At 65.9% G+C, this 57671-nt stretch carries 35 protein-coding genes, 2 tRNA genes, 3 rRNA genes, 1 other RNA gene and 2 pseudogenes (1 of these 43 cut by a window edge); 17 read left to right on the forward strand and 26 right to left on the reverse strand.

Translation table 11 applies throughout. The annotated features are described in order from the left end of the window. The first annotated feature begins 363 nt into the window (after positions 1–363). The 4 genes from H7A86_RS19920 to H7A86_RS19935 all read left to right on the forward strand — a co-directional run bounded on the left by H7A86_RS19920 (position 364) and on the right by H7A86_RS19935 (position 9557). Positions 364–1416: a LacI family DNA-binding transcriptional regulator gene (locus H7A86_RS19920; RefSeq protein ID WP_119129925.1), complete on the forward strand. Its 1053-nt coding sequence runs from the start codon at positions 364–366 to the stop codon at positions 1414–1416. 134 nt (positions 1417–1550) lie between these two features. Beyond that, a complete protein-coding gene (locus H7A86_RS19925; protein ID WP_115678154.1) occupies positions 1551–4580 on the forward strand; it encodes a TonB-dependent receptor in 3030 nt (1009 codons plus the stop codon). Between the two features lie 313 nt (positions 4581–4893). Further along, complete coding sequence (locus H7A86_RS19930; protein ID WP_115678155.1) at positions 4894–7926, forward strand: TonB-dependent receptor; 3033 nt, start codon at positions 4894–4896, stop codon at positions 7924–7926. Between the two features lie 110 nt (positions 7927–8036). After that, positions 8037–9557, forward strand: a complete 1521-nt coding sequence (locus tag H7A86_RS19935; RefSeq protein ID WP_119132410.1) for a tryptophan halogenase family protein — start codon at positions 8037–8039, stop codon at positions 9555–9557. A 247-nt stretch (positions 9558–9804) separates the two neighbouring features. Here H7A86_RS19935 and pyrF read toward each other — a convergent pair whose 3' ends face one another. Both pyrF and H7A86_RS19945 read right to left on the reverse strand, forming a co-directional pair. Then, entirely contained in the window at positions 9805–10530 is a 726-nt protein-coding gene (pyrF, locus tag H7A86_RS19940; protein ID WP_119132116.1) for an orotidine-5'-phosphate decarboxylase, read from the reverse strand. Continuing rightward, on the reverse strand, positions 10527–11489 hold the full coding sequence (locus tag H7A86_RS19945) for a 5'-nucleotidase, lipoprotein e(P4) family (RefSeq protein WP_119132409.1): 963 nt from the start codon (positions 11487–11489) through the stop codon (positions 10527–10529). The genes pyrF and H7A86_RS19945 overlap by 4 nt, the downstream gene beginning before the upstream one ends. 294 nt (positions 11490–11783) lie before the next feature. Here H7A86_RS19945 and H7A86_RS19950 point away from each other — a divergent pair, with 294 nt between their 5' ends. Next, positions 11784–12452, forward strand: coding sequence for a YceH family protein (locus H7A86_RS19950; RefSeq protein ID WP_119132115.1), 669 nt, complete (start codon positions 11784–11786; stop codon positions 12450–12452). A 132-nt stretch (positions 12453–12584) separates the two neighbouring features. Here the strand turns inward: H7A86_RS19950 and H7A86_RS19955 are convergent, their stop codons facing one another. Next, on the reverse strand, positions 12585–13619 hold the full coding sequence (locus tag H7A86_RS19955) for a DUF4272 domain-containing protein (protein ID WP_119132114.1): 1035 nt from the start codon (positions 13617–13619) through the stop codon (positions 12585–12587). 77 nt (positions 13620–13696) lie between these two features. Here H7A86_RS19955 and H7A86_RS19960 point away from each other — a divergent pair. Further along, a non-coding RNA gene (locus tag H7A86_RS19960) (sX9 sRNA) lies at positions 13697–13772 on the forward strand. Between the two features lie 4 nt (positions 13773–13776). Here the strand turns inward: H7A86_RS19960 and H7A86_RS19965 are convergent. Next, on the reverse strand, positions 13777–14367 hold the full coding sequence (locus tag H7A86_RS19965; protein WP_119132113.1) for a GNAT family N-acetyltransferase: 591 nt from the start codon (positions 14365–14367) through the stop codon (positions 13777–13779). 63 nt (positions 14368–14430) lie between these two features. Next, positions 14431–16407 carry a DNA helicase Rep gene (gene rep, locus H7A86_RS19970; protein WP_016904281.1) on the reverse strand — a complete coding sequence of 659 codons (1977 nt, stop codon included), beginning with the start codon at positions 16405–16407 and terminating at the stop codon, positions 14431–14433. Between the two features lie 113 nt (positions 16408–16520). Here rep and H7A86_RS19975 point away from each other — a divergent pair, with 113 nt between their 5' ends. Continuing rightward, positions 16521–17156 (forward strand): thymidine kinase, encoded by a 636-nt coding sequence (locus tag H7A86_RS19975; protein WP_119132112.1) that lies wholly within the window; start codon positions 16521–16523, stop codon positions 17154–17156. A 508-nt stretch (positions 17157–17664) separates the two neighbouring features. Continuing rightward, entirely contained in the window at positions 17665–18909 is a 1245-nt protein-coding gene (locus H7A86_RS19980) for a GAF domain-containing sensor histidine kinase (protein ID WP_104586277.1), read from the forward strand. 139 nt (positions 18910–19048) lie between these two features. On the opposite strand, the gene H7A86_RS19985 is transcribed toward H7A86_RS19980, so the two are convergent. From H7A86_RS19985 to H7A86_RS20020, 8 genes are all read right to left on the reverse strand, one after another. Continuing rightward, a complete protein-coding gene (locus H7A86_RS19985; protein WP_119132407.1) occupies positions 19049–20650 on the reverse strand; it encodes an OpgD/OpgG family glucan biosynthesis protein in 1602 nt (533 codons plus the stop codon). A 67-nt stretch (positions 20651–20717) separates the two neighbouring features. Next, positions 20718–21821: a DUF4380 domain-containing protein gene (locus H7A86_RS19990; protein WP_119132408.1), complete on the reverse strand. Its 1104-nt coding sequence runs from the start codon at positions 21819–21821 to the stop codon at positions 20718–20720. A 184-nt stretch (positions 21822–22005) separates the two neighbouring features. Further along, complete coding sequence (mutM, locus tag H7A86_RS19995) at positions 22006–22821, reverse strand: bifunctional DNA-formamidopyrimidine glycosylase/DNA-(apurinic or apyrimidinic site) lyase (RefSeq protein ID WP_119132406.1); 816 nt, start codon at positions 22819–22821, stop codon at positions 22006–22008. A 420-nt stretch (positions 22822–23241) separates the two neighbouring features. Then, positions 23242–23356, reverse strand: a 5S ribosomal RNA gene (gene rrf, locus H7A86_RS20000). A 112-nt stretch (positions 23357–23468) separates the two neighbouring features. Further along, positions 23469–26349, reverse strand: a 23S ribosomal RNA gene (locus tag H7A86_RS20005). 227 nt (positions 26350–26576) lie between these two features. Then, positions 26577–26653: transfer RNA gene (locus H7A86_RS20010), tRNA-Ile, on the reverse strand. A 19-nt stretch (positions 26654–26672) separates the two neighbouring features. Then, positions 26673–26748 (reverse strand) — tRNA-Ala (locus tag H7A86_RS20015). A 94-nt stretch (positions 26749–26842) separates the two neighbouring features. Continuing rightward, a 16S ribosomal RNA gene (locus H7A86_RS20020) occupies positions 26843–28389 on the reverse strand. The 16S, 23S and 5S rRNA genes sit together here with 2 tRNA genes alongside, the layout of an rRNA operon. An 812-nt stretch (positions 28390–29201) precedes the next feature. On the opposite strand from H7A86_RS20020, the gene H7A86_RS20025 reads away from it, so the two are divergent. Continuing rightward, entirely contained in the window at positions 29202–30377 is a 1176-nt protein-coding gene (locus tag H7A86_RS20025) for a benzoate/H(+) symporter BenE family transporter (RefSeq protein WP_119132615.1), read from the forward strand. A gap of 231 nt (positions 30378–30608) precedes the next feature. Here H7A86_RS20025 and bphP read toward each other — a convergent pair whose 3' ends face one another. The 4 genes from bphP to H7A86_RS20045 all read right to left on the reverse strand — a co-directional run bounded on the left by bphP (position 30609) and on the right by H7A86_RS20045 (position 35691). Next, positions 30609–32510, reverse strand: coding sequence for a bacteriophytochrome BphP (bphP, locus tag H7A86_RS20030; protein WP_104586030.1), 1902 nt, complete (start codon positions 32508–32510; stop codon positions 30609–30611). Further along, positions 32507–33100: a biliverdin-producing heme oxygenase gene (locus tag H7A86_RS20035; RefSeq protein ID WP_119132616.1), complete on the reverse strand. Its 594-nt coding sequence runs from the start codon at positions 33098–33100 to the stop codon at positions 32507–32509. Before H7A86_RS20035 ends, bphP begins: the two co-directional genes overlap by 4 nt. A gap of 99 nt (positions 33101–33199) precedes the next feature. Beyond that, on the reverse strand, positions 33200–34465 hold the full coding sequence (locus H7A86_RS20040; protein WP_119132617.1) for a TCR/Tet family MFS transporter: 1266 nt from the start codon (positions 34463–34465) through the stop codon (positions 33200–33202). Between the two features lie 470 nt (positions 34466–34935). Continuing rightward, positions 34936–35691, reverse strand: a complete 756-nt coding sequence (locus H7A86_RS20045) for a helix-turn-helix transcriptional regulator (RefSeq protein WP_197944239.1) — start codon at positions 35689–35691, stop codon at positions 34936–34938. A 64-nt stretch (positions 35692–35755) separates the two neighbouring features. Here H7A86_RS20045 and H7A86_RS20050 point away from each other — a divergent pair, with 64 nt between their 5' ends. Both H7A86_RS20050 and H7A86_RS21115 read left to right on the forward strand, forming a co-directional pair. Continuing rightward, complete coding sequence (locus H7A86_RS20050; protein ID WP_119132619.1) at positions 35756–36376, forward strand: hypothetical protein; 621 nt, start codon at positions 35756–35758, stop codon at positions 36374–36376. A gap of 248 nt (positions 36377–36624) precedes the next feature. After that, a pseudogene (locus tag H7A86_RS21115) lies at positions 36625–36738 on the forward strand (hypothetical protein); the annotation flags it as partial. Positions 36739–36996: 258 nt separating this feature from the next. Here the strand turns inward: H7A86_RS21115 and H7A86_RS20060 are convergent. The 3 genes from H7A86_RS20060 to H7A86_RS20070 all read right to left on the reverse strand — a co-directional run bounded on the left by H7A86_RS20060 (position 36997) and on the right by H7A86_RS20070 (position 40248). Beyond that, a complete protein-coding gene (locus H7A86_RS20060; protein ID WP_119132620.1) occupies positions 36997–39159 on the reverse strand; it encodes a lytic murein transglycosylase in 2163 nt (720 codons plus the stop codon). A gap of 332 nt (positions 39160–39491) precedes the next feature. Next, the gene (locus H7A86_RS20065) at positions 39492–39698 is read right to left on the reverse strand and encodes a hypothetical protein (RefSeq protein WP_119132666.1); all 207 of its coding nucleotides are present in this window, start codon (positions 39696–39698) and stop codon (positions 39492–39494) included. 160 nt (positions 39699–39858) lie between these two features. Then, entirely contained in the window at positions 39859–40248 is a 390-nt protein-coding gene (locus H7A86_RS20070) for a YchJ family protein (RefSeq protein WP_119132621.1), read from the reverse strand. Between the two features lie 199 nt (positions 40249–40447). On the opposite strand from H7A86_RS20070, the gene H7A86_RS20075 reads away from it, so the two are divergent. Then, a complete protein-coding gene (locus H7A86_RS20075; protein ID WP_180708181.1) occupies positions 40448–41227 on the forward strand; it encodes a sulfite exporter TauE/SafE family protein in 780 nt (259 codons plus the stop codon). On the opposite strand, the gene H7A86_RS20080 is transcribed toward H7A86_RS20075, so the two are convergent. The 5 genes and pseudogenes from H7A86_RS20080 to folE form a co-directional block, all read right to left on the reverse strand. Next, complete coding sequence (locus H7A86_RS20080; RefSeq protein ID WP_180707967.1) at positions 41224–43284, reverse strand: TonB-dependent siderophore receptor; 2061 nt, start codon at positions 43282–43284, stop codon at positions 41224–41226. The genes H7A86_RS20075 and H7A86_RS20080 overlap by 4 nt on opposite strands. 797 nt (positions 43285–44081) lie before the next feature. Further along, a pseudogene (locus H7A86_RS20085) lies at positions 44082–47469 on the reverse strand (ATP-binding protein); the annotation flags it as partial. Between the two features lie 415 nt (positions 47470–47884). Then, positions 47885–48586 (reverse strand): DUF4194 domain-containing protein, encoded by a 702-nt coding sequence (locus H7A86_RS20090; RefSeq protein WP_119132624.1) that lies wholly within the window; start codon positions 48584–48586, stop codon positions 47885–47887. Continuing rightward, complete coding sequence (locus tag H7A86_RS20095) at positions 48573–50042, reverse strand: DUF3375 domain-containing protein (RefSeq protein ID WP_115678171.1); 1470 nt, start codon at positions 50040–50042, stop codon at positions 48573–48575. Before H7A86_RS20095 ends, H7A86_RS20090 begins: the two co-directional genes overlap by 14 nt. Before the next feature lie 19 nt (positions 50043–50061). Next, on the reverse strand, positions 50062–50664 hold the full coding sequence (gene folE / locus H7A86_RS20100) for a GTP cyclohydrolase I FolE (RefSeq protein ID WP_104543982.1): 603 nt from the start codon (positions 50662–50664) through the stop codon (positions 50062–50064). 130 nt (positions 50665–50794) lie between these two features. On the opposite strand from folE, the gene H7A86_RS20105 reads away from it, so the two are divergent. The 5 genes from H7A86_RS20105 (at position 50795) to H7A86_RS20125 (ending at position 56128) form a co-directional block, all read left to right on the forward strand. Next, complete coding sequence (locus H7A86_RS20105; RefSeq protein ID WP_104586048.1) at positions 50795–51250, forward strand: MarR family winged helix-turn-helix transcriptional regulator; 456 nt, start codon at positions 50795–50797, stop codon at positions 51248–51250. A 93-nt stretch (positions 51251–51343) separates the two neighbouring features. Continuing rightward, a complete protein-coding gene (locus tag H7A86_RS20110) occupies positions 51344–51562 on the forward strand; it encodes a DUF1656 domain-containing protein (RefSeq protein ID WP_024939640.1) in 219 nt (72 codons plus the stop codon). Then, positions 51559–52482: an efflux RND transporter periplasmic adaptor subunit gene (locus tag H7A86_RS20115; RefSeq protein ID WP_180707968.1), complete on the forward strand. Its 924-nt coding sequence runs from the start codon at positions 51559–51561 to the stop codon at positions 52480–52482. Before H7A86_RS20110 ends, H7A86_RS20115 begins: the two co-directional genes overlap by 4 nt. Continuing rightward, positions 52479–53939, forward strand: coding sequence for an efflux transporter outer membrane subunit (locus H7A86_RS20120; protein WP_119132626.1), 1461 nt, complete (start codon positions 52479–52481; stop codon positions 53937–53939). Before H7A86_RS20115 ends, H7A86_RS20120 begins: the two co-directional genes overlap by 4 nt. Next, the gene (locus H7A86_RS20125; RefSeq protein ID WP_119132668.1) at positions 53936–56128 is read left to right on the forward strand and encodes an FUSC family protein; all 2193 of its coding nucleotides are present in this window, start codon (positions 53936–53938) and stop codon (positions 56126–56128) included. Before H7A86_RS20120 ends, H7A86_RS20125 begins: the two co-directional genes overlap by 4 nt. Before the next feature lie 231 nt (positions 56129–56359). Here H7A86_RS20125 and H7A86_RS20130 read toward each other — a convergent pair whose 3' ends face one another. Beyond that, positions 56360–57671, reverse strand: partial view of an MFS transporter gene (locus H7A86_RS20130; RefSeq protein ID WP_119132627.1) — the 3' portion only. The gene runs 50 nt beyond the window's last position; only the last 1312 of its 1362 coding nucleotides appear in the window; the start codon falls outside the window, past its right edge; its stop codon occupies positions 56360–56362.

Consider the following 57671-nt stretch of genomic DNA (forward strand, 5'->3'; position numbering starts at 1 on the left):
TGAACGCACTGGCGGCAAGGCGCGCGACAACCGTGCGCCCGGGTACGGTACAAAATGTTAGGTTTTCGTAGTTCCACGCACGATGTCGTCCGGTGTCCGACATTGACTGCTGTTGTCCCTTGCGGACAAACTTGTCCAGGCGATGTCGCCAGCCCTTGTGCCACGTGCATTTGGCGCAATGGTGCAGCGCATCATGTAAGCGCTTGCAGTTCCTGCTAGCGTGCGCGCCATCTCGCTCTGAGGTCGCCATCGGTTGGGGCCGATGTCATTCATGTGCATGTGTGACACGAACGTTCTGCGCCAGCGGACCGTGCGCCCCTACCCGGCGCGCGCCGGCAACCGCGTTGTCCTGGAGGTTTTGCCATGAGTCGGCCACGCTCCGAAGGCGGCAGCGTCACCATCAAGGACGTCGCGCGCGAAGCGCAGGTGTCGGTGGCAACGGTCTCGCGCACCATGAACGGACATCAGCACGTGGCCGAATCGGTGCGCGAACGCGTGCTGCAGGTGGCCCGTGCGCTGCATTACATCCCGCATCACGCCGCGCGCAGCCTCAGCAGCCGGCGCACCCACACCATCGGGGTGGTGCTGCCGGACCTGCATGGCGAATTCTTCTCCGAATTGATCCGCGGCATCGACCAGGTGGCGCGCGAGCAGGGCTACCACCTGCTGGTGTCCAGCTCGCACGGCGACCCGCAGGCGCAGCGCAAGGCGCTGGAACGCCTGCCCGGGCGCGTGGACGGGGTGGTGGTGATGTCGCCCTCGCTGGGCGACTCCGGCGTGCACGAGGATGCCCTGCCCGGCGGCCTGCCCGCGGTGCTGCTCAACTGCGCCGGCACCGCCAGCCAGCGCCCGGTGCTCAACGTGGACAACTACGGCGGCGCGCGGATGATGACGCGGCATCTGCGCGACAGCGGCCACCGCCGCATCGCCTTCATCGCCGGGCCGGCCGACAACTTCGATGCGCACGAGCGTCTGCGCGGCTACCGCGACGAGCTGGCGCTGGATGCCGACGCGCAGCCGTGGGTGTTGCCGGGCAACTTCGACGAAGAGTCCGGCTACCGCGCCGGCCAGACGCTGGCGCAGGACACCCGCCCGGATGCGGTGTTCGCGGCCAACGACATGATGGCGCTGGGCTGCCTGTTCGCGCTTGGCCATGCCGGGCTGAAGGTGCCGCAGGACATCGCGCTGGCCGGCTTCGACGACGTGCCGATGGCGCGCTACGTGCTGCCGGCACTGACCACCATGCGGGTGGATATCGCCGGGCTGGGCGCACGCGCATTGCAGTTGCTGCTGGGCCAGCAACTGGCCGATGCGCCTGCACCGCCCCCCGACGCCGCACCGCCGGCGTTCTCGGAGATGGTGCCCGAACTGATCGTGCGCGCATCCAGCGCGCCGCGTGCGGCGCCTCCCACCTGAGACGCGCCACCGCGCCTTGCCGAACGTGTGTTGCTTGCAGTCCCTGCAGTTGTTGCAAGTTGTCCCGCTTTACGCCGTACCGACGCGCCAGCCACTTCGCTGGTTCGCGCTTTACCCCTGGGAGGGGGAAAGTCATGAAGCATTACCGCACTGTCTCCACCCTGCCGGCGCGCAGCCTGTTGTGCTGCGCCCTTGCCGCCTCGTTGCTGGCCAGCACCCCGGCCATGGCCCAGTCCAGCAACGCCACCTTGCGCGGCCAGGTCGCTTCGGCGCAGGCCGGCACCACCGTGACCGCGACCAATGTCGCCAGCGGCGCCGTCCGGCGCGTGCCCACCGGCGCCGACGGCAGCTACGCGCTGGTCGGCCTGCCTCCGGGCACCTACAAGGTGGACGCCGGCCCCGGCAGCGAACAGACCGTGACCCTGTCGGTGGCCTCGTCGGTCACCTTGAACCTGGGCGGCGGGGCAGCAGCGGCGCCTGCCGGCGATGCCACCACGCTGGATGCGGTGCAGGTCACCGCCACCACGCTGCAGGAGGTCAAGACGTCCGAAGTGGGCACCAACGTATCGCTGAAGCAGATCAGCACCGTGCCGCAGCTGACGCGCAACTTCCTGGAGTTCGCCGACACCGTGCCGGGCATGCAGTTCGAGACCAACTCCAACGGCAATAGCCAGATCCGCGGCGGCGCGCAGGGCAGCTCGGCGGTGAACGTCTACATCGACGGCGTCGGCCAGAAGAGCTACCTGTTCGGCGGCGTGTCCGGGCAGGAGCAGAGCGCGGGCAATCCGTTCCCGCAGCTGGCCATCGGCGAGTACAAGGTCATCACCTCCAACTACAAGGCCGAGTTCGACCAGGTCGGCTCGGCGGCGATCGTGGCCTCGACCAAGTCCGGCGGCAACGAATTCCACGGCGAGATCTTCGGCCGCACCAGCAACACCGATTTCCGCGCGCGCCAGCCCGACGAGCGCGCCGGCGCGCCCAACGCCGACGGCAGCAAGCGCAAGACCCACCAGGACGAATACGGCTTCGCGCTGAGCGGGCCGATCGTGCAGGACAAGGCGCACTTCTTCTTCAGCTACGAAGGCAAGGGCTTCGAGGTCTCGGCCGATCCGGTGGCCGTACCCGACCGCTTCAGCGCGCTCAGCGACGACCTGCCGGCCGGCGTGCAGGGCCGGCTGGGCTCGGTGACCCGCCCGTTCAACGAAGACCTGTACTTCGGCAAGGTCGACTGGGACATCGGCGAAAATGACCGTCTGGAACTCACTGGCAAGTATCGCGACGAGGAAAGCCGCGACAGCGTTGGCGGCCAGACCACCGCGATCGCCTCCAAGATCAACCTCAATACCGAAAAACGCTTCGACCTGCGCTGGCAGCATTACGGCGAGCGCTACGTCAACGAAGCGCGTGTGTCCTACGAGGACGTGCTGTTCAATCCCACCGCCTATACCTTGGGCAGCCAGACCGTGTACACGCGCGGCATCGCCGAAGACGACGTGCTGCTCAACGACGGCGCCACCAGCGGCCTGGCGATCCAGCGCAAGGGCCAGAAGGGTCCCAGCTTCCAGAACGACCTGACCTTCAACAACCTCGAGTGGCACGGCAACCACGTCATCAAGATGGGCGTTAAGTACAAGGAAGTGGAGCTGACCCAGAGCGAGAACTCGGCAGCCAATCCGTCGTTCTATTACGCAGTGAGCGATGGCGTCGGCACCTCGGCCGTTCCCTACCAGGTGCGCTTCAACCTGCCGTTCGCCGGCGCCGCACCGTCGGTGACCACCACCAGCAAGCAGCTGGGCCTGTACATCCAGGACGATTGGGACGTCAACGACAAGCTGCAGTTGAACCTCGGCGTGCGCTGGGATGGCGAAAAGATCCCCTCGTACCTGGACAACGTGACCCCGCCGGAAGTGGTGGCGGCCTTGAACGGCCCCGGCACCGATCCGGCGGTGAGCGCCACCTACGCCGAGCAGCTGGCCAAGGGCGGGGTGAACATCAACGACTACATCAGCAACGGCCGCAATCGCAAGCAGGACAACAACAACTTCGCACCGCGCCTGGGCTTTTCCTACGACTTCCGCGGCGACGAGTCGCTGGTGCTGTTCGGCGGTGCCGGCCGCAGCTACGACCGCAACCTGTTCGACGTGATGGGCCTGGAGCAGATCAAATCCGCGCTGGCGCAGTACACGATCCGCTTTGCCGGACCCACCGACTGCGTCCCGGCGCCGGGCACCTGCACCGCGTTCGATCCGGCGTATGTGAGCAACCCCGACAGCCTGGGCAACCTGGTCGATGCGCGCGTGCGCAACGGCGAGATCAACCTGCTCAACAACGATCTGAAGACGCCGTACGCGGACCAGTATTCATTGGGTCTGCGTACCCAGCTGGGCGAGTGGAACACCTCCGCCACGCTGTCCTATATCCACAGCAAGGACGGCTTCATCTTCACCCTGGGCAACCGCTACGCCAACGGCGATTTCTTCCAGAACGGCGCCCAGGCGTTCGAGCAACGGCCCCAGGGCTTCGGCAACCTGATCATCGGCAACAACGGCGTGGAAACCAAGACCGGCCAGCTGCTGCTGTCAGCGGACAAGGCCTATACGCAGGAAAGCGGCTGGGGCCTGACCGCGGCGTATACCTTCTCGCGTGCACGCGGCAATCGCGGCAACGACGATCGCTACGGCTTCGATGCGGCCACCATCGCCGACTACCCGTTCCTGGACCTCAATGCAGTACCGCGCCACCGCCTGGTACTGACCGGCATCTACGACCTGTTCTGGGGCATCAGCGGCTCGGCCAAGCTGACCCTGGCCACGGTGCCGCCACGCAACGAGGCGATCTCCTACGACCAGTACGGCGGCCCCAGTTCGGACAATATCCGCGTGGTGTCGGTGGATGCGCCCGGCGGCAAGTTCATCGCCGGCGGCGACATCTTCGGCACCCGCCAGCTGGACCTGTCGTTGTCCAAGGACATGCATATCACCGACGCGGTCACCGTGCAGGTGCGCGGCGACCTGATCAATGCGCTGAACTTCCGCAACTACGATCAGTACAGCATCGACTGGGGCAGTGCCGGCGTGTACGACCCGCGCGTGCGCATCAACCAGTACGGCGCGATGTCCACCCCGCCACGGACCTTGTTCATGAGCGCACGCATCATCTGGTAACGGCGGCGTTGGCGGCATCCGGCGTCCCGGCGCCGGTGCCACCCCCGCTGCCTAAGCTGCATCGGCCCCACTGCAATGGGGAGGGGCCGCCTGCAGGCTTGTTGCATCGTCCCGATTGCGGTGTGTTGCTGTGGCGCGGCGCGCGATGCGCGCGATGCTGCAGCCCGCACGCTTCCATCGGCGATCGTTTTTTGTTGTGTTTGCCGTCCCTGCTGTCTGTTGCCGCTGTACCCGTTCCATCCACACCAAGCACCAACCTCGACGCGCCAGTCACTTCACTGGTTCGCGCTTTACCCCTGGGAGGGGGAAAGTCATGAAGACTCACCGCACCGTCTCCACCCTGCCGGCACGCAGCCTGTTGTGCTGCGCCCTGGCTGCCTCGTTGTTCGCCACCACCCCGGCCATGGCACAGTCCAGCAACGCCACCTTGCGCGGCCAGGTCGCTTCCGCGCAGAGCGGCAGCGAGGTCGTCGTCACCAATGTCGCCACCGGCTCGGTGCGACGTGCGCCGGTCAATGCGAACGGCAACTACACCATCGTCGGCCTGCAACCGGGCACCTACACCGTCGAATCCAACGGCGTCAGCCGCACGGTGACCCTGTCGGTGGCCTCCAGCGCCACCGTTGATCTCGGCACCGAGGCGGCGGCAGCGCCGGCCGGCGATGCGACCACGCTGGACACGGTGACGGTCAGCGCGCCGATGATCCGCGACGTCAAGACATCGGAGGTGGGTAATACGGTTTCGCTGCGGCAGATCCAGCAGCTGCCGCAGGCCACGCGCAACTTCCTGGAGTTCGCCGACACCGTGCCGGGCATGGTGTTCACCATCGACCAGGACGGCAACACCAAGTTGCGCGGCGGTGCGTCCAACGCCAGTTCCAGCAACCTGTACATCGACGGCGTGAGCCAGAAGAGCTATGTCTCCGGTGGCGGTATTGCCGGGCAGGACGAGACCCAGGGCAATCCGTTCCCCCAGCTCGCCATCGGCGAGTACAAGGTGATCACCTCCAACTACAAGGCCGAATACGGCCAGATCAGTGGCGCGGCGATCACCGCGGCCACCAAGTCCGGCACCAACGAGTTCCATGGCGAGGCGTTCTATCGCTTCACCAATCAGGATCTGCGTGAGAAGCGCCCGGACGAAGAAGATGGAAAGGTGGACTCGCAGACCAAGGAATACGGCGTTGCGATCGGCGGCCCGCTGATCCAGGACCGCATGCATTTCTTCTTCGCCTACGAAGGCAAGGACAACGTGGCGCCCAAGAGCGTGCAGCCAAGCGCCGAAGCGGCGCCGTTCGTCGGCCTGCTGCCGTCCAATCTGCGCGACCAGTACGGTGCGTCCAACATGCCGTTCACCGAAGACCTGTACTTCGGCAAGATCGACTTCGAGCCGACCGATAACGACCGCATCGAGCTGGCCACGCAGTACCGCGACGAAACCCAGGTCAGCAACGTCGGCGGCCAGAACGCGCCCGTCCGCGCAGTGGACAAGATCAACAAGGACAAGCGCACCAGCCTGCGTTGGCAGCACAGCGCCGACAGCTGGTTCAACGAAGCCATCCTCACCACCGAGGATTCGCGCAACGTGCCGACACCGCGCGGCATCGGCAACGGCTCCATCTATACCTACATCGACCGGACGCAGGCCGATCCGCGCCAGTGGGTCTTCCTCAACACCGGCGCCGCCAGCGGCGAAGACTTCAAGCTACGTAGCCAGAAGGGCTGGTCGTTCCAGAACGATCTGACCTTCAACGCACTGCAATGGCATGGCGAGCACACCATCAAGACCGGGGTGACCTATCGCGACATCAAGCTGACGTCGCGCGAGTCCAGTTCGCTCAACCCGCAGTTCAGCTATGAAGTCGGTCAGAACGGTGTTGCGCCGGTTCCCTTCCAGGTGCGCTATATCCGTGCGTTCGACAATCCCGGTCAGGTGCCGGTGGTGGAATCGCCGTCCAAGCAGTACGGCATCTACCTGCAGGACGACTGGGCAGTGAACGACAAGCTGATGCTCAACATCGGCGTGCGTTACGACTATGAGGACACCCCGGCCTACACCGACTTCGTGACCTCGCAGCCGTTCATCAATGCGCTGTATTCGGACGACCCCGACAACCCGGGTCAACCGTGGGCCAACCGTCTGCTGCCCAGCGGCATCAACGTGGCCGACTACATCAGCACCGGCAACAACCGCAAGAATTTCAAGGACGCCTGGGCACCGCGCTTCGGCTTCTCGTATGACTTCTTCGGCGATGAGAGCGCGGTTCTGCATGGCGGCGCCGGTCGCTCCTACGATCGCAACCTGTTCGAGCAGCTCGCACTGGAATCGGTCAAGGCCGCGCTGTCACCGGTAGTGGTGTACTTCAGCGATGCTGCCAGCGGGCAAAGCTGCTTCCGCGACGACCGTGCGTGCACGGCGTGGAACCCGGCATATTTCACCGGCATCGATCAGCTCAATACGATCGATGGCACCAGTGACAGCTCCGAGCTTTTCATGTTCAAGAACAAGCTCAAGACCCCGTACAGCGACCAGTACAGCATCGGTATCAGCAACCAGGTCGGCGACTGGTTGACCGACGTGACCTTCCAACGCGTGCTGGCCTATGACGGCCTGGTGATGAGCCTGGTCAACCGCTACCCGGATGGTGCGTACTTCGACGCCACCGGCAGCGTGCCCTGGGGCGAGCCGGTGCCGGGCTACCGCAATACGATCCTGGGCTACAACGGCCTGGAGCAGCGCAGCAGCCAGGTGTTGCTGTCGGCCGAAAAGCCCTACACCAAGGAATCGGGCTGGGGCTTGAACCTGTCCTACACCCACACCAGCGCGCGCCAGAACCGCACCATCGACGAGCCGTTCGCGTTTGACAAGGCCACCATTCGCGACTACCCGTTCGTGAAGTCCGATGCCGTGTCGGCGCATCGCTTCGTCGCGTCCGGCTCGATCGATGGCCCGTGGGGAGTGACCTTCGGCGCCAAGTTGGTGCTGGCCACGCCCGAGCCGATCAACACGATCGCCTGCTACGGCTTTACCGATCCCGATGGCGGCACCTGCCAGGCCGTGGGCGTGACCCCGCCGGGCAATGGCAAGTTCCTTCTGGGTGGCAAGATCTGGGGCTACCGCACCGTGGACCTGCAGGCCAACAAGGAGTTCACGGTGGTGGGCGACTTCAAGCTCAACGCACGCATCAACGTGCTCAACGCCTTCAACTTCAAGAACTTCACCCAGTACCAGTACAACAGCTTCGGCAGCAACGGACGCCTGCAGCCTGACATCACCGTGGTCGACAACGGCGAAATCAGCTATGTGCCCCGTAGTGTCGTGCTGGAAGTGGGCGCCAAGTTCTGATGCAGCCCAACGCCATCTGCCTGCGCTGTGCAGGCAGATGATCCGGACGGGGCCAGCTGGCCCCGTTCGCTTGTTGGCGGTTCCCACTCTTGTACAGGATCGAACGCCGCATGCTCCCCGCTCCACTCCGCAACATCGTCATCGTCGGCGGCGGCACCGCCGGCTGGATGGCGGCCGCGGCCTTCGCGCGCGTGCTTGGCCCCGGCTTCAAGGTGCAGCTGATCGAATCCGAACAGCTCGGCACCGTTGGCGTTGGCGAGGCCACCGTGCCGCACATCAAGGCCTTCAATAACCTGCTCGGCATCGACGAGGCCGAGTTCGTGCGCCAGACCCAGGGCAGCTTCAAGCTCGGCATCGAGTTCGTCGACTGGCAGCGCCCCGGCACTTCGTACATCCATGGCTTCGGCACGCAGATCGGGCACCCGCTCGGGCTGCTACCGTTCCACCAGTACTGGATCAAGCAGCACGCGCGCGGCAAGGCGCAGCCGCTGGGCGCCTACACGCTCAACACCGTGGCTGCGGTGCGCGGCAAGTTCATGACCTCGGCCGGCGATGTGCCGGCCAATTCGCCGCTGGCCAACATCGCCTACGCGTACCACTTCGATGCCACGCAGTACGCGCGCTTCTTGCGCACCTACTCCGAACAGCGCGGCGTCACCCGTCTCGAGGGCCTGGTCGAACAGGTGCAGCTGCATGCGGACACCGGCCACGTGCAATCGCTGCAGCTGGCCTCCGGTCAGGTCGTCAGCGGCGATTTGTTCATCGACTGCTCGGGCTTCCGCGGGCTGTTGATCGAAGAAGCCTTGCACACCGGCTACCACGACTTCACCCATTGGCTGCCGTGCGATCGTGCGCTGGCGGTGCCGAGCGAAAACGTCGGCCCGCCCACGCCGTATACGCGCTCCACCGCGCGCGCGGCCGGCTGGCAGTGGCGCATCCCGCTGCAGCACCGCACCGGCAACGGCTATGTGTACTCCAGCGCGCACATCAGCGACGACGAAGCCGCCGCCACGCTGCTCGCCAATCTGGATGGCAAGCCGCTGGCCGACCCACGCCCACTGCGCTTCACCACCGGCCGGCGCAAGCAGTTCTGGAACCGCAATGTGGTGGCGCTGGGCCTGGCCAGCGGCTTCCTGGAACCGCTGGAATCGACCAGCATCCATCTGATCCAGGCCGGCATTTCCCGGCTGCTGGAGCTGTTTCCGCGCGAGGGCATCAGCCCGGTGCTGGTGCAGCGCTACAACGACCGACTGGCGTTCGAGTTCGACCGCATCCGCGATTTCCTGGTGCTGCATTACCACGCCACCGAGCGCGACGACAGCGCGTTCTGGCGGCACTGCCGCACGATGCCGATCACCCCGGAGCTGCAGACCACGCTGGACCTGTTTCGCGACAGCGGGCGCTTCTACCGCAATGCCGAGGAGATGTTTGCCGAGATCAGCTGGGTGCAGGTAATGATCGGCCAGGGCATCCTGCCGCAGGGCTATCACCCGCTGGTGGACCAGGTGCCCGATCACGACGCCGAACGCTTCCTGGCCAGCGTGGCGCAGACCATCGGCCACTGCGTGGATGTCATGCCCACCCACCAGCAGTTCATCGATCGCTACTGCAAGGCGGCTGCGCCGCGCTGAGCGACGCCACGGCAGGCGCAATCGCCACATGCACCGATCGGCAGGCAAAAAAAAGGATCGGGCACAAGGCCCGATCCCTTCGAAAACCGGGACAAGCCCGGTGGACAATGAGTGGCACAGCTTCCGACTGACATCGGACGAGGGGCATCGTACGCAGGCTTTAACGTTAAAGCAACACTTTAATTCTATCGCTTTAACTTGTTGATTTTGCTTGCTTAGACATGGCCGGCGCGCGCCGGAGGCTCCGTCAGCGCTGCGCCACCGCCGCTTGAATCTCGGCCTGGATCGCAGCCGCCGCGGCGGCCGGATCGGTGGCCAGGCGGATCGGGCGGCCGACCACGATGGCATCGGCGCCATCGTCGAAGGCCTGCGCCACGCCCACGGTGCGTTGCTGGTCGTCGCCGACCGGGCCGCCGGGGCGGATGCCGGGGCAGACGATCGAAAACCCGGCGCCGGTCGCGCTGCGGATCGGGCCGGCTTCCTGGCCGGAGGCGATCACCCCGTCGATGCCGGCCGCCTGTGCGGCCAGCGCGCGCTCCACCACCACCTCCACCGGCTCGCGGTCGATGCCCATCGCGGCCAGGTCCGGGCGCCCCATCGAGGTCAGCACGGTCACCGCCAGCAGGCGCATGTCGCCGTGGTTGGCCTCGGCGGCGGCCTGCAGCATGCCGGCGTGCCAGCCGTGCACGGTGCAATAGCTCACCGGCCACTGCGCCAGGCGGCGGATGGTGCCGGCCACGGTGGCGGGGATGTCGAAGAACTTCAGGTCCACGAACACGCGCTTGTCGCGCCTGGCCAGGGCGTCGAGCACCTGGAAGTACTCGCCGGAGGCCAGCAGTTCCATGCCGATCTTGTAGAAGGACACCGACTCGCCCAGGCGGTCGACCCAGGCGATCGCCTCGTCGTGGCCGGGCACATCCAGCGCGAAGATCAGCCGCTCATGCGCGGCCAGCGGCAGCGGTGCGCGGCTCATCGGGCCACCTCCAGCGCGGCGCGCTTGGCGTCGTGGCGCTGCTGCCAGGGCTGGCCGTAGTCGTTGTTGAACTGCGCCGGCTCCCAGCCGCCGTAACTGGGGTTGGGCAGCATCCACCAGCGCTCGCCGAACCAGTCGTGGTACTGCTGCAGCAATGCGCCCCGCGCCTGGCCGGTGTTGGCGGTGACCTGCACGAAGTCGCCGAGCTGGTCGCCGAACTGCATCAGCACGCGGTACGTCTGCCCGGCCAGCTGGCGCCGGCAGTTCTTCTCGCTGCCGTTCTGCTCGCAGCCCTTGACCACCGTGCCCAGGCCCAGAAACACGCTGTCGTCGGCCACCGGCAGCCCGACGCTGCGCAGGTTGGCCAGCGTGGCGTCCTTGAGGTGCACCGCGCGGTTGGAGATGTAGATCAGGGTGATGCCGCGCGCGTTGGCGGCCTTGGCGAAGTCCACCACGCCCGGGATCGCGGTGGCCTTCTTCTCCGCCACCCACTGGTCCCAGCTCAGCTCGTCGTATTCCTTGCCGTCGCGCAGCAGGCGCGCCTGGTAGGGCGAGTTGTCCAGCACCGTTTCGTCCACGTCCAGCACCACCGCCGGCTTCAGCCCGCTGGCGGCATTGCCGCGCTCCTCGGGCACCAGCGCATCCCAGTTGGGCTGCTTCAGCGCAGCGTCCAACTTGTCGGCAGCAGCGCGATAGGTCTGCTCGGCCACCGCGCGGTACTCCTCCGAGCGCTGCATCCACAGCACCGCATTGAGGTTGTCGTCGCCGGCCGGTGCGCTGGCGGCTGCGGGCTGCGTGGTGGTCTTGGCGGCGGCACTGGCGGCCGCGTTGGCGGCCGCGGCGGCGTCCTGCGCGCGCTGGGCCAGCTCCTTGTCGGCGGGCTTGCAGGCGCTCAGGGCCAGCGCGGTGCAGGCGAGCAGGGACAAGGGTGCGTAAAGCGAGGGGCGCATGGCATCCACCAGAACAGGAGCGGCAATGAAGACCGCGATTTTAGCGGGTTCGCGCCGCACCGCCCGCTCCAGCTGATGGCAGTGCCGCAGGCGCATGGAAGAAGACATCTCGATCGCGGGGTTCATGGCGATGCGCGAGTGCTGCATGCGCCTGCGCACGCTGCGGGCAACCGACCGCCTCCGCACCTGACCGCCTCTTCGCTTCCGCTGCCGGTGCCGGCATCGCCGGTGGGATCGTGGCCTGAAGAACGCCGATGCAGGAACGGCATATCCTTGTGCGCTGATTGCCCCGGAGTCGCCCCCATGACAGAGACACCTTCCCCGCCCGTCCTCGATACCGCCCAGGCCCGCGTGCTCGGCTGCCTGATCGAAAAGGAGGCGACCACGCCGGATGCGTATCCGCTCACGGTCAACGCCGCGCAGGTGGCCGCCAACCAGAAGACCGCACGCGAGCCGGTGCTGAACCTGCAGACCGGCGTGGTGCATCACGCCCTGCGTCAACTCGAGACCCTGGGGTTGGTGCGCCAGCAGTTCTCCTCGCGCGCCGAGCGCTACGAGCACCGGCTGGGCAGCGTGCTGGACCTGACCCGCCAGCAGGTCGCCCTGATCGGTCTGTTGCTGCTGCGCGGTCCGCAGACGCTGGGCGAGCTGTTCGCGCGCAGCGAGCGGCTGACACGCTTCAACGATGCCGACGACGTGCGCCACCATCTGGACCGGCTGATCCAGCGCGGCCTGGCCGTGCAACTGCCGCGCGCCAGCGGCCAGCGCGAAGAGCGTTATGCGCATCTGCTCAGTGGCGAGCTGGATGTGGAGGCGTTGCAGGCTGCGGCCGCGCGCGCTGCCCCCAGCGCCCGCAGCAATGCCGACAGCAGCGAGCTGGAAACGCGCGTACAAACACTGGAAGCCACGGTCGCCGAGCTGCAGGATGCGCTGGCCGCCGTGCAGGCGCGCCTGGAGGCGGCTGGCGCCTAGGGCGATGGTCCGCTCCTGGAGATGCCCGCTTCACATCGACGCCTGCGCGGGGCGCAAAGCACGCAACGAGCGGCCAGACTCCGAGACGACGCGCTTGCCGCGCAGTGACGGCGCAGGCTGCGGCCGGCCCGCTTACGTCGGCGTATCCACCTCGTCCCAGTCGGCGTCTTCGAAGTGCAGCAGCCAGTTGAGGGCGTAGTGCCGCTCGTAGACCACGCCCGGCACGATGCCGGCCGGCGGCGGTTGCTGGGTCTGGCCGGCCTGGCGCACTGCCCAGTGCAGGCGCAAGTGCCGGTCCAGCGCATCCAGCAGTTCGGGCACCGGCCGTAGCGTCAGCGACGGCCGCGTCGCGGCGTCGGCATGCTCCAGCGCGCGCTGGGCAGCCAAGGGCACATCGCACAGGTCGGTCGGCTCCGGCAGCGCCTCGGCCAGCCCCAGGGCCCACTGCAGCACCGCCAGGCTCTCGTAGCGCCAGCCAAAGTTGGCGAGCTGCTGCGGCTCCGGCACGGGTTGGGCAAAAAAGGCGCGCTCCTGCGGCGACAGTGCCGCCGCCACGCCGGGCAGGCGGGCGTCCATCTCTTCCAACGCGGGCGGCGTATCGCCGGCGGCCAGCATCTCCGCGCGCAAGGCCACCGCAAACAAGCCCAGCATGCGCTGCGTCACCGTCGCAGCATCGCGCACCCGCGCTTCGGCCTCGCCAGGCACCGGCGGCAGGCCGGGTGGCACGCGGATGCCTTGCGCGGTCAGCTGCGCAAGTTGCTGCGCACGCCGCTGCAAGGCATCCGGCGGATACGGCACCTGCGCCTGCGCATCGATCGCCGGCTCGCCCTGGCTGATCAGCACCCGCCCGTGCGGATCGCGCACGCTGCCGTCGGCCAGGAAACACACCGCATTGGCTTGCTCGGCCCACTGCGCCAATTCCCCGAAGGCCGCATCGTCGACCTCGAACGTGAAGTGCTGGCGTACCCGTTGCACATGCCGCATCAGGTGATAGCGCGGCTGAGTCATCTGGCCGTCGCCGGCCTGGTTCACGTAGCCGACAAAACCGTGCAGATGATTGGCCAGTTCCGGATCGGCGTGGTCGCGGTGCTGCACGGCGGCGCGCGGCAGGAAATCCGGCCACACCGGCTCGCGCAGCGTGGAATAGGCGTTGACCAGCAATGGCATGCACGTGTCCTGGTTGGGGCGACGGACACCACGACGGCGCTCATCGCCAGGCAGCTGCGGTCGGTGCGCGCAGTCTCCTGTGCCAGGTGTGCACCGGAGTTCTTCCGCGCCGTCCAGGCTGCGCTGACGACTGCTCGTTACGTTGTGCCGGCCGCGTTCAGCGGTGAGCGTCGCCGCCAGGGTGCCGCAGGCCTGCCCGGCTGTCCATGTCGACGGGGCCCAGCTCGATCGTGTAATACAGCACCGGATCGGCCTCCTGGCTCAACACGCGCAGGCCTTGCCGCTGCAGCCCGAGTTTTTCCAGCGCGCGGATCGAATCGACATTGCCCGGCGACACGATCGCGCACAGCTGCGACAACCCCAGCACATCGCGCGCATGCGCCAGCACCGCGCGCCCGGCTTCGCTCACAAACCCCTTGCCGCGATGTTCGGGCAGCAGTGCAAAGCCGATATGCGGCACCGGCAAGGTATCGCGGCACAACAAGCCCAATGTGCCGGCAAAGGCGCCCTCGGCGCGCGTCTCCACCGCCCAGTGCGCAAAGCCGTAGCGTTGCTGGTGCGCCTGCGCCCACTCGCGCAGATGATCACGCGCCTGCTCGCGGGTCCGCACACCGCGGTCGTTGATGCCGGCGATGAAACCGGGGTCGTTGACCAATGCCAGCACCGCATCGGCATCGCGCTCGGGGTCGAGCGTGCGCAGGCGCAAACGCGGGGTTTCGATCACGACGGTCACAGCGCACTCCGGCATCAGGGCAACCCAGCCTGCCGTGCAGACGTGTCGCTGGCAAGCCTGCGTAGTCCGCAACAACCGCTAGTCGAACAACGCCTGGATCGCCGCCAGGCCCGCGCTGGCACGCTCCTTCTTGCGCTCGGCATCGGCCACCGGGTCGGCGCCATCGCGCTGCAATTCTTCGGCCGGAATCTCGTCGAAGAAGCGGCTGGGCTTGAGCCGCACATGCTCGCCGAACTTGCGCGTCAACTTGCTGTGGCTCATCCACAGCTGCTCCTTGGCACGGGTGATGCCCACATACAGCAGCCGGCGTTCTTCCTGCAGGTTGCCTTCTTCCAGGCTCACTTCATGCGGCAGCACGCCGTCTTCGCAGCCGACGATGAACACATAACGGAATTCCAGCCCCTTGGACGCGTGCATGGTCATCATGCGCACCTGGTTGCCGCCGTCGTCCTTGTCGTTGCGCGACAACAGCGCCAGCTGCGCGGCCAGGTCGCTGGCACTGGCACCACGCGGGCCGCCTTCGAACCACTCGGCCAGCTCGTCCAGATTGCGCTTGCGGCGCTGGAAGCCGGTGTCGTCCTTGGACTGGTTGCGCAGGTCGTTGAGCAGGCCGGATTTTTCGGCCAGCATGCGCACCAGTTCTCCCGCCGGCAGCGTGGCCGAATGCTCGCGCATATCGCGCAGGATATCGGTGAACGCACTCAGGCCATTGGCCGCACGCGGCGGCAGGTGCTGCAGCGCGCCCATCGACTCGGCCGCGCGCGACATCGGTACCGACTTCGCACTGGCGAGCTCGGCCAACCGTGCCAGCGAGGTCGCCCCGACCTCACGCTTGGGCGACTGCACGGCGCGCAGAAACGCGGCGTCATCGTCGGGATTGACGATCAGCCGCAGCCACGACAGCACGTCCTTGACTTCCTGCCGCTCCAGAAATGCAGTGCCACCGGTCAGGTGATACGGCACGCGCAGCAGCTGCAGCGCCTTTTCCAGCGGCCGCGATTGAAAATTGCCGCGGAACAGGATGCAGAAATCGCTCCACGGCACCTGCTTGGCGGTCCCCAGGAACGAGATCTCGGCGGCGACCTTTTCCGCTTCGTGCTCGCTGTCGCGGCATTCCCACACGCGGATGCGCTCGCCATCGGCCTGGTCGCTCCACAGCGTCTTCAAGTGTTCGTGCGGGTTGTGTGCGATCAAGGCATTGGCCGCACGCAACACGCGGTTGGAGCAGCGGTAGTTCTGTTCCAGCTTGATGATTTCCAGCGCCGGATAATCGCGCCCCATCTGCTGCAGGTTTTCCGGATTGGCGCCACGCCAGGCGTAGATGCTCTGATCGTCGTCGCCCACGCAGGTGAAGTTGCCGCGTGGCCCGGCCAGCATTTTCAGCAACCGGTACTGCGCATCGTTGGTGTCCTGGCACTCGTCCACCAGCAGGTAGCCGATGCGCTCGCGCCAGCCCAGTACGATCTCTTCGTTGGCCTCCAGGATCTGCACCGGCAGGCGGATCAGGTCGTCGAAGTCCACCGCGTTGAAGGTGGTCAGCCGCGCCTGATAACGCTCGTACAGGCTGGCGGCTTCCTTTTCGCGATTGCTGCGCGCTGCCGCCATCGCCTGTTCGGGAGACAGGCCGGCGTTCTTGGCGCGCGAGATCAGGTTCTTGGCATCCTCGATCGCATCCGGCTTGGCGCCGTGCATCAGGTCCTTGATCTGGGCGGCGGCATCGTCGGAATCGAAGATCGAAAAGCCGCGCTTCAAGCCGGCAGCGGCGTGTTCGATCTGCAGGAACTTCAACCCCAGCGCGTGGAAGGTGCAGATGGTCAGGCCATCGGCGCCATCGCCACGGATGCGCTTGGCCACACGCTCGCGCATTTCCTTGGCCGACTTGTTGGTGAAGGTGATCGCGGCGATGCGCTTGGCCGGATAGCGGCCGGTGGCGATCAGGTGCGCGATCTTCTCCACGATCACGCGCGTCTTGCCGCTGCCGGCGCCGGCCAGCACCAACAGGGGACCTTCGCAGTGCAGCACTGCGGCGCTTTGCGGGGGATTGAGACCGTGCATAGAGACTTCCAACAGAGCGGGCCATTGTACCGGCGCCGCGTCGGGCAGGCCTGCGCCGCCGGTTCATGCAGATGGCTGTCACCGCCGGCCGCCCGGCCCGGTAAAATCCACCGATGGCCAAGCTCTACTTCTACTACTCGGCAATGAATGCCGGCAAGACCACCACCTTGCTGCAGTCCGCGCACAACTACCGCGAACGCGGCATGCGCACCCTGATCCTCACGCCCAAGCTCGATCACCGCGCCGGCAGCGGCGTGGTGGCCTCGCGGATCGGGCTGCGCGCGGATGGGCGCACCTTCGATCGCAACACCGAGTTGCAGCAGCTGATCGAACGCGACATCCAGGCCGAAGGCGCGCTGCACTGCGTGCTGGTGGACGAGGCGCAGTTCCTCAATCGCGGCCAGGTCTGGCAGTTGAGCGAGGTGGTCGACCGCCTGCGCATTCCGGTGCTGTGCTACGGGTTGCGCACGGACTTCCGTGGCGAGCTGTTCGAGGGCAGCCAGTTCCTGCTGGCCTGGGCCGACGAGCTGGAGGAGATCAAGACCATCTGCCACAGCGGCAGCAAGGCCACCATGACCGTGCGCGTGGATGCGCAAGGCCACGCGGTGCAGGACGGCCCGCAGGTGGAGATCGGCGGCAACGAGCGCTACGTGTCGGTCAGCCGCGCCGAGTTCAAGAAGATCATGCGTGGCGAAGGGCGCATCGACCCGCTGCAGATCGCATTGCCGCTGCCATTGTCGGGCGCATAACGCCCACGCCCTGTTGGAAGGGCAGCGCGACGCTGGACGGGTTGCCCGCGGCTGGCAACGCCGATCTTCCACGGACCGGCCATCGACATGGCCACCGACGCGGGTGGCATGGCGTGCCAACGTCGTTTCGCACCTGGCGACGCATTGAATACGCGCAACTGCAGCGACACACGGCGGCCGTTACCCGATCCCGCCCGATGGACCTGATGCGCGCTCGCGATCCTCCAGCTCCCGGATGATTCGGCATTATCGGCCCGGTATTTACGTGCCAGCGGACGGCTAACCCCGGCGGGGCGGCAGCTGAAGAATTCAGCCGGATGCTCTTGGCGCGCTGCCTGGTATGCGCTTGTGATGCGTCGCTAAACCCTTGCAGGCATGCGGTCGCCACTGCATCTTCGCTACACATCAACAGGCGTATCGTTGCAGGGCCGTTGCAGCGATCCGCGCGCAACCAGGCGCAACCGCAGTCCTGTAAACTGGCGACCATCCACTTGTCGGGAGGCAATACATGGGTCCGCTTCCTCCCGAGTTACGCGCCGATATCGCGCGTGTTGGCCGGCTATCGTCGGTGCCCGATGTCCTGACCGTTCTCACCCGTCTGACCGGCATGGGGTTCGCCGCCGTCGCGCGCGTGACCGATACGCGCTGGATCACCTGCCAGGTGCGCGACGACCTGGCGTTCGGTCTGGCGCCCGGCGACGAGCTGCCGCTGGTCACCACCTTCTGCGACAGCGTGCGCACCCAGGGCAACGCGCTGTGGTTCGGCCATGCCTCCGAGCACCCGGTCTTCCGCGACCACCCCACGCCGCGGTTGTACGGCTTCGAAAGCTATGTCTCGGTGCCGATCAAGTTCGACGATGGCAGCGTGTTCGGCACCTTGTGTGCGCTGGACCCGTTGCCGCGCGTCATGGACGCGCCGTTGGTGGAAAAGGTCGAACTGCTGGCGCAACTGCTGGCAGCGCAGATCCAGGCCGAACAACGCGCCGAAGAGAGCGCGCAGGAATCGCTGCGCGCGCGCAGCGAACTGGGGCGTGTCGGCGCCTCGGCCCGGCTGCGCGAAGAGTTCATCGGCATCCTTGGCCACGACCTGCGCAACCCGCTGCAGTCCATGCATGCGGTGGTGGACATGCTGGCGATCGACTCGCTCAACCAGCGCCAGGGTGGCGCGATCCGGTCGATGCAACGCAGCCTGCGGCGCATGGAAGAGCTGATCGACTTCGCCAGCGATTTCGCACGCGGCATCGAGCGCGACTGGCTGCAGCTGGACTACGGCAACGGCAGCGATCTGCTCGATGCGCTATCGCAGGTCGTCGACGAAACCCGCGCCGCGTATCCGAACCAGGTGCTGTCCACGCACGTGGCCATCGACGAACCGGTGCATGGCGATGCGGTGCGCCTGGCGCAGATGTTCGGCAGCCTGATGATCAACGCCGTGGTGCAGGGGCAACAGAGCTCGCTGATCAAGGCGATCGCGGTGACCGAGCAGGGCCGCCTGCGCATCGAGGTCTGCAATCTGGACGGTATCGACCCGCGCCGGCTCGACGTGCTGCACGCCTCCACCCACGTGCACACCGGCGGACGCCCCTTGCCCGAAGTCGATCTGGGCCTGCACATGGCCGCGCAGATCGCCCGTGCCCATCAAGGCGAGCTGCGCATCATCAGCGGCAAGGACGGCACCTGCTTCCGGGTGGAGCTGGCGTGCATGCGTCCGCGTGGACGCATGCAGCTTGTCGCCAAAACGAACCAGGCCTAGCAGACCCGCGGTCGCGCACCGCCTCGGCGTGCGCGTGGTGGCAACAGCGGCGTGCTGGCTCCCCGACCCGACCCGGCGCGATCTCGGTGCGCCGTTGGCGCAAGGACCGCGCTGGCTGCCGGCCGCGCGTGGCCTTGCGCTAGTAGATCTTGCGCTCGCTCGGCGGCGGCGGCGTCCACTGGTACAGCCAGGTTTCGGTCAGCGGCTTGCCGTTGGCGCGCAGAAACAGCCGGATATCGATCTGCCGGGTGCTGTCATCCGGCGGCACCAGGTCGAACATCGCCCGATAGCCCTTGAGCTCATGCAGCGGACGTGCCGACACGATTTCGGTGCTCCCGCGCGAGACCTGGAGGATGGCCTCGACCTTGGCGTTCGGGTCCTTGGTCAACGCAGCCAGGTCGCCGCCGGCAAAATCCACCGCAAACCGCCACGAGAAATGGCTGCGCTTCTGCCCGACGATGCCGCCCAGGCCGGTGCGCGTGGCCACGCAATGCGCCAGCGGCGAGCTGGCCGGCGGATGCGCGCCCCAATACAGCCGGTACCCCATCAGCAATTCCTGGCCCGGCTGCGGCTTGTCCTGTGGATTCCAGAACGCCACGATGTTGTCGAAGGTCTCGTCCACGGTCGGGATCTCGACCAGCTGTACCGAGCCCTTGCCCCAGCCGCCCTTCGGTTCCACCCACAGGCAAGGGCGTTTCTCGTAGAACACGCCGTCGTCCTGGTAATGGTCGAAGTTGCGATCGCGCTGCAACAGGCCAAACCCGCGCGGATTCTCATCGACGAACATGTTGAAGCGCAGCTGCGGCGGGTTGCACAACGGCCGCCAGATCCATTCGCCGCCGCCGGTCCACATCGCCAAGCCATCGGTGTCGTGGATCTCCGGGCGCCAGTCCCAATCCATGCGGTTATCGTTTTCGCCGACCTGATACATGCTGGTGCACGGGCCGATGCCCAGCCGCTCGATGGTCTTGCGCGGGTAGAGCGCACTGTCGATTTCCATCACCAGCACCTCGCCATTGGTGATGGCGAAGCGATACGCACCGGCAACGCTGGGCGAGTCCAGTAGCCCGTACACCACCACGGTGTTCGAATCGTCTGCCGGCTGCTCCAGGTAGTAGGCGATGAAGTCCGGGAACTCCTCCGGACCGCCGGTGCCGGTCTCGATCGCCAGCCCGCGTGCCGACTGCCCGTACTGGCCTTCCTTGCCGACTGCGCGGAAATAGCTCGCACCCAGGAAGGCGGAGAAATCGCGGTCGGTGTCCTTGCGTGTATTGAGACGGAAGCCCGCAAAGCCCAGGTCCTTGGGCAACTGCTTGCCGCCCAGGCCACTGCTGCCGTAATCGAACGCCGCCGGGTCGTAGGCCAGTTGCTGCGCCTTGCCATCGACAATGTCGTAGATGTGCACCGGAGTGTGGAAATACAGCCCCAGATGAAAGAACTTGGCCTGGAACTTGCCGTTGCCGTCGGCCCATAGCGCGTGATCCTGGCGGTAGCGGATCGACTGGTATTGATCCCAGTTCAATGCTTCCAGCGGCCCGGGAAGCAGCTGCTTATGGCTCTTGTAGGGCGCCGTAGCCAACGCACGCGCCTGCCCTTTGAGCCAGGCATAGTCGAACGGCTGCGGTTGCCCCAAGCGCCGCAGGCCAACGGCCTTGGCCGCCAGCGCCCACTGCGGCAGCGCCGGCAGACCGAGCGCGGCCAATGCGGCAGCGGCATTCTTCAGGAAATGGCGTCGTTGCATGCGCATCGATCTGATCAGGGAATGGCCGACATCATAGCCACAGCGCGGCACGGAGGTAATGCGCAGGTCAGGGCCCCGCAGACGAAGGCGCGCAGGCATTGATCAGCTGCAGCTCCTGCGCCTTGCTGCACAGGAACTGTTGTTGCGCCTGCTGCGCGTCTGGCCCGGAATAACGCAGCAAGGTCCATTGCTCGTTCGCCTGCATGTGCGCACCCGGGGCCAGCTGCCGATACGGCGCGTGCACTTCCATTTCCAGCAGCCCGCGCTCGGGATGCTGCGGCGGCGCATCCAGATACAACTCCACCTGCCCTTGTTCCGGATGGATCGCCGCCAGCGGCTGATGCGCAAAGCGGATCACCAGGACCTGATCACCGGCGAAGCCCGCCATCCAGCCCGCCGAAGGTTGCAGCAACACCTTGCCGCGCTGAATCAGCCCGTCCTTTCGTGCATCGGCGCGCAACGCAAACACACCACCTTGGTGCCGATACGTGGGCGCAACCGTGCCAGGCTCGGTCGGTGGTTGCAGGCGGATGTCTGCCGCCTCGGCAACCGGCACGAACACGCGCGTGCCCGCCGCAACCCGCGTGTTGAACCACAGGTCCCAACTGATCGGATCCTTGCGGATATTGCGCGCAGTGGCCTCCACCTCCACGGTATCGGCGCGCGTGGATGAAAGCGCGGCGCGCTTGCGGAGCTGCACGCCGGTGACCGGACTGGGTACCCCCTCCAGGATCAACTGGTCGTGAGTCCGTGTGACTGCACGCGTGGTGGCCAGCGACAGATACGGATCCGGTGGCCAAACCGCGGTGGCGGCCTTACGTGTGAGGTTGACCTGTTGATGCACCCACCACTGACTCTGCGGCCCCACCCACACATCGTGGCCGAGATACGGGATATCGCCTGCAGTCGCGGACACTTCTGGCGCGGGCTGCTGATCAACCGCCTCGCCGGTCTTCAACACGTTGGGGTGTCCACGCAAATTGAAGGACAGCACACGCCCACCGAACGCGGGCGTAGCACTGAGTTCAACAACTCCGTTGTGCAACTGGATGCGCTCAACTCCAGGTTTGGTGCTGGACGCAAGCTCATCCGCGTATGCGCCTGTTGCCAGCGGCAACGCTGATGCACCCACAAGCATGATCGGCATTAAGTAGCGCAGTGAGGCAGGCATGGACGACTCCAATCACAGGACGTCACGATTGTGGCGCGATGCACGGCAACGCACCATCAAGCAATCGGCCGCTGCTGCTCCAAGCGCGCTGTTTGCTGTTATCCGAGGGCTACTGGTCAGCGGTCCTAACTGATCCAGAGCTGGAGGCTGGTGTTTCGATCAACGTGGGTCAGCTGGCCGGCGTTCAACGCTGGCAACTGCTGCACCACACCGTCGCGCGTTGCCCGATCGTGGCGTGTTTCAGCAAACGTCCACACTGCTTGCAGGTTTCACCCTCGCGCCCATACACCGTGAGTTCCTGCTCGAAGTAACCGGGCGCCCCGTCCGGGCTGATGAAATCGCGTAGCGTGGTTCCGCCGCGCTGGATGGCGTAGCCCAGGATGTCCTTCACTGCCGCAGCCAGGCGCCGGTAACGGTCCAATGACACCTTCCCGGCTTCGCGCAGGGGGCTGATTCCTGCGCGATGCAGGCTTTCTGCCGCGTAGATGTTTCCCACGCCGACGACGACAGCCTGATCCATCAGAAAGGTCTTCACCGCCGCGCGCCGGCCGCTTGCCAGTGCATGCAGATAATCGCCAGTAAATGCATCCGATAATGGCTCCGGGCCAAGTGCCGCCAGCAGATCGTGCACGTGCGCATCGCTCTGCCACAACAGGCAACCAAACCGGCGCGGATCGTTGAAGCGCAGGATACGGCCATTTTCCAGGCTGATATCCACATGATCGTGCGCCCGCGGCGGCGTATCGCCGGGTAACACGCGCAGACTTCCGGACATTCCAAGATGCAGCAGCGCGCTGCCGCCGGCATCGGTATCGATCAATAAGTACTTGGCCCGGCGACGCACATCAGTGATGGTCGCGCCGGGCAGCAGACGTTCGATCTGCTCAGGGATGGGCCAGCGCAGATCGGGCCGCCGCAGGATGACGCCGTGGATGCGTTGGCCGACCAGATGCGGTGCCAGCCCACGCAAGGTGGTTTCGACTTCGGGCAGCTCGGGCATGCACATCTCCAATCGACCAGGCCGGCGGCACGCCGGAGCGGATCAATATGGTGGCCAAACGCGGTAAATCCAGCTTTGCGGTCATCGGGGCAAAGTGGGTGCCGCTGCAGTACCAGGAAGTGGGCCCCCAGCGTCAAGCACGTGTTCTGGTATCGGTGCCCTGCTCCGATTGCGGCTTGCCGGTCCGGGTTCTGCGGTGACATTCAGACCTTTCGGCCTTGCCAGCGCGTCCTGCTTCAACGCAAGCGCCGAGCGCGTGTCCTGGCATCGGTTGTACCGCGCTCAGCCTGAGCATTGAGCCTGCGGATGCGGATCCGCTGGTCAGCGTGCGGCGTTGCGCGGTGTTTTTGGCGGTTACGTTGCGGATTTTGGACAAAAAGAAACCCCCAGTCCTGTTGGACTGAGGGTTTCGGGTAAAGCCCCTGGCGATGACCTACTCTCGCATGGCTTGAGCCACACTACCATCGGCGCAGCTGCGTTTCACTTCCGAGTTCGGGATGGGATCGGGTGGTTCCACAGCGCTAATTTCACCAGGGAGACGGTTGGAGCAGCGCTTCACAGCGCTCGTCTCGCATAGGTAACTTGTGACGTAGCTTGCGTTTGGTGATCTACCAACGTTCGTTGGGACCAAGGCAACTTGAGGTTATATGGTCAAGCCGCACGGATCATTAGTATCAGTTAGCTCAATACATTGCTGTACTTACACACCTGACCTATCAACCACATAGTCTATATGGTTCCTTTAGGGGGCTTGTGCCCCGGGAAGTCTCATCTTGAGGCGCGCTTCCCGCTTAGATGCTTTCAGCGGTTATCGCTTCCGAACATAGCTACCCGGCAATGCCACTGGCGTGACAACCGGAACACCAGAGGTTCGTCCACTCCGGTCCTCTCGTACTAGGAGCAGCCCCTCTCAAACTTCCAACGCCCATGGCAGATAGGGACCGAACTGTCTCACGACGTTCTGAACCCAGCTCGCGTACCACTTTAAATGGCGAACAGCCATACCCTTGGGACCGACTACAGCCCCAGGATGTGATGAGCCGACATCGAGGTGCCAAACACCGCCGTCGATATGAACTCTTGGGCGGTATCAGCCTGTTATCCCCGGAGTACCTTTTATCCGTTGAGCGATGGCCCTTCCATACAGAACCACCGGATCACTAAGACCTACTTTCGTACCTGCTTGATCCGTCGATCTTGCAGTCAAGCACGCTTATGCCTTTGCACACAGTGCGCGATGTCCGACCGCGCTGAGCGTACCTTCGTGCTCCTCCGTTACTCTTTAGGAGGAGACCGCCCCAGTCAAACTACCCACCATACACGGTCCCTGATCCGGATAACGGATCTAGGTTAGAACGTCAAGCACGACAGGGTGGTATTTCAAGGATGGCTCCACTGCAGCTAGCGCCACAGTTTCATAGCCTCCCACCTATCCTACACAGACGAACTCAACGTTCAGTGTAAAGCTATAGTAAAGGTTCACGGGGTCTTTCCGTCTTGCCACGGGAACGCTGCATCTTCACAGCGATTTCAATTTCACTGAGTCTCGGGTGGAGACAGCGCCGCTGTCGTTACGCCATTCGTGCAGGTCGGAACTTACCCGACAAGGAATTTCGCTACCTTAGGACCGTTATAGTTACGGCCGCCGTTTACTGGGGCTTCGATCAAGAGCTTCGCCTTGCGGCTGACCCCATCAATTAACCTTCCAGCACCGGGCAGGCGTCACACCCTATACGTCCACTTTCGTGTTTGCAGAGTGCTGTGTTTTTGATAAACAGTCGCAGCGGCCTGGTTTCTGCGACCCTCTTCAGCTATAGCTCGCATGAGCCACCAAAAAGGGTGCACCTTCTCCCGAAGTTACGGTGCCATGTTGCCTAGTTCCTTCACCCGAGTTCTCTCAAGCGCCTGAGAATTCTCATCCTACCCACCTGTGTCGGTTTACGGTACGGTCTTCGTGAGCTGAAGCTTAGGAGCTTTTCCTGGAAGCGTGGTATCAGTGACTTTGCCATAAAGGCTCGTCTCGGTGCTCGGTCTTAAAGGATCCCGGATTTGCCAAAGATCCAAACCTACCGCCTTTCCCCGGGACAACCAACGCCCGGTACACCTAACCTTCTCCGTCCCTCCATCGCACTCACGCGAGGTGCAGGAATATTAACCTGCTTCCCATCGACTACGGCTTTCGCCCTCGCCTTAGGGACCGACTAACCCTGCGTCGATTAACGTTGCGCAAGGAAACCTTGGGCTTTCGGCGTGCGGGCTTTTCACCCGCATTATCGTTACTCATGTCAGCATTCGCACTTCCGATACCTCCAGCAGACTTCTCAATCCACCTTCGCAGGCTTACGGAACGCTCCTCTACCGCGCATAAAACAAGTTTTATGCACCCCAAGCTTCGGTTCACTGCTTAGCCCCGTTAAATCTTCCGCGCAGACCGACTCGACCAGTGAGCTATTACGCTTTCTTTAAAGGGTGGCTGCTTCTAAGCCAACCTCCTGGCTGTCTATGCCTTTCCACATCGTTTTCCACTTAGCAGTGAATTTGGGACCTTAGCTGTGGGTCTGGGTTGTTTCCCTTTTCACGACGGACGTTAGCACCCGCCGTGTGTCTCCCGGATAGTACGTACTGGTATTCGGAGTTTGCAATGGTTTGGTAAGTCGCGATGACCCCCTAGCCATAACAGTGCTCTACCCCCAGTAGTATTCGTCCGAGGCGCTACCTAAATAGCTTTCGAGGAGAACCAGCTATCTCCGGGTTCGATTAGCTTTTCACTCCTAATCACAGCTCATCCCCGTCTTTTGCAACAGACGTGGGTTCGGGCCTCCAGTACCTGTTACGGCACCTTCACCCTGGCCATGACTAGATCACCCGGTTTCGGGTCTACTGCCCGCGACTATGCGCCCTTATCAGACTCGGTTTCCCTTCGCCTCCCCTATACGGTTAAGCTTGCCACGAACAGTAAGTCGCTGACCCATTATACAAAAGGTACGCAGTCACTCTTGCGAGCTCCTACTGCTTGTACGCACACGGTTTCAGGATCTATTTCACTCCCCTCTCCGGGGTTCTTTTCGCCTTTCCCTCACGGTACTGGTTCACTATCGGTCGGTCAGGAGTATTTAGCCTTGGAGGATGGTCCCCCCATATTCAGACAGGGTTTCACGTGCCCCGCCCTACTCGTCTTCACTGGAGTGGCCCTTTTAAATACAGGGCTATCACCTTCTATGGCCAATCTTTCCAGATTGTTTTTCTAAAGCCATTCCAGCTTAAGGGCTGCTCCCCGTTCGCTCGTCACTACTTAGGGAATCTCGGTTGATTTCTTTTCCTCCGGTTACTTAGATATTTCAGTTCACCGGGTTCGCTTCCAGCAGCTATGAATTCACTGCAGGATACTGCCGAAGCAGTGGGTTTCCCCATTCGGACATTGCCGGATCAAAGCTTGTTGCCAGCTCCCCGACACTTTTCGCAGGCTACCACGTCCTTCATCGCCTCTGACCGCCTAGGCATCCACCGTGTGCGCTTATTCGCTTGACCATATAACCCCAAGTTGCCTCGGGGTCACATGCCGTGTTGTGTGGGGTACAAAGCCACCAACGCGAACATACGACTCAATTATTTAGGGACTCGAAGTCCCCGCCTTAGCCTCAACGACACGTTTAGATAGATATCTCAAACGCTCGCTACGTCACAAGTTATAAAAGAACATGTATCAGCCTCAACGCTGATCCATATAAATTCTTAAGTGTGCACTACATTCAGAGTGGTGGGTCTGGGTAGACTCGAACTACCGACCTCACCCTTATCAGGGGTGCGCTCTAACCACCTGAGCTACAGACCCGAAGTCTTTTCACTCAATATGGTGGAGCCTGTCGGGATCGAACCGACGACCCCCTGCTTGCAAAGCAGGTGCTCTCCCAGCTGAGCTAAGGCCCCAAAAGGGACTTCGCATACCGACCTGTGCCGGTATGAATCTCTGAATGCAGGTAATTTGTGAGGACGCCCGACAGGAACAATGACGTCATGCTCAAAAGGAGGTGATCCAGCCGCACCTTCCGATACGGCTACCTTGTTACGACTTCACCCCAGTCATCGGCCACACCGTGGCAAGCGCCCTCCCGAAGGTTAAGCTACCTGCTTCTGGTGCAACAAACTCCCATGGTGTGACGGGCGGTGTGTACAAGGCCCGGGAACGTATTCACCGCAGCAATGCTGATCTGCGATTACTAGCGATTCCGACTTCATGGAGTCGAGTTGCAGACTCCAATCCGGACTGAGATAGGGTTTCTGGGATTGGCTTACCCTCGCGGGTTTGCAGCCCTCTGTCCCTACCATTGTAGTACGTGTGTAGCCCTGGTCGTAAGGGCCATGATGACTTGACGTCATCCCCACCTTCCTCCGGTTTGTCACCGGCGGTCTCCTTAGAGTTCCCACCATTACGTGCTGGCAACTAAGGACAAGGGTTGCGCTCGTTGCGGGACTTAACCCAACATCTCACGACACGAGCTGACGACAGCCATGCAGCACCTGTCTCACGGTTCCCGAAGGCACCAATCCATCTCTGGAAAGTTCCGTGGATGTCAAGACCAGGTAAGGTTCTTCGCGTTGCATCGAATTAAACCACATACTCCACCGCTTGTGCGGGCCCCCGTCAATTCCTTTGAGTTTCAGTCTTGCGACCGTACTCCCCAGGCGGCGAACTTAACGCGTTAGCTTCGATACTGCGTGCCAAATTGCACCCAACATCCAGTTCGCATCGTTTAGGGCGTGGACTACCAGGGTATCTAATCCTGTTTGCTCCCCACGCTTTCGTGCCTCAGTGTCAGTGTTGGTCCAGGTAGCCGCCTTCGCCACGGATGTTCCTCCCGATCTCTACGCATTTCACTGCTACACCGGGAATTCCGCTACCCTCTACCACACTCTAGTGACCCAGTATCCACTGCAATTCCCAGGTTGAGCCCAGGGCTTTCACAACAGACTTAAACCACCACCTACGCACGCTTTACGCCCAGTAATTCCGAGTAACGCTTGCACCCTTCGTATTACCGCGGCTGCTGGCACGAAGTTAGCCGGTGCTTATTCTTTGGGTACCGTCAGAACAATCGGGTATTAACCGACTGCTTTTCTTTCCCAACAAAAGGGCTTTACAACCCGAAGGCCTTCTTCACCCACGCGGCATGGCTGGATCAGGCTTGCGCCCATTGTCCAATATTCCCCACTGCTGCCTCCCGTAGGAGTCTGGACCGTGTCTCAGTTCCAGTGTGGCTGATCATCCTCTCAGACCAGCTACGGATCGTCGCCTTGGTGGGCCTTTACCCCGCCAACTAGCTAATCCGACATCGGCTCATTCAATCGCGCGAAGCCCGAAGGTCCTCCGCTTTCACCCGTAGGTCGTATGCGGTATTAGCGTAAGTTTCCCTACGTTATCCCCCACGAAAGAGTAGATTCCGATGTATTCCTCACCCGTCCGCCACTCGCCACCCATAAGAGCAAGCTCTTACTGTGCTGCCGTTCGACTTGCATGTGTTAGGCCTGCCGCCAGCGTTCACTCTGAGCCAGGATCAAACTCTTCACTTAAAATTACATGTCCGAAGACAAATACTTTAGCTGCAGAAGTTCAACCACTGACAACTTATCGCTTGCAAAGCAATTAATATGTTGCTTTTTGATTAAACGTCTGCAAGATGGACAATCATCCTTCCTGCAGGCGTCCGCACAAATTACCTGCGCACACTGTCAAAGAACATTGGGAAGTGGCCTCAGCGCCGTTCCCGTCAGCTTCGTCGTTTCCGTCGAAGCGAGCCGCCCATTATAGCGGACTTTTTCTTGCCGTCAACACATCATTTCGAGGTGGTTGACGCTGCTTCGTTTCGACCCGAAGGTTTTCTGCGAAGCGAGCCGGCCATATTAGCAGGCTTTTCATCTTCGTCAACCCCTCGTGAAGAGGAAGTTGCCGCCGCTGCACTTCAATCTGCCGAAGCATCTTTCCGTGTAGCGAGCCGCACATCATAGCCGGCTTTTTCGTTTCGTCAACACCTTGTGATGTTTCCGATTCGCCCCGTTCGTTGCTGCGGTGCTTCGAGAAGCGCCGCCGTCCTGAGCGAGGCCGCGCAGTTTATCGAGACTGTGCAGAAGTGCAAGCACTTTTTGACACTGGCATGACAGGGACCTTGTTGCGCCCAAGCGCGGCCCTGGTTTCACGTGCCATGCGGTGTATTGGATCTGCTCCCTCTATCCAGGACATGGCGCAGGATTGACGCGGTTGAGCCGCGCGGCACTTTCCATGCAGGACGAAAAGCACCGTCGATAGAGCAACCACACAAGCTGCCGCGGTATCGATCAACGGCGCGCTCGGTGAAAATGCGGGCACCAGAGATAGAGAGCTCACGATGCCTCCTTCCCGCAGCCTGCTTCGCGATCTGTCCCTGCCTGCGATTGCCGCGGGCTTTGTCACGGTACTGGTGGGCTTTGCCAGTTCTGCGGTGATCGTGTTCGAGGCGGCACGTCACCTGGGGGCGGACCAGGCGCAGATCGCCTCGTGGATGTGGGCACTCGGGATCGGCATGGGCGTGACCTGCATCGGCCTGTCGCTGCGTTACCGGGTGCCGGTGGTGACGGCCTGGTCCACGCCGGGCGCGGCGATGCTGATCGGCAGTGCGGCCGGGGTGCCGTTGCGCGAGGCGATCGGGGCGTTCGTGGCGGCGGCGGTGCTTGGCATGCTGGCCGGCTTTTCGGGGTTATTTGAGAAGGCAATCCGGCGCATTCCGATCTCGCTGGCCTCGGGCATGCTGGCCGGGGTGTTGTTGCGCTTCGGGCTGGACCTGTTCGTGGCGATGCAGAGCCAGGCGTTGCTGGCGCTGGCGATGCTGGCGGCCTATCTGGCCGGGCGGCGCTGGTTTGCGCGCTATGCGGTGATTGCGACCTTGCTGGTCGGCGTGGCGATTGCGGCCGGTAGCGGGTTGATGCAGTGGAAGAGCGTGCAGCTTGAACTGGCCCACCCGGTGCTGGTGGTGCCGTCATTGTCGTGGGCGGCGTTGTTCGGGCTGGCGATTCCATTGTTCGTGGTCACCATGGCCTCGCAGAACGTGCCGGGCGTGGCGGTGATCCGCGCCTCCGGCTATACGGTGCCGATCTCGCCGACGATCGGCTGGATCGGGGTGGTCAATACGCTGCTGGCGCCGTTCGGTGGCTATGCCTTGAACCTGGCGGCCATCACCGCGGCGATCTGCATGGGCCGCGAGGCGCACGAGGATCCGGCGCGGCGTTACACCGCTGCGGTAAGCGCGGGCGTGTTCTATGTGCTGATCGGCGTGTTCGGCGCGACCGTGGCGGCGGTGTTTGCGGCCTTCCCGCGCGAGCTGGTGATGGCGATCGCCGGGATTGCCCTGCTGGGCACGATCGGCAACAGCCTGGCGGCGGCCCTGCAGCAGGACAGCGAGCGCGAAGCGGCCTTGATCACCTTCCTGGTGACCGCATCGGGGCTGACGCTGGGCGGGATCGGCGCCTCGTTCTGGGGCCTGGTGGCCGGAACGGTCACCTTGTTGGTGTTGCGGCGGCGGGCTTAGCGACCGGTCAAACCGCCAGACGGGCGCGCGGTGCGGGGCAGTCCTTCGGATTCGGCCATCGACAACCGCTCCTTGACCGCGCGCTCGACGCGGACCGGGCCCACGCGGAACACGTTCTGTATCACGCGCAAACTGCGGTTCCTGCGCGCCATCCGCACCCACCTTACGACTGCGCACCACGTTTTACTGGCCACGCTTAGCTGCGGCAGGCCATCCGGTTGTCGACCGGGCTTATTCGGGGTCGCGTAGCTGCAGCAGCCAGTGGGCAGTGACGCCGTTAGGGCTGGGCAGGGGTTCGAGATGGAACTGACGGTAGACCGGCGCGCTGTCCTGCGAGCGCAGCGGCAGGGTGACGTAGGCGGCGCGGCCTTGGCGCAATGCCTCCTCGAGCAGTTCCACCTGGGGCGGGGCGGCGTCGCTGGCCAGCAGGGACAGGATGTCGCAGCCGATCAGGTCGGCCACTTCGGTCTGGCTGAGTTCCGCGAAGGCCGGGTTGACGAACATCAGCCGGTGCGCGGCCGTGGTGCCACGCTCGATGATGGCCACGCCATCGCGCAGGCGCGAGAGCGAGGCCTCGAGCAGGGTGAAATCCTGCTGGAAGCGCTTGCGCTCCATCAGTTCGATCAGCACGCGCAGGCTGCGCGCCGATTCCAGGTGCAGCGGCGACCAGCGCCGCGCGCGACCGCGCACGGTCTCCTGCCAGAGGTCGAAGCTCTTGCGTGGCGACAACCGTGAGTTGGGGATGTCCGCCAGCTTGGCCAGCTGTGGATTGCCGGCCCATTTGACCTGCTGCACCTGCTCGCGGCGGGTCCACAGCAAGGCGCTGCGCGATTGCGGCATCAGCGGCACGAAGATGAAGCCGGCGGCCAGCGGGGCAAGGTCGGCCAGCTCGGGGAACACCTCGCCGATTGCATCCACATGCAGGGCGCCGACCGCATCTTCGCGCAGGGCGTCGTGGTGTTCGGATTCGATGTGGTCGCGGATGCGGCGCAACGCGGCCGCGTCCGGGGTGCTGCCATGCCGGCTGATCTCGCCGCCGTGGAAGATCGCCACCCCATCGGCGTCGACCACGTCCATCAGGTCCGGCGCCATGTCGGCGAGCATTTCCACGGTCATCTGGTCGGCGTCGTTGAAGTCGGTGATCAACTTCTCGCGCACGGTGAGCAGCACCGATTCCATGTGCGCGCGCGCCACCGCCTGCAATCCGCCGATACGCCCGGCCAGCGCGCGGGTCACCGCATCGGTGGCATCGCGCATGGCATGGCTGGTGAAGTGCGGGCTGTAGTGGTGGCAGGAGATCAGCCCCCATAGCGCATCGTTGACGACGATCGACGACACCAGCGTGGCGGTCACGCCCATGTTGGCCAGGTATTCCAGGTGCACCGGCGAGACGCTGCGCAGGCTGACATCGCTCAGATCCACCGGGGTGCCCAGACGCGGATGCAGCGTGGGCTCGATCGGCGAGGCCCGATAGCCGACATCGGCGATCTGGCGGACGCGGTTGCGCAGGTACAGCGCGCGCGCCTGGGCCGGGATGTCGGTGGCCGGGTAATGCAGGCCGAGATAGGCGTCCAGCTCGGGCTGGCGCGCTTCGGCGATGACGTCGCCATTCCACTCTTCATCGAAGCGATACACCATCACCCGGTCGAAGCCGATCATGCTGCGCAGCCCCTTGGCGGCGCGCACGGCGGCTTCGGCGATGCCGGGATCGCGCTCGATACTGCGCAACAGCGGCAGTGCTTCGCGCAGGGTGACATCCATCAGGCGTGCGTCGCGCGGCTCGATCTCGACCAGCCATTGCTCCGGATACAGATGCCAGGCGGCCACCCACGGGTGGTCGGTGGCGGCCGCACGCAGGGGAAAGCGCACGTCGGCATGCAGCAGATGCTGCGCCTGGTCCTCGACCACGAACGGCTGCTCGCCGGGCAGTTCCAGCACCTGGGTGTAGGCCATGCCCAGCAGCTCGGCCAGCGGCACCCCGAGCAGGTCGGCGGCGGTGGTGCTGGCCTGCACGATGCGACCATCGGCCGGCTCGATCACCAGCAAAACGCCGTACGGCTGGATCAGGCCGGGGATATGGATCGGCTCACGCGCACAGACATCCATGTCCAGGGGTTCGGTAGGCTGATTCACGCGCGCGGCTCCGCTGCAAGACAGGTGTGGAAGTGGGCAAACATGCGCTGCGCACCGTCGATGGCGGCCTCGCACGCGGATGCAGTGTCCAGGCGTTGGTCGAGCACCGCCTGGAAACGGCGCCAGCCGGCCGGATCGTCGTTGGCCAGTTCGAAATACCGCAAGGCGTCGGCCAGCGCCGGCTGCTGCTTGCGCAAGATGCGCGCGATCATCCGCCCACCCAGTTGCGAGCCTTCGATGACGTAGAGCATGCCCCAGCGCGCGGCATCGCTGCCGGCGGCGGGCGCTGCGATGGCCGTCTGCGGTTGCTGGCCCAGCGTGTGCAGGTCCTCGCGCAAGGCCGGTACGCGGCGGCGATACGGCCAGCCGCTGCCGGTCAAGGTGCTGAGCCAGTCGCTCAATTGCACTTCGAAGCCGGCCAGCAAGGCATGGTGCCGGCGCAGGATCAGCGCGTACGCGGCGCGATCGACCCGCCCCTGCCCCAGCGCCTGCATCAGCGGAACCGTTTCGACCAGGCGATGGGTGTCCTGCGTGGCATGGCGCAACGCGAGCGCGGCCGAGGGCGGAACAGCCAGGGTGTCAGGACACATAGGGAGTCGAAGCGGTGCTGCGGTGCGGAGTGCATCAGCCTAGCAGCGACTGCGCAAATCAGATAAAGCGGGCGCGAGCACAAGCTGAATAGGTTGGCATCAGCCTTGGACGGCGGGGGCCACGCCGGCGCCCCGCCCTGCCCGCTTCCAGGCCATGACCCAGCCTGCGGCCAGCAGGAGACCCGCCAGCAACCACGGGGCGCCAGGCAGATGCAGCGGTGCGCCGCGGCCGATGAACCAGGCGAACACATTGGCAAACAGCAACGGACCGGCGATGCCGGCCAGGCTGACCAGGCTGGTCAGCGCGCCTTGCACGCGGCCCTGCGCATCCGCGCCGACTTCGCGGGTGATCAGGGCCTGCGCGGCCGGTGCGGCGATCGCCCAGAACGCGCTGATCGGCACGCCGACCAGGAACGCGGCGCCGCTGTCGGCCAGGCCGTAGATGACGAAACCGACCACCCCGCAGCCCAGGCCCAGCAGCAGCGCACGGCGTTCGCCCAGCCAACGCACCAGCCGGCCGACCAGCAGCGCATTGACGATGATGCTGCATACGCCGACGCCGGCCAGCACCCAACTCACCTCGCGCGGGCCCCAGTGATACTGATACCCGGCGAACAGCACGAAGATGCTGGGATAGACGTAGTGCGCCAGGTTGGCCAGGAACACCACCGAGGCCAGGCCGAGTACCTGCGGATAACGGCGCAGCAACGTGAGCGCGCCCAGCGGGTTGGCATGGGACCAGTCCAGGCGTGGCGTGCGGCGTTCGGCAGGCAACGATTCGGGTAGTACGAACCAGCCATACAGCACGTTCAACAGCGCCAGCCCGGCGGCAAACCAGAACGGCCAGCGCAGGCCGATGCTGCCCAGCCAGCCGCCGATCAACGGGCCGGCGACAAACCCGATACCGAATGCCGCGCCAAGCATGCCGAACGCGCCGGCGCGTTTGTCGGCCGGGGTGACGTCGGCGATGTAGGCATTGGCGGTGGAGAAGCTGGCCGAGCACACCCCGGAGATCACCCGCGCCAGCAGCAGCATCGGTAGGGAATGGGCGACCGCCATCAGGATGAAATCCAGGCCCAGCCCCAGGCACGAGAGCAGGATCACCGGGCGGCGGCCGTAGCGGTCGGACAGGGTGCCCTGCAGCGGCGAGCAGACGAACTGGATGGCGGCGAACAGGAAACCGAACCAGCCGATCCAGCCGGCCGCGACGGCGTAGTCGCCCCCGGTGAACTGGCGCACCAGATCCGGCAGCACCGGAATGATCACGCCGAAGGACAGCACGTCGATCAGCACGGTGATGAAGATGAAGATCAGCGCGGCGCGGCGCCGGCCCGTGGCGGGAGCGGAATCTGCTGGGAGGGACATCGCGCTGCGCAGTGGGGCGAAGGGACCAGTGTAGCGAGCCAGGCGCTGGGTATGGGTATGGGCAAGACGGTATGGCGGTGATTGTGTGTAAGCATGGCTGCACCGTGACCAATGGAAGAGCTGCTGGCCTTCATCGGCGACCGTATCGCCAAGTACAGGTGGCCGCGTTATTTCGTGTACCGGAAAACCATGCCGAAGTCGGGTTACGGAAAATCGTGAAGAAGCAGATCCGCGCATCCTGGAAGCGCAGGGCACGCTGAACGCTTGATATGCGTGAGCATCCAATGTCCGATGCTGCAGTAGAAATCTTGCTTGCAGTGGCCGGGGAAGCATTGATCTCGCGATTCAGACTGCCGCCGTGACATGGCGGTTCGAGGGCTGGGCCCGGCATGGCGCCGGCCTTAGCAATTTTTGCTGTCGGCTCGATCCGAAGCTGGGCTGCCCGATGAGCGCTGTTTTCGTCGCGCCGCTCAAAGCACCACGCCGATTTCGTCACATGTGGCCCAAAAAATCGATGGCGCCCGCAGCGCGAAGCGTTGTTCGAGTGGGCGCGCATCCATGATGCGGTCCAAGCGGAATGTCCGAATGGCTTCGCGCTGCACGTCCCAGACAAGCACGTACCAGAACGGCCAAGCCAGCAGCAGACACTGAGGTTCGACGATGCGTTCGCTTGACTGCCCCTGTGCGTCTGCATAGCGCAGTGACAGGTTCGTCTGCTTGATGAAGCCGTCATACACACAGCCACGCACCTGTGGCACGGAGGTGCGATGTGATTTCTGGATGTCGGTGGACACCGGCGACGCCACACGTACGCGTTGGCGCAGCCGGGCGATATCCTCCCGATCGGCGGGTGCAAAACAGTGGGCGAATTGGCGGCGCAGGGCATCATGGCGATTTCCAGGTGACAGCTCCAAGGCTTCCGACAGCGCCAGGGCGACGAGCAATTCGAGCGCATCGTCCCCGCGCAGCGTGACGCGGCCCGATGACCAGCGATGCGCCACGCGAATACCTCCGCCACGCCCTGATGCGCCTTCAAGCGCCCAGCCCTGTTCGCGCAGCAATGCCAGATCTCGCGCCAGCGTGCGTTGGCTGACCCCAAGTTCTTCGGCCAGCGCCGCCACATGGTGTGTCGCGCCATCGGACAGACGCTGAGTCAGCGCCTCGAGACGGGATAAGCGTGCGTGCAAGGGGAGCATGGTCATCAGGGCAGAAATGGATTGATTCACTGTCATTTTATGGCAGTTATATGCGGAAGATCGGTCTCCATGTTCAATCCAATGGAGACATGACATGCGCGTTGTCGAATGGGCCGAGTTCGGCCTGAAATCGGGAATTTCGGAAACCGAGTTGCTGCAAGCCGCAGCCCGGATGCAACAGGGGTTTTTAGCCGCACAAGCGGGCTATGTGTCTCGCCAATTGCTGGTGCTGGGCCAAGGCCGTTATGCCGACCAGATCGTCTGGCAGTCGCATGATGCGGCCAGCGCGGCAATGGTTGATGCGGCGGAGAACGTCGCGTGCCTGGACTATTTCGCGTTGATGCATGTCGATGCGAGGCCCGCGTTGGGGACGCCAATCCTGTCGCATCGCAATATGTCGGACAGCCCGGGTGGCATCGAGTTCTCGTTGTTCCGACTGCGCCCGAATGTTGATGAACACACGCTCGCCAAGGCTGCGCGACAGATGGCGGCAGACCTCTACGACGGAGAGCCAGGGTTTCAGATGCACATGGTGATGCGCAGCGACGCCGACAAGCAGCTGTTTGCCGACGTGGTGCTGGCTGACAGCGCCGAGCGGGCACGTGCGCTGTGCGGAAAGTGGGGGCAAGGCCCATTTCACCCTGCCTGCGTCGACTATCTGAATCTGATTGCTTCCGACTCGGTCCGACTTGAATTCTGGGATCGGTTGACCTAAGCGCATGCCACGTTCGGACCATGCCTGACGATCGTTAGGCGGGTCCGTCCGTCTGTGGGAGCCAGCAGATCGAGGATCGGCTTGGAAAAGCTCTACAGAAAGTCGACGCACTGCCATAGCTGCGTCATCATGCTGAAGCAAAAATACGTACTCGCCGCGCGCGTTGCACCTCCGCGCCCGAGCGTCGCGCAGATGGCTGCGCGCAAGCCCGCCGAAAAAAATTGTTCCTGAACCGCGATCTTGCCCCGTTGAGATTCAAGGAACGGGTACTGGCGCAAGCCGAAGATCCGCGCACGTCCCTGCTGGAACGCCTGCGTTTCGTCTGCATCGTCGGCGCCAATCTGGATGAATTCTTCGAAATCCGGATCTCCGGCATCAAAGGACAGCTTCGCCAGCATCCCGGTGTGAAAGGCGGCGACGGGTCAGTCCCGCCGGAGCTACCCGCAGATAGAAGCCCTGGTGTTATCCAGCGCCATGGGCGGGCGTCCCCTCATCCGCCCTTCGGGCACCTTCTCCCGATGGGAGAAGGGAGTCGCTTACTGCCTTGGACGCAGCGCGGGGCTCTTCATTGTCCTGCAAGGCAGCGTGGGTCCTGCGCGACCGGGAGGCCGTGGCTGCGCTTACTCGACGCTAATAGTCTGGGTCAGCGTGTGGCTGGCGCCGGGGGCAAGTTCGATGACGTCCGGGCCGGCGTTTGCCGCTTCCAGGCAGACGTAGTCACGCCAGCCATCGCCCACGTCGGCCATCTTGGCGGCGGCTTCTTCGCCCGGGTTCCAGGCCACCAGCGAGCGGCTGCCCTGGGTGGCGATGACGATGCGGCGGCCGAGCACCGGGTCGGTCAGGGTGTAGCGGCCGCCGGCGTTAGTGTAGATGCGGTCGCTGCGGCCGGGGTCGCGCGGATCGCGCAGGCTCCAGTCGCCTTGCTGGCGGTGGGCGGTGGCGTAGTTCTCGTACTTGTCCAGGTAGTCCAGCCCGTCCAGGCCCTGCACGCTGACGGTGAGCGCGTCGCCGACGCGGAAATAGTTGTGCAGTGCCTGGGTGAAGCGCACCGGGGCCGGGCTGGTGTTCTCGGTGATCAGGCGTTGTTCGAGGGTGCGGCCGATGCGCAGGGTCATGCGCAGGCGCAGCGCCAGGTCATCGAAACTGGGCGGGGTCAGCGTGAGCACCAGCGTGCCGTCGTCCTCGCGCCGGCTCTCGGTGAGCTGCCAGGGCACGGTGCGCACGAAGCCGTGCGCGGGGACCTCGCCGGTCTGGTCCTGGCGGCCGAAGTATGGCCAGCACACCGGGGCGCCGCCGCGGATCGGGGTGGGCGGCTGCTTGGCGGTGGGCGACAGCCACATCACGTCCTGCCCGCCCTTGGGCACGAACGACAGCAGCTGGCCGCCGAACAGACTGATGGCCGCGGTGGAGAACGGGGTGTCGATCAACAGCGAGGGGAAACCGTGGAAATCGCCTGTGCGCAGGCCGGTGAGGTCGGACATGGGAGGTGCCTTCTGGACGATGGGGGATTGGGCAAATGCGGGGTACGCGGCCGGCAGCGTGAACGCGGTGGCGCGGACAGCGGCCGCGCCGGCCGCCGGCGGGGCGGCGCGCAGGGCGGTGAGGATGCGTTGGCCGGGGCGGCCGTCGGCCGGCTGCAGGCCCAGGCGGGTCTGTTCGACCTGGATGGCGCGCCGGCTGGCGGTGCCGATCATGCCGTCGGCCTCGCCGATCAGGTGGCCGCGGGCCAGCAGCAATTGCTGCAGTTCGCGCCGTTCGGGGCGGCCCAGGCCGGGGTCGTCGGTGGGCCAGGCGGCGACCAGGCCGGGGCCGCCGCGCAGGCGATCGGCGAGCAAGGCGATCGACAGCGCATAGCTTTCGGCGGCGTTGTAGGCGTAGATCGCGTCGTAGTTGCGGAACACCAGGAACGCCGGGCCGGTGGCTCCGGCCGGCAGCAACAGGGCGGCCGGGGCATCGGCGGGCAGACCGGTCGGCGCCAGGGCCTTGCCGTCGGTGCCGAGCAGCCCTGCTTTCTGCCAGGCCTGCAGCGGCTGGCGCCGGGTGCGGCCGGCCTTGCTGGCGTCGAAGCCGGCCGGCAGGCGCACTTCCATGCCCCAGGGACGGGCGCGCTCCCAGCCGGCCTTGACCAGGTAGTTGGCGGTGGAGGCCAGCGCGTCGGGAATGCTGGCGACCAGGTCGCGGCGGCCGTCGCCGTCGCCATCCACCGCGATGCGGGCATAGGTCGAGGGCATGAACTGGGTCTGCCCGAAGGCACCGGCCCAGGAGCCGGTCAAGCCATCCGGCGACAGGTCGCCTTGCTGCAGCAGGCCGAGCAAGGCGAGAAATTCGCCACGGAAAAACGGCTGGCGGCGGCCGGCGCACGACAGCGTGGCCAGCGAGACCAGCAGCGGGCGCTTGCCGGTGACGCGGCCGTAGTCGCTCTCCACGCCCCAGACCGCCACGATGGTGGCCGGATCGACGCCGGTCCGTTCGGACAGACGCGTGAGCAGGTCGCGATGGGTGACCAGCATCGCCCGGCCGTCGGCCACGCGCTGGCTGTCGACCAGGCTGGCGAGGTAGTCCCAGATCGGGGTGGTGAATTCGGGCTGGGCATCGAGCAGCGGCAACACGCTGGGATCGGGCGCCAGGCCGGCGGTGAAACGCTGGAAGTCGGCGGCCTGCACGCCCTTGGCGGCGGCCTGGGTCTGCAGGCCGGCCAAGCAGCGGTCGAACGCCGGATCGGCGCAGGCGATCAGCGGCAGCAGCGCCAACAGCGCCGGCAGGACGCGCCGGGACGGCGTCACGGCGCGGTGGCCGGCGTGTGGACGGAGGTCATGCGGTGGAGCGCTCCTGCGGCAAGTTGAGCCGACGAGGATAGCCAACCTGGCTGGTTGCAGGCGTGCAGGTGGCGATTGTCGCGATGTCGCCGCGTCAGCGTGCGCTGCGCTCGCTGGTGGCAACGTGCCGGGGTCACTGTGCGCCGCACGCTTTCCAGGCCGATGCGCGCCACCAAGCCGCTGGATGACCGGATGAGGTGATGACCTTCCAGCGAGCGATGTCGCGTGCCGAGGCGAGATGCCGAACCGGCGCGCCTGGTGGATGCGCTGCGCCAGCCCAGCGGCGTCGATCGCCGCGCCTAGCTGCCGTCGCCGGTGATGCCGGTCAGCAGCGACAAGGCCGGGCTGGAGGGGCTGGCGTCGGACACACGACGGGCACGGGTCCTGCGCGGGGCGTCGTGGCGGGGACCGAACCAGATCAGTGCAGTGGCCAGGCAGGCCGGCAGCACGATCGCAAACACCACGATGGCCGCAAGCACCCACTGCCAGAGATTGAAGGTTGCCATGATCGTGTCTGCCCCGCGGCGCGCTCCGCCGAGGTGGCAAGCTTCCGGGATCGGCTGCGAACGTGGCGTCGACAAAGCGTGCCGGTCCGTGCCGTTCGTCGGGCTGAACGGCTTCACGGCCTGCGGCCAGGGCGCAAGACGCATCCAGGCCTGCGCCTGCTCAGCGCGCGTCGAGGTAATACCACTGGCCGTCTTCGCGCACGAAGCGGCTGTGTTCGGTCATGCGCACCGCACTGCCGCCGCCGATGCGGTAGCGGGCCAGAAACGCCACCTCGGCCGTGTCGGTGCCGGTGACGAGGGCGCGTTGCACGGTCAGGCCGAGCCAGGTGGTGCGGCCGCCCTCGTCCAGCGACAACGCGGGTGGGCGCGTGGACGGATGCCAGCTGGCGAGCAGGTATGCCACATCACGGCGGACGTAGGCGCTGTAGCGCGCACGCATCAGGGTTTCGGCGTCGGGTGCGGCCGCGCCGGCGTGGTATTGCCCGCAGCACTGCGCGTAGTCGGCGGCGCGGCCGCAGGGACAGGGATCGGTGGGAATGGAGGTCGGCATCGGGCAATTGTGCGGGAAGGGATTGGGGATTGGGGAGGAAGCCGGTGCTTGGCTCCCGTACCCTCACCCCAACCCCTCTCCCGGGGGGAGAGGGGCTTTTGAAGGCCGCTTGCTTGCGCCCCACTCCCCACCCTTGCTGTGGGATTACGCCGCGAGGTGCGGCGGCTATGCTGTCGCCCCCGTCGTGCGGAGTGCCGCCTTGCTGGACCTGATCCCCACCGAGTTGCCGTGGCTGCTGTGCATCGCCTTCGTCGCCGGGCTGGTGGATGCGGCGGTCGGCGGCGGTGGCTTGATCCAGCTGCCGGGATTGTTTGCGACCCTGCCGCAGCAGGCGCCGTCGCTGATTCTGGGCACCAACAAGTTCAGTGCGATGTTCGGCACCGCTGCATCGGCCTGGCGCTATGCGCGCAACGTGCGCTTTCCGTGGCGGCCGGTGCGGTACGCCATGGTGGCGGCGTTCACGTTCTCGTTTCTCGGCGCGACCGCAGTCAGCCTGATGCCCAGGCAGGCAGTGCGGCCGCTGATCCTGGCGCTGCTGATCGCGATGCTGATCTACACGCTGATCAAGAAGGACTTCGGTGCGCTGCATCGCCCACGCCAGATCGGCCGGCGCGAACTGGCAACTGCATTGGTGATGGGCGCGGCGATCGGGTTCTACGACGGGTTCTTCGGCCCCGGCACCGGCAGTTTCCTGATCTTCCTGTTCATCCGCTTTTTCGGACTGGACTTTCTGCGCGCCTCGGCCGCGGCCAAGGTGGTGAACCTGGCCACCAACCTGGCGGCGCTGTCGTTCTTCCTGCCCAGCGGCCAGGTGATGCTGGCGATCGGCATTCCGATGGCGGTGGCCAACGTGGCCGGTGCGGTCGCCGGCACACGGATGGCACTACGCGGCGGCACGCCGCTGATCCGCACCTTGTTCCTGGTGCTGGTGATCGTGCTGATCGGCAAGATGGGCTGGGATCTGCTGCACGGCGTTTAGAAATCCACGCTCAGCGTCGCCGACAAGGTGCGCGGCGCGCCTGGATAGTTGGTGGTCTGCGTCACCGGCTGCTCGATGTAGAACCGGTTGGCGACATTGCGCAGCATCAGCGCCAACTGATAACGGCCACCGAAGCGATACGCCGCCGAGGCATCGAAGCGCGTGTAGCCGGCAATGCGGTAACTGTTGGCGAGATTGCCTTCGCGCTCGCCCACATGCACCGCACCGGCGCCCAATGTCAGGCCGTACAGCGGCCCGCTGGCGACGTGGTAGGTGCTCCACAGGCTGGCACTGACGCGCGGCACGCCGCGCAGGCGGTTGCCGACCGGGATGACGGTGTCGCGGGTGACCTGCGCGTCCAGATAGCCGGCGCCCAGGATCAGGCGCCAGTTCTGGGTGAGCTCGCCGGTGATGTCCAGCTCCAGCCCGCGCACGCGTTGCTGACCGGTGACCAGCACGAAGCCGCTGTTGTCCGGATCGTTGCTGGCGACGTTGTCCTTGGTGATCTGGAACGCGGCGGCGGTGGCGAGCACCCGGTTGTCCAACAGCGCGCCCTTCAGGCCGACCTCGTACTGGCGGCCGGTCTCCGGTGGCGCGCTGCCGCCGGAAAACAGCGAGGCGCTGCGTGGGCGAAACGAGGTGGAGGTGTTGGCGTACAGCGACAGCTGCGGCGCCGCCTTCCACACCACGCCGATGCGCGGCGAGGCGCGTCGGCCGTCCTCGCGGGTGCGCGCGCCGTTGTCGATAGTGGTCTGCTGCACATCGTCCCAGCGCACGCCGGCCAGCACGTCCCAGCGCTCGCCGATGCTGATCTGGTCCTGCAGGTACAGCGCGGCATAGCGCGCATCGACGTCGATGTCGCGGGCCGGCACATAGGTGCCCGGCAAGGCGCCCTGCACCGGAGTGCGCACGCTGATGCGGGCCAGCGGCGCGCGCGCTTCGTCGGTGTGGCGATGCGCATCGACGTATTCGGCACCGGCCAGCACCTGATGGCGCAGCGGGCCGGTGGCAAAATGCGCCAGCGCTTCGGTCTGCGAGGTCGTGGCGCGCACCTGCTGGTCCTGGCGCACGGCGCGGCGCTGCAAAAAGGCGCGGTCGGCGCTGAAGCCGGTGAAGTCGGCCACGTCGCGGCCGCTGTCGCCGTCCTGGTGATTGAGGATCTGGCGCAGCGTCAGCCAGTCGGTGGCGTCGTACTCGATGCGGCCGCGTGCCGTGGTCGCGCTGCCGTGATTGCGCGACCACGGCTCGCCGAAGCTGCGCTGTGCCGGCCCACGCACCACCCCATCGATGGCGACCAGGCCGCGATCGCCCGGGCTGGTCTGGCGGGTGTATTCCAGATCCAGGTCGGCCCGCAGCTGCGCGGACGGCCGCCACGCCAACGAAGGCGAGACGAACACGCGATCGCCATCGGCCTGCGCGTCCCGGAAGCTGCCGGTCTCCTGCGCGGCGGCGCTGAGCCGTGCCGACACGGTCGAGCCCAGCGGGCCGGTGACGCTGGACTGCACGCGGCGCAGGCCGTGTTCGGCCACCTGCACCGATGCATTGCCGCCGAACACCGCGTCCGGGCGCAGCGTGACCAGATTGATCACCCCGCCGGGTTCGCCGCGCCCGTACAGCACCGCCGCCGGGCCCTTGAGCACTTCCACCTGGGCGACATTGGCCAGATCGCGCACGGTCTCGGTGAAGTTCTGCGCCGGGTTGAGCAGGATGCCGTCGACCGCATACGAAGACGCCTCGAAACCGCGGATGACGAAGGTTTCCGAGCGATTGCCCTGGGTGCCGCCGGGCTGCACGTTGGAGACATTGGCCACCACATCCACCAGCCGGGTGAGTTGCTGTTCGTCGATCACCGAGCGCGGCACCACCTGGATCGCCTGCGGAATGCGCTCCACCGGCGTCTGCGTGCGGGTGGCGCCGGCGGCCTTTTCCGGCCGGTACAGGGCGCGCTTTTCGCTGACCACGATGGCATCGAGCAGGCTGGCCTCCTGGGCGGAGGCCGGCAATGCAGCAAACAGGGACACGAACAACAGGTGGCGAGGCGCAGGCAGTGGGGTCATCGGGATCTTCAGCGGGGCGATGCGCACACTGGCGAGCACATCCGGGCCGCTAATGATAACGATTCTTATCTGCGTGTGACGCCTTGCGATGCGCCTGCCCCGCGACGCCTGCGACCGCAATGCGGCGACGCAGGCATCCAGGTGTTGCGCTCAGCGTTTTCCGCGCGGCTTGCCCGCAGACCCGCGCGTTGGCGCAGGGCGCGCCTTGGCCACTGCCGTTTTGGCTGGCGCGGGCCTGGCAGCGGTTGCCTTGGTTACGCCACGCAGCGCCGTGCTGGCGCGTTTGCTCGCTACCGCGGGCCTGGAAGCAGGCGTCTTCGGCGCTGCCGTGGTCGTCGCGGTTTTCGCAGGCTTGGTGGTCGGCTGGACGGATGCGCTCGTGCGCCGGGAGGCCGCCCTGGTGGTTGCCGGCGTCTTGGCGGCTTTGGTGGGGGTTGCCGGCTTGCGCGGCGTGCTCGCGGCAGGCGAGGCACGCCGGGCTGAGGCAGGTTTGGCTGAGGCGGCCTTGGCCGCTGCGGTCTTTGCAGACGCCGACCGGGGTGATCCCGCACGTTCGCTGGACGCCGCAGTTTTCGAAGACGTCGGCGCGGCTTGCACCGCCGGCGCCGATGCCGGCGTGACCTTGCTGGCGCGTTTGCTCGCCTTGGCGGCCAGGTCGTCCTGCGCAGGGGCTTCCTGAAGTGGCACACCCTCATCGCCAGAATCCGCACCGGAGCCGTCTATCTGCGTCTGGCTCTGCGTCGAACGCGCTACATCCTCGGGCTGCGCAGTAACCACCGCCTGCTCCGTCACCGCTGCACCAGCCTCGTCCCCACGCGAGCGCTCGGGCAACTGGAGTCGCTGCGCCTGCGCGTCGTATTCGATCAACAGCACGCCGGAGTTGTGCCGGCCGCTGATTTCCACGAAGCAGGCACCGCCGATGAAGGGCTCCAGCGTCATCACTGACTTCAATGGCGTGGCCACCACCATCTGGAACCCGAAGTTCTCGAAGATGTTCATTGCCAGCGCAGTGAATTCGTTGTCGGCCTTGTCGAAGGCCTCGTCCAGCACCACGGCGCAATAGCGCGGCAGTTCGCCGTCTTCGCCGCCGAGCTGGTAGCGCAACGCAGCGGCCAGGCAGGTGGTTGCCAGCTTCTGGCGTTGACCGCCGGACTTGCCGGCGCCGCTGCGGTAGATCTCCACCTGCGCCCGGGTCTGTACGTCCAGTTCGACACCGATGAATTCCACATGCAGGCGCACGTCCAGCACCTGCTCGCGCCAGCGGCGTGCGTCCGGTTCCTGCGCGCCCAGGCGTGCCACCAATGCGCGCAAGGTGGAAAACTGCGCTTCGGCCAGTGCGCGGTCTTCGGTCTGTTGATGCGACAGCACCGCACGCAACTGTTGCTGGAAGTCCTGCACCTCGCTCAGGCGACGGTCGCTGACCTCGATGGTCAGCAGCGTGCCGCGATTGAACGGCACCTGCTCCAGGCTGGCGTTGACCTCGTCCATGCGCTGCTTGATGCCCTTGTGGGCCTCGGCGGTGTGGCGCTGCAGGGCGAGCAGATTGTTCTTGCTCTGGGTCTGCAGCAGGTCGAAGAAGCGGTGCTCGTGGCGCGGCAGGCCATCGCTTTCCAGCCGGTCCAGCCGCGCGAGGAAATCGTCGGCACTGGCCAGGCTCACGGTGAAATCGCCGCTGTCTTCCGGCCACTGCTGGCAGTACTTGCGGAAGCAATCGAGCAGCTGCGCGCTGAGCCGGCTGTCGCGGCCCTGGCTCTCGGCCAGTTGCTCGGCCAGGCCACGCTCGACCACGCGGAAATGCGCTTCCAGGTTGTCCAGCGACAGCGGTGCCAGCGCCGCCAGGCGTTCGCGCAGGCCCTGCAGCTGGGTGGGCGTGAGCGCGGCGGTGCCGGCACGGCTGGCGCAGGCGGCGTGCTGCTGTTCGAGCCGGACCCGCTCGCGCGCCAGCTGCGCGCGCTCCAGCCGCACGTCCTCGTAGGTGCGCTTGGCCTGGTCGCGCAAGGTGCGTGCGGTCTCGATCGCCTGGCCAAGTGCGCGCAGGCCGCTGTTGCCTTCGCGCAGCTGCTGCAGCTGTTCGTCGATATCGCTCAGGCGCTGCAGCTTGGGGCCGACATCGATCTCGTCCCAGTCGCGCTCCACCAGCGTGTGCGCGGCCAGCTGCCGTTCCTGGTCCTGTTCGCGTTGCCTGCGCAGCGCGGCCACGTCGGCATCGCAACCGGCGATGCGCTGGGCCAGCGTCTGCGCTTCGCGCTCGAACACCTTGAGCTTGTCGCGGTTGTCGTGACCCAGCAACCAGCGCTTGCGGTCGTTGACCGCGTGGCGGTCGTCCTTCTCATAGCGATCGCCCGGATGCTTGACCTGCCCTTCGCGGGTGATGGCGCGGTCGGCATTGCGCAACGCGGCGGCGTTGTCGACGCATTCGTAGTCGAAGCGGCGCATCAGCTCGTTGCGCAGCCACTCGGTGAAGGCATGGTCGCGCAGCTGCAGCTTGCCCGGCAATGCACGCGCATCCGGCGTGCGCGCATGCAGCGCATCGTTGCGGCGTACCCGGAAGTACACCAACCGCGTGCCGATGTGGGTGCGGTTGACCCACTCGCTGACCTGCGCGTAATGCCGGTCATCCACCAGCAGCGACTGCGCGAAACCGCTCAGCACGCGCTCGATCGCACCGCGCCAGGCTGCCTGGTCCTCGCGCACCTGCACCAGTTCGCCGACGAACGGCAGCGCGGCTTCGGCAATACCGGTGTCCTCGCACAGGCGCGCCCGCAAGGCCTGCATCGGTGCCGGCATGCTCGACGGCGCGCGCTTCAACGCCTCCAGTTCGGCGCGGATCTCGGCAAAGCGCCGCTCGTCGTCGCGGCGCGCACCCATGCGCTCGGCAATCGCCTCATCCAGCGCGCTGGCGTCGTGCTTGCCGTTCTCGAGCACGGTCTGGGCATGCTCTACCTGGGCGGCAAAGCCGCTGGCGCCTGCGGCCAGGGCCGTGCCGAGCTGGCGGCAGGCCTGCTCGATCTGCGCGCGCCGCCGCAGACGCTCGTCGCGCTCGCGTTCGACCCGTGCGCGCTCGCGCTCCAGTTCCTCGATCTGCTCGCCACCGGCGGCGCGTTGTTCGCGTTCCAGCCCGGCCAGTTTCTGTTCGTGATTGTCCAGCGATTCGCGCCGCTGGCCTTCCTCGCCGGCCAATCCACGGTCCTGGCTGTCGAGCTCCTGCAGGCGCGTCTCCAGCAAGGCCAGACGCTGCTGTTCGCGATAGCTGTCCACGCCCAGCTGCAGCTCGCGCAGCTCGCCGACGCTGTGGCGCAAGGCCATCAGTGCCGCATGGTGTTCGCGTGCCGGGCTCAGCGTTTCTACCTGGCGCCGTGCGGTGACCACCGCATGATGGGCGCCATCGAGTTCGGCGAAGTCTTCCACCAGCCGGTCGGCGGCCTCGAACGTGCGCGGCTCGTCCAGCATGAAGCCGCGCAGGAACACGTTGAGATCGCCCAGGTTCTTGGCCGACTGGGTCTTGTGCAGCAACCGCAACGCCATCTCGTTGCCGATGCCCAGCACATGCCGGAAACGCTCCGCGTAGCCGGCGAAGCCGTCGAAATGCGCGACCTCTTCGCCCAGACGCGCCTTGAGCTTGCGCAGATCCAGGTCGAAGCCATCCAGCTCGCTGGCCACATCGAAGCTGCGCGGCGCCACCATGTAATGACGGCGCACATCGGCCGCGGCATTGCCGCTGCCGGCGATCCAGAACAGGCGAATCAGGCTGACCGTCTCGCCATGCGCGTTGCGGTACTCCAGCACCAGCGCAGACCAGGTGGCGCCCTTGCGCAGGTATTGGGTGGCGATTTCGCCCGAGGCGCTGTCCTGCTGATCGGCCCAGGCACCACGCACATACGACACCAGGCTGCGATCGCGCCCACTGCGCTCGGCCTCGCGTGCGGCAGCGTTGAAGTCGACGATGCTGGGCGGGGTCAGCAGTGCCGACATCGCATCCAGCAGGGTCGACTTGCCCGACCCGGAGCGCCCGACGAACAGGAAGCCCTTCTCGGCGATCGGTACCTCGGTCAAGCCATTGAACGTGCCCCAGTTGTGCACCTGCAACCGCCGCATACGGAACTGCTGCGCGCGCTGCTCGGCAAGCGAATCAGTGAACAGGGACGCGCCCGGCTGCGCCGGCGACAGGTTGGACTGGGAATTCATGGCTCACTCACCAAAACGGGATGACGGGTAACGCTGAAGACGAATCACATCACGCATGTTTGAAGCGGGGTGTTGCTGGACGGCATGGACTGCGGTGGCTGACGGTGATCGGGTACGTCCCTTCGCGGCCTGGCCGCTCCTACGCGGCGCGTGATCTGGATGGACACGGATGCGTGACGAGAGCGGGTGCTGACCGATGCGCGGGAAGCTGATGGCTCAGTGCCGCCCATGAAGAAAGTCACTTGCGCTGGACGGGGCGTGAGAGCTGACTTTCATCGCGCAATGCATGACGCACGGCTACACACACACACTCCAGAGGTCACATCCAGGCATCGCGATCGGCCGTCCCCTCATCCGCCCTTCGGGCACCTTCTCCCGGTGGGAGAAGGGATGGCCGTCCGGGGTGCAGACGCCATCACTCCAGCGCAACCTCCCCCTCTCGCAACTCCCGATACGCCACCACCAGGGCCTGCACGTCCTCGGCCGAGAACAACAACTTCAGCACCGGCGAGACCTCGTAGCGCTCCTCGCTGCCGCGCAGGCGCGACAGCAACTGGTTGTCGCGCATCTTGCCGATCGCCGTCATCACCCGTCGCGCGAATCCCGCGCGGTCGGTGGACACGTTCTTCTCGTAGACCGACAAGGCCTCCACCAGCTGTGCCTCGTCCACCACTGCACGCTCGCCACGCGTATCGGCCTCGGCCAGTTGCTGGCGCAGGAACAGCAGCAGCACCGACTCGATAAAGGTCAGCGGCGCGCTGCGCAGCAAGGTCGGCGATTCCAGCTCGGCGGTATCGGCCTGGCGGGTGAAGGCCACCCCGCCCTCGCGGTCCAGCACCAGTTCCAGGAACAGCTCGCACAACACCTGGCGGATCGGCGCTTCGTTGCGCAACAGCGCAGGCCACAGCGCACCGTGGCGTTGCGCGTCGATGCTGGGGCCGGCCAGCAGCTGGCACAGCGCGCGCCGCGCGTCGAACGGCAGCGTGCCGGTGTCGCCCAGGAACAGCTCGCCTTGCGGCTGTGCAGGCGATGTCTCCGTCAGCGGCGTGCGGCCGGCATCGGCCGACGCGCCCGTGTCCTCGTCCGCATCCAGGCGGGTGTCCTCAGACCAGTTCATTGCGTTTCTCCCGGGTGAACCACACCAGCGGAATGCGTGCGCGCCGCAGCGCGCCGTCGCCGCCTTCCCATTGCACCGTTTCCATCTGTCCGTCGATCACCACGCCGTGGCGGGTGCCCAGCGACAGGTAGCCGATCACGCTGCCCAGGCCCTGCACGGCCGGGCGCTGCTGCAGCGCATCGCCGATGGTCAGGCGCGGGCGTTGACCGAGCAGCTCGTGCAGGTCGCGGCGCAGGCTGCGCACGTCGATCTCCGATTGCGCGACCAGGTCGCCCACGCTGTCGAGCGAGATGTCCGCCGCATCGGCGGCCTGCACGCGGCCATCGACCTGGGTCAGGCGCGGGTCGTGCAGGCGCCATTGCGACAGCGACCGCAGGCGGGCAGCGCTCAATGCCTGCGTGTAGCCGGTGGCGGCGGTGGCGTGCAGGCTGTCGCGCAGCTGCAGGGCTTCGCCCTGCGCCTGCCTGAGCAATTGATTGAGCCGGCGCTGTTCCAGATAGCCGCGGCTCTGCACGAAACCGCGCAGGCTGCGCGCGAAGTGCTGCATCACCGTGTGCACCTCGCCGCCGCGCTCCAGCAGCGTGCCGGTCAACCCCCGCAGGAAGGCGCGCTCGCGCCGGTCCAGCTTGCGGGCGAAGCCGCGTGCCAGCAGCGCATCCAGCGCCTGATCGAGCTGGCTGCTTTGCTGGGTGTCGTTGAGCAGGCTCCAGAACGCCTCGAAGGTGCGCCCGGCCTCGCTCTCGGCGATCACGTCCACGCCGTTGAACAGCTGCTCCAGCACATCGCCGCGCGCGCCTTCGTCGTCGATGATGCGCTCGCGGAACTGGCGGTTGAGTTGTTCGAAATCGTCGCGGACGCGATGGAAATCCTCGGCCAGCTCGTCGGAGAGATGGATCAGGTCGCGGGCGCGCTCCAGCGCGCGCTTGCCGTCGAGTGCGGCCACGCGGCCCGACGCCACGCGTTCGATCTCGGCATCGATGCGCGCACGTTCGTCGCGCAAGGCGGCCAGGCGCAGCTCCGGATCGGCTTCGGTCTGCCCAGCCAGCTGCACCAGCTGCTGGATCACCAGCGACAGGCGGCTTTCGGTGGCGCTGCTGCTGCTCTCGCGCAGGCCGACGATGAAGCGGATGGCCTGGGTGGCCGCGCGCGACAGCTCGTATTCCTCTTCGGCTGCACCTTCGGGCAGGCGGCGTTCCAGCCAGCCCTGTGCCAGCCAATGCGCCAGATAGGCCTGCGCGGTGCGCGGCAACTCGCGCGAGAGTTCGTCGGCGCGCAGCACGTCGAGCTGGCGCTGCAGGCGCTCGTGCAGCACGCCCGCGGGCAGGCGGCGTTCGCCGTCCAGCAACACCGTCTGCAGCAGGCCGATCAGCTCCGGCGCGTGGTCGGCGGCCAGCAGTTTCCACACCGGCTGCTCGCGCAATTGGCGATAGCCGGCGATGCGTGCCTGGTGCTTCATGGCGACGGCGACGGCTGCCTCAACGCTTGCCGCCCACTTCGATGAACTGCAGGAATTCGGCGCGGGTGCGCGCGTCCTCGCGGAAGCTGCCCAGCATCTTGGAGGTCACCATGCTGACGCCGCGCTTGTGGATGCCGCGGGTGGTCATGCACTCGTGCGCGCCTTCCACCACCACGCCGACGCCGCGCGGCTGCAGCACGTCCTGGATGCACTGGGCGATCTGCGCGGTCATCTTTTCCTGCACCTGGAAGCGCCGCGCATAGCTTTCCACCACGCGCGCCAGCTTGCTGATGCCGACCACCTTGCCGCGCGGCAGATAGCCCACATGCACCTTGCCGATGATCGGCGCCATGTGGTGCTCGCAATGGCTTTCGTAGGAGATGTCGCGCAGCACGATCAGCTCGTCGTAGCCGGCCACTTCCTCGAAGGTGCGTTCCAGGTATTCGCGCGGTTCCTCGCGGTAGCCGCTGAACCAGTCGCCATAGGCCTCGGCAACCCGGCGCGGGGTATCCAGCAGGCCCTCGCGGGCCGGGTCTTCGCCGGCCCAGCGCAGCAGGGTGCGCACGGCATCTTCGGCCTGGGCCTGGGTGACGGGGGAATCGGGCTGGTCGGACTGGCTCATGCGCAGGTGCACCCAAAGGGGGCGAGCATGGTACCCGAGGACGGGCCGGCCGCCCCAGTGGCGGTTGCGCTGGCTTGCGCGGGTTCAGTGACTATTGATTCATTGTTGAATTGATAGCATCCTATCTATTATGACGAACAGCGTTCTCTCCTCCCGTGCCCAGCTCAGCTCCGGCCTGCTGGTCGCCGCCCGCCAGTGGCAGCGGCTGGCCGACCAGGCATTTGCCGACTTCGGGCTGTCCAGCGCCTGCACCGGGCCGTTGCTGATGATCGGCCGCTCCGGCGGCGGCATCCGCCAGGTGGCGCTGGCCCAGCAACTGGGCATGGAAGGCCCCTCCCTGGTGCGGCTGCTGGACAAGCTGTGCGCGCAGGCATTGGTGCGCCGGCAGGCCGACAGCAGCGACCGCCGCGCCAACCAGCTGTGGCTCACCGACGCAGGCCAGGCGCTGGTCGGGCGCATCGAGATCCGCCTGGATGCGCTGCGTGCGGAGGTGTTCGGCACGCTCAGCGAAGCGCAGGTGCAGGTGGTGCTGACGCTGTGGGAGCAGATCGCGCAGGCGCATGCGCGGCTGAGTGGGTCCGACTGAGCCAGTTGTAAGGCGTCGTGCTGCGACGCGTGTAGTGCCTTGCCGATGTCCTGGCGCGCGCGGCGCCGGGCGTCGTTGTTTTCCTTTCCCAGGATGTGCCCGATGTACGGCGAATTCAGTCTCTACGGTGTGTTCGTTCCCACCTTGCTGGCGTTGATGACGCTGGCCTACCTGCTCAACAGCGCCATCGGTGCGCTGCTGACCCGGGCCGGCGCCTACCGGCACATCTGGCACCCGGCGCTGTTCAACCTGGCGCTGTACATCGCGCTGCTGGGTGGCCTGTTTTCCCTGACCCGTTGGATGCAATCGTGAAAAAGCTGATCAAGACCGCGGGGCCGGCGCTGCTGACCCTGGCGATGGTGGTGGTGGCTGCGGTGGTGCTGCAGCACCTGTGGCGTTACTACATGGAGGCGCCGTGGACGCGCGATGCGCACGTGGGCGCCGATGTGGTGCAGGTGGCGCCGGATGTGTCCGGGCTGGTGGAGCAGGTGGCGGTGGCCGACAACCAGGCGGTGCGGCGCGGGCAGTTGCTGTTCGTGGTGGACCGCGCACGCTATGCGATCGCGCTGGAACAGGCGCGCGCCGCGCTGGCAGAACGCCAGGCCACCTTGAACCAGTTGCGCCGCGAGATCGCGCGTGACCGCAGCCTGCAGGACCTGGTCGCCGCCGAAGATGCCGAGGTGCGCCGCTCCAATGTGCAAAAGGCGCAGGCGGCGGTGGCCACCGCGCAAGCGGCGGTGGACCTGGCCCAGCTCAATCTGGACCGCACCCAGGTGCGCAGCCCCGCCGATGGCCACATCAGCGACCGCACCGTGCGCGTGGGCGATTACGTCAGTGCCGGGCGCCCGGTGGTGGCGGTGCTGGATACCGGCTCGTTCCGCGTCGATGGCTATTTCGAGGAGACCCGCCTGCAGGGCGTGCATGCCGGCCAGCGCGTGGACGTGCACCTGATGGGCGAGCCGGCCACCTTGCACGGGCATGTGCAGAGCATCGCCGCCGGGATCGAGGACCGATACCGCAGCGGCAGCGCCGGCGCCTTGCCCAACGTCACCCCGGCGTTCGACTGGGTGCGGCTGGCGCAGCGCATCCCGGTACGCATCGTGCTGGACCAGGTGCCGGCGCATGTGCAGCTGATCGCCGGGCGCACCGCCACCGTGAGCATCCTGCCGGACGCCGTGCGTGACGCTGCCGCCAGCGCGCCTGCCCGCGTGCAGGCCAAGGCCGCGCCATGAACCGCAGCGTCTTGCGTCCTGTGGGATTGGCCGCACTGCTGAGCGCCCTGAGCGCTTGCAGCACGGTCGGCCCGAACTACGCCGTGCCGGACGATTCGGCCTACCAGCGCCCGGCCGCCAACGCGGCGTTTGTCGACACCGGCAACGCCCAGGTGCAGGCCGGCGCGCCGCTGCCGGCACGCTGGTGGGCGCTGTATCAGGACCCGATGCTGGACCGCCTGATCGAACAGGCCTTGCGCGACAACGTCGAGTTGAAGGTGGCCGGTGCCAACCTGCGCCGCGCCGCCGCGGTGTACGAACAGGCGCTGGACGCGGGCGGTTTCGATTACGAGGTGGAGGCCGGCGTCAGCCGCGCGCAGGTCTCGGCCGAGGCGTTCCTGCAGCAGGAAAAGCTGCCGGTGTTCAACCTGGCCGATGGCAAGCTCGGGGTGTCGTATCAGTTCGATCTGTTCGGCAAGCTGCAACGCGGCGCCGAGGCCGCGCAGGCCGATACGCAGGTCGCCCAGGCCGCGATCGATCTGGCGCGCGTCAACGTGGCCGCGCAGGTCGCCGGCAGCTACGTGGAGATCTGCCACGCCAACCACGAGCTGCACGTGGCCGAGCATTCGCTGCAATTGCAGCAGCGCAGCCGCGACATCACCCAGCGCCTGATCGCTGCCGGCCGTGGCACCCCGCCCGACCTGGCCCGCGCCACCGCACAGGTGGCGATGCTGGAAGCGGCGCTGCCGCCGCTGCGCGCGCGCCGCCAGGCCGCCGGGTATCAACTGGCCGCGCTGCTCGGCAAGACGCCCGGCGAGGTGCCGGCCGGCGTGGACGGCTGTGCGCACGCGCCGGCCTTGCAGCGCCCGATTCCGATCGGCGACGGCCGCGCGCTGCTGGCGCGTCGCCCGGATGTGCGCCAGGCCGAACGCCGGCTGGCGGCAGCCACCGCGCGCATCGGCGTGGCCACTGCAGAGCTGTATCCGGAGATCCGCCTGGGCGGCTCGATCGGTGCCACCGGCCTGCTGGCCGACGTCGGCGAGCCGGCCACGCATGCCTGGTCGTTCGGCCCGCTGATCTCCTGGACGCTGCCCTCCAGCGGTGCGCGTGCGCGCGTGCGCGCCACCGAGGCCGGCGCCGACGCGGCGCTGGCGCAGTTCGACCACACCGTGCTGCAGGCGCTGCGCGAAGTGCAGACCAGCTTGTCGCGCTATGCGCAGGACCTGGACCGCCTGCACCTGCTGGAGCAGGCGCAGCAACAGGCCGAGCTGGCGTCGGCGCAGAACCGGCGCCTGTATCAAGGCGGGCGCACGCCGTATCTGTCCAGCCTGGATGCCGAGCGCACGCTGGCCACCGCCGACATGACGCTGGCCAATGCGCAGGCGCAGGTCTCGCAGGATCAACTGCAGCTGTTCCTGGCGCTGGGCGGCGGTTGGGAAGCGACCGCCGGCCGCACCGACGCCACGGCCGCGCGATGAGCGCGCTGCTGCGCGACCGCCAGGCCTGGCTGTTTTCGGCCAAGACCTTCGCCGCCTCGATCGCGGCGTTGTACGTGGGGCTGGCCGGCAATCTGTCGCGGCCGTACTGGGCGATGGCCACGGTCTACATCGTCTCCCAGCCGCTGCTCGGCCCCACCCGCGCCAAGGGCGTGTACCGCGTGCTCGGCACCTTGCTGGCCGGCGCGGCGACCCTGGTGATGCTGCCGAACCTGGTGGAGACGCCGCTGCTGCTTAGTGCGGCGATGGCGTTGTGGCTGTCGGCCTGCCTGTTCCTGGCGCTGCTCAATCGCGGCCCGCGCGGCTATGCGTTTCTGCTGGCCGGCTACACCACCGCCTTCATCGGCTTCCCGGCGGTGACCGCGCCGGAAGGCATCTTCGACACCGTGGTGGCGCGCAGCGAGGAGATCATCCTGGGCACGGTGATGGCGGTGCTGTTCGCCGCGCTGGTGTTCCCCGCCTCGGTCAAGCCGATGCTGACCGGGCGCATCGGCAACTGGATGCGCGACGCCGCGCAATGGTGCCAGCAGGTGCTGCAGCGCGGCCCAGCGCAGGCACCGCGCAACCGGCTGGCCGCCGATCTGGTGCAGTTCGAGGCGCTGATCGCCTTCGTGCGCCACGACGACCCGCGCCATGCCGGCACCGCCCCCACGCTGGAACAGCTGCGCGCACGCATGCTGATGCTGCTGCCGGTGCTGTCGTCGGTGGCCGACCGGCTGGATGCACTGCAGCGCGATGGGTCGGCGTTGCCGCCCGAGACGGCAACGTTGCTGGAGGATGTCGCGGCCTGGGTGGACCAGGGCGAGGACGCACCCAGCGATGCGGACGTGGACGCCTTGCGCGCACGCATCGCCGCCCTGCGCCCGGTGGTGGATCAGGACATCGAACATCTGCTGCTGGCGAGCCTGCTGTTGCGGCTGGAAGAGCTGCTCGACCTGTGGCAGGACTGCCGCGCGCTGCAGCAGGCAGTGGTGCACGGCACGGCGATGCCGGTACTGCGGGCCATGCCGGGAACTGCGCGACAGCCTGCAACGGCCCAATCACCCGGGCAAGCCGCGGCGGTGCAGGGCGCACCCGCCACGCGTTCGCGCATGCAAGCGTCATTGCGACGGCGCCTGGGTTGGTCACGATCCGATGCACCCGTACCTGCCAGCAGCAGCCGCCATATCGATTTCGGCATGGTCGCGTTTTCCGCCCTGAGCGCGGGCGTCGCGCTGATGGCGTACTGCGTGCTGTGGATCGGCATCGGCTGGGAAGGCGGCGGCAACGGCGCGATGATGGCCGCGGTGACCGCCGCGTTCTTCGCCGCGCAGGACGACCCGGCGCCGAGCATGCTGTCGTTCCTGGCCTGGGCGGTGGTGGCCAGCGTGGTTGCCGGCATCTATCTGTTCGGCATCTTCCCGGCCATCCACGATTTCCCGATGCTGGTCCTGGTGCTGGCGGCGGTGTTCCTGCCGATCGGCGCATTGCTGCACCGCCCAAAGACCATGCTGATCGCGCTACCGCTGGTGGTGAACCTCACCGCGCTGTTGAGCCTGCAGAACACCTACAACGCCAATATCCAGAGCTTCGTCAACGCGGCGGTGGCGATGGTGCTTGGCATTGGATTTGCGGTGGTGCTGACGCGGCTGTTCCGCTCGGTGGGTGCCGAATGGAGCGCGCGCCGGCTGGTGCGCCAGGGCTGGCGCACGCTGGCCGAGGCCGCCGACGGCCGCGGCGCACAGGACCGGCAGCACTTTGCCGCCCGTATGCTGGATCTGCTTGGCCTGCTCGCACCACGGCTGGCCCTGACGCCGGAAGGCAGCGACCTGGCCTCGGTGGACATGCTCAGCGAAGTGCGCGTGGGCTTGAACATCCTGCAACTGCGCAGCGCGCGGCACGGTTTGCCGCAGCCGAGCATCGAGGCGGTGGACGCGATCCTGGTCGATGTTGCCGCGCACTACCGGCAACAGATCGCGCACAAACGCCCGCTGCCTGCGCCGGATGCCTTGCGTGCGCGGCTGGATGCCTCGCTGGCGCGCGTCGGCAAGGTGCCGGCGGGTGCGCATCGCGATGAAGCGCTGCTGGGGTTGATCGGGCTGCGTTACAGCTTGTTTGCGCAGACGGCGCCGCACACCCAGAGAAACACCGGTACCGCGCCGCCATTGGCCCCTCTCCCTGCGGGGCGATAAGGCACTGCCTGCGCGCCACGGGTGCGCGTGCCCTGGAGCGCCCGCGCGGCTGGCGCGGGCCGGGGCGCGGGGGTTGCGGTGAGGGGACGAGGCGACGCCACTCGTGGTAAATGACACGAGGCGTCGCACGTCCCCTCATCCGCCCTTCGGGCACCTTCTCCCGCGGGGAGAAGGAAGATCGACTCCCGCAGGGAGAAGGACGCTCAACGCCCGACGGGAGAAGGCAGAGCATCAGCGCTTGCGCTGATGCATCGCCGCTTCGTCGTCCAGCCAGTTGCTGCCCTTGTTGGTCAGGAAGAACATGTACACCACCAACGACACCGCGATCACCGCCGTCGCATAGATCACGAACTCGCTGACGTGGCCGGTCTTCAACGAGGCCTGGTACAGCAACGGCGCGGTGCCGCCAAAGGCGGAGTTGGCCAGCGCATAGCCCAGGCCCACGCCCAGCGCGCGCACATGGGTGGGGAACAGTTCGGCCTTCACCACCGCATTGATCGAGGTGTAGCCGGTCAGGATCACAAAGCCCACGGTGAGGATCGCGAACGCGGTCAGCCAGTCGGTCTGCTTGGGCAGTTCCATCACCAGGAACCAGGTGTAGAGCGCCCCGCCGATACCGAAGAACACCAGCAGGCTCTTGCGCCCGACGATGTCCGACAGCCAGCCGCCCACCGGCTGCATCAGCATCAGCACCGTCAGCGCGACCAGGTTGATGATGGTGCCGGCCATCACGTCGCCACCGGCGAACGCGGTCTGGATCATCTTCGGCCCGGTGACCGAATAGGTGTAGAACGCGATGGTGCCGCCGGCGGTGATCAGGAAGCACAGCAGCAGCGGGCGCCACTGGTTGACGAACAGCTCGCGCATCGAGCCCGACGCCTTGGCCTTGCCGGTGCGCGAATCGGCGATGGATTCGGAGCTCAGCGACTCGTCCATGGTCTGGCGCAGCCAGAACACCACCAGCGCACCGATGCCGCCCAGGCCGAACGCCACGCGCCAGCCCCACTCGGACACCTGCGGCGCATCGAAGAAATGCAGCATCACCAGCAGCGTGGTCTGCGCCAGCACGTGGCCGCCGACCAGCGTGACGTAATGGAACGAGGACAGGAACCCGCGCCGGCCCGGAATGGCCGCCTCGGACATGTAGGTGGCACTGGTGCCGTACTCGCCGCCGGTGGCAAAGCCCTGCAGCAGGCGCGCCAGCAACAGGATGATCGGCGCGGCGATGCCGATCGTGGCCACCGTGGGCGTCACTGCGATGACGAACGAGCACAGCGCCATCATCGACACCGAGATGGTCAACGCCAGGCGGCGGCCGTAGCGGTCGGCGAAGCGGCCGAAGTACCACGCACCGATCGGGCGCATCAGGAAGGTCATCGCAAAGATCGCCCACACGAACATCGTGGCGTTCTTGTCTTCCTTGGAGAAGAACTGCGATTCGAAATAGGTGGCAAACACCGAGTAGACGTAGACGTCGTACCACTCGACCAGATTGCCGGCCGACCCCTTGAGCGTGTTGGACACCGAACGGCGAAGGCTACCG

The sequence above is a fragment of the Xanthomonas euroxanthea genome, assembly GCF_903989455.1.
In the GTDB taxonomy this organism is placed as follows: domain Bacteria; phylum Pseudomonadota; class Gammaproteobacteria; order Xanthomonadales; family Xanthomonadaceae; genus Xanthomonas; species Xanthomonas euroxanthea.

What these genes read in the sequence shown, in the direction of transcription:
- H7A86_RS19920 (WP_119129925.1), top strand. Translation starts at nt 364, where the DNA reads ATGAGTCGGCCACGCTCCGAAGGCGGCAGCGTCACCATCAAGGACGTC.
- H7A86_RS19925 (WP_115678154.1), top strand. Translation starts at nt 1,551, where the DNA reads ATGAAGCATTACCGCACTGTCTCCACCCTGCCGGCGCGCAGCCTGTTG.
- H7A86_RS19930 (WP_115678155.1), top strand. Translation starts at nt 4,894, where the DNA reads ATGAAGACTCACCGCACCGTCTCCACCCTGCCGGCACGCAGCCTGTTG.
- H7A86_RS19935 (WP_119132410.1), top strand. Translation starts at nt 8,037, where the DNA reads ATGCTCCCCGCTCCACTCCGCAACATCGTCATCGTCGGCGGCGGCACC.
- pyrF (WP_119132116.1), bottom strand. Translation starts at nt 10,530, where the DNA reads ATGAGCCGCGCACCGCTGCCGCTGGCCGCGCATGAGCGGCTGATCTTC.
- H7A86_RS19950 (WP_119132115.1), top strand. Translation starts at nt 11,784, where the DNA reads ATGACAGAGACACCTTCCCCGCCCGTCCTCGATACCGCCCAGGCCCGC.
- H7A86_RS19955 (WP_119132114.1), bottom strand. Translation starts at nt 13,619, where the DNA reads ATGCCATTGCTGGTCAACGCCTATTCCACGCTGCGCGAGCCGGTGTGG.
- H7A86_RS19965 (WP_119132113.1), bottom strand. Translation starts at nt 14,367, where the DNA reads ATGCCGGAGTGCGCTGTGACCGTCGTGATCGAAACCCCGCGTTTGCGC.
- rep (WP_016904281.1), bottom strand. Translation starts at nt 16,407, where the DNA reads ATGCACGGTCTCAATCCCCCGCAAAGCGCCGCAGTGCTGCACTGCGAA.
- H7A86_RS19975 (WP_119132112.1), top strand. Translation starts at nt 16,521, where the DNA reads ATGGCCAAGCTCTACTTCTACTACTCGGCAATGAATGCCGGCAAGACC.
- H7A86_RS19980 (WP_104586277.1), top strand. Translation starts at nt 17,665, where the DNA reads ATGGGTCCGCTTCCTCCCGAGTTACGCGCCGATATCGCGCGTGTTGGC.
- H7A86_RS19985 (WP_119132407.1), bottom strand. Translation starts at nt 20,650, where the DNA reads ATGCAACGACGCCATTTCCTGAAGAATGCCGCTGCCGCATTGGCCGCG.
- H7A86_RS19990 (WP_119132408.1), bottom strand. Translation starts at nt 21,821, where the DNA reads ATGCCTGCCTCACTGCGCTACTTAATGCCGATCATGCTTGTGGGTGCA.
- mutM (WP_119132406.1), bottom strand. Translation starts at nt 22,821, where the DNA reads ATGCCCGAGCTGCCCGAAGTCGAAACCACCTTGCGTGGGCTGGCACCG.
- H7A86_RS20025 (WP_119132615.1), top strand. Translation starts at nt 29,202, where the DNA reads ATGCCTCCTTCCCGCAGCCTGCTTCGCGATCTGTCCCTGCCTGCGATT.
- H7A86_RS20035 (WP_119132616.1), bottom strand. Translation starts at nt 33,100, where the DNA reads ATGTGTCCTGACACCCTGGCTGTTCCGCCCTCGGCCGCGCTCGCGTTG.
- H7A86_RS20040 (WP_119132617.1), bottom strand. Translation starts at nt 34,465, where the DNA reads ATGTCCCTCCCAGCAGATTCCGCTCCCGCCACGGGCCGGCGCCGCGCC.
- H7A86_RS20050 (WP_119132619.1), top strand. Translation starts at nt 35,756, where the DNA reads ATGCGCGTTGTCGAATGGGCCGAGTTCGGCCTGAAATCGGGAATTTCG.
- H7A86_RS20065 (WP_119132666.1), bottom strand. Translation starts at nt 39,698, where the DNA reads ATGGCAACCTTCAATCTCTGGCAGTGGGTGCTTGCGGCCATCGTGGTG.
- H7A86_RS20070 (WP_119132621.1), bottom strand. Translation starts at nt 40,248, where the DNA reads ATGCCGACCTCCATTCCCACCGATCCCTGTCCCTGCGGCCGCGCCGCC.
- H7A86_RS20080 (WP_180707967.1), bottom strand. Translation starts at nt 43,284, where the DNA reads ATGACCCCACTGCCTGCGCCTCGCCACCTGTTGTTCGTGTCCCTGTTT.
- H7A86_RS20090 (WP_119132624.1), bottom strand. Translation starts at nt 48,586, where the DNA reads ATGAACTGGTCTGAGGACACCCGCCTGGATGCGGACGAGGACACGGGC.
- H7A86_RS20095 (WP_115678171.1), bottom strand. Translation starts at nt 50,042, where the DNA reads ATGAAGCACCAGGCACGCATCGCCGGCTATCGCCAATTGCGCGAGCAG.
- folE (WP_104543982.1), bottom strand. Translation starts at nt 50,664, where the DNA reads ATGAGCCAGTCCGACCAGCCCGATTCCCCCGTCACCCAGGCCCAGGCC.
- H7A86_RS20105 (WP_104586048.1), top strand. Translation starts at nt 50,795, where the DNA reads ATGACGAACAGCGTTCTCTCCTCCCGTGCCCAGCTCAGCTCCGGCCTG.
- H7A86_RS20110 (WP_024939640.1), top strand. Translation starts at nt 51,344, where the DNA reads ATGTGCCCGATGTACGGCGAATTCAGTCTCTACGGTGTGTTCGTTCCC.
- H7A86_RS20120 (WP_119132626.1), top strand. Translation starts at nt 52,479, where the DNA reads ATGAACCGCAGCGTCTTGCGTCCTGTGGGATTGGCCGCACTGCTGAGC.
- H7A86_RS20125 (WP_119132668.1), top strand. Translation starts at nt 53,936, where the DNA reads ATGAGCGCGCTGCTGCGCGACCGCCAGGCCTGGCTGTTTTCGGCCAAG.